Source organism: Actinomycetospora termitidis, assembly GCF_030286555.1.
Taxonomy (GTDB): Bacteria; Actinomycetota; Actinomycetes; order Mycobacteriales; family Pseudonocardiaceae; genus Actinomycetospora; species Actinomycetospora termitidis.
The window spans coordinates 1,129,375-1,186,081 of record NZ_JASVWF010000001.1; the positions used below are offsets into that span (position 1 = coordinate 1,129,375).

The 56,707-nt window shown below is 73.0% G+C and carries 60 protein-coding genes (2 of these 60 running past the window's edge); 54 read left to right on the forward strand and 6 right to left on the reverse strand.

What is annotated here, in order from left to right:
- The 36 genes from QRT03_RS05625 to QRT03_RS05800 all read left to right on the forward strand — a co-directional run.
- Positions 1–1,189, forward strand: the 3' portion of a protein-coding gene (locus QRT03_RS05625) for an MCE family protein (RefSeq protein ID WP_286051520.1). The gene continues 110 nt to the left of window position 1, outside the view; the window shows 1,189 of its 1,299 coding nt (coding positions 111–1,299); its start codon lies off the left edge, out of view; it ends in the stop codon at positions 1,187–1,189.
- 1 nt (position 1,190) lies between these two features.
- On the forward strand, positions 1,191–2,600 hold the full coding sequence (locus QRT03_RS05630; RefSeq protein WP_286051521.1) for an MCE family protein: 1,410 nt from the start codon (positions 1,191–1,193) through the stop codon (positions 2,598–2,600).
- A gap of 140 nt (positions 2,601–2,740) precedes the next feature.
- Positions 2,741–3,205: a hypothetical protein gene (locus tag QRT03_RS05635; RefSeq protein WP_286051522.1), complete on the forward strand. Its 465-nt coding sequence runs from the start codon at positions 2,741–2,743 to the stop codon at positions 3,203–3,205.
- A gap of 16 nt (positions 3,206–3,221) precedes the next feature.
- Complete coding sequence (locus QRT03_RS05640) at positions 3,222–4,310, forward strand: hypothetical protein (RefSeq protein ID WP_286051523.1); 1,089 nt, start codon at positions 3,222–3,224, stop codon at positions 4,308–4,310.
- Between the two features lie 435 nt (positions 4,311–4,745).
- Complete coding sequence (gene rpoB, locus QRT03_RS05645; protein WP_286051524.1) at positions 4,746–8,228, forward strand: DNA-directed RNA polymerase subunit beta; 3,483 nt, start codon at positions 4,746–4,748, stop codon at positions 8,226–8,228.
- A 93-nt stretch (positions 8,229–8,321) separates the two neighbouring features.
- Positions 8,322–12,230: a DNA-directed RNA polymerase subunit beta' gene (locus QRT03_RS05650; RefSeq protein WP_286051525.1), complete on the forward strand. Its 3,909-nt coding sequence runs from the start codon at positions 8,322–8,324 to the stop codon at positions 12,228–12,230.
- Between the two features lie 469 nt (positions 12,231–12,699).
- On the forward strand, positions 12,700–13,074 hold the full coding sequence (gene rpsL, locus QRT03_RS05655) for a 30S ribosomal protein S12 (protein WP_018330902.1): 375 nt from the start codon (positions 12,700–12,702) through the stop codon (positions 13,072–13,074).
- Position 13,075: 1 nt separating this feature from the next.
- On the forward strand, positions 13,076–13,546 hold the full coding sequence (gene rpsG / locus QRT03_RS05660) for a 30S ribosomal protein S7 (protein WP_286051526.1): 471 nt from the start codon (positions 13,076–13,078) through the stop codon (positions 13,544–13,546).
- A 99-nt stretch (positions 13,547–13,645) separates the two neighbouring features.
- Positions 13,646–15,748 (forward strand): elongation factor G, encoded by a 2,103-nt coding sequence (gene fusA / locus QRT03_RS05665; protein WP_286051527.1) that lies wholly within the window; start codon positions 13,646–13,648, stop codon positions 15,746–15,748.
- Positions 15,749–15,940: 192 nt separating this feature from the next.
- The gene (tuf, locus tag QRT03_RS05670) at positions 15,941–17,134 is read left to right on the forward strand and encodes an elongation factor Tu (protein ID WP_286051528.1); all 1,194 of its coding nucleotides are present in this window, start codon (positions 15,941–15,943) and stop codon (positions 17,132–17,134) included.
- Positions 17,135–17,530: 396 nt separating this feature from the next.
- Positions 17,531–17,836, forward strand: a complete 306-nt coding sequence (gene rpsJ / locus QRT03_RS05675; RefSeq protein WP_018177839.1) for a 30S ribosomal protein S10 — start codon at positions 17,531–17,533, stop codon at positions 17,834–17,836.
- A gap of 8 nt (positions 17,837–17,844) precedes the next feature.
- Complete coding sequence (gene rplC / locus QRT03_RS05680; RefSeq protein WP_286051529.1) at positions 17,845–18,525, forward strand: 50S ribosomal protein L3; 681 nt, start codon at positions 17,845–17,847, stop codon at positions 18,523–18,525.
- 212 nt (positions 18,526–18,737) lie between these two features.
- Positions 18,738–19,385: a 50S ribosomal protein L4 gene (gene rplD / locus QRT03_RS05685; protein WP_286052070.1), complete on the forward strand. Its 648-nt coding sequence runs from the start codon at positions 18,738–18,740 to the stop codon at positions 19,383–19,385.
- Positions 19,382–19,681, forward strand: a complete 300-nt coding sequence (gene rplW, locus QRT03_RS05690) for a 50S ribosomal protein L23 (RefSeq protein ID WP_286051530.1) — start codon at positions 19,382–19,384, stop codon at positions 19,679–19,681. The genes rplD and rplW overlap by 4 nt, the downstream gene beginning before the upstream one ends.
- A 16-nt stretch (positions 19,682–19,697) precedes the next feature.
- A complete protein-coding gene (gene rplB, locus QRT03_RS05695; RefSeq protein ID WP_286051531.1) occupies positions 19,698–20,537 on the forward strand; it encodes a 50S ribosomal protein L2 in 840 nt (279 codons plus the stop codon).
- 18 nt (positions 20,538–20,555) lie between these two features.
- Complete coding sequence (gene rpsS / locus QRT03_RS05700; protein ID WP_286051532.1) at positions 20,556–20,837, forward strand: 30S ribosomal protein S19; 282 nt, start codon at positions 20,556–20,558, stop codon at positions 20,835–20,837.
- Between the two features lie 48 nt (positions 20,838–20,885).
- Entirely contained in the window at positions 20,886–21,299 is a 414-nt protein-coding gene (gene rplV, locus QRT03_RS05705; protein WP_286051533.1) for a 50S ribosomal protein L22, read from the forward strand.
- The gene (rpsC, locus tag QRT03_RS05710) at positions 21,299–22,132 is read left to right on the forward strand and encodes a 30S ribosomal protein S3 (RefSeq protein ID WP_286051534.1); all 834 of its coding nucleotides are present in this window, start codon (positions 21,299–21,301) and stop codon (positions 22,130–22,132) included. Before rplV ends, rpsC begins: the two co-directional genes overlap by 1 nt.
- Before the next feature lie 3 nt (positions 22,133–22,135).
- Positions 22,136–22,552, forward strand: a complete 417-nt coding sequence (rplP, locus tag QRT03_RS05715) for a 50S ribosomal protein L16 (RefSeq protein WP_018330913.1) — start codon at positions 22,136–22,138, stop codon at positions 22,550–22,552.
- Positions 22,552–22,788 (forward strand): 50S ribosomal protein L29, encoded by a 237-nt coding sequence (gene rpmC / locus QRT03_RS05720; protein ID WP_018330914.1) that lies wholly within the window; start codon positions 22,552–22,554, stop codon positions 22,786–22,788. Before rplP ends, rpmC begins: the two co-directional genes overlap by 1 nt.
- Entirely contained in the window at positions 22,785–23,123 is a 339-nt protein-coding gene (gene rpsQ, locus QRT03_RS05725; RefSeq protein ID WP_286051536.1) for a 30S ribosomal protein S17, read from the forward strand. Before rpmC ends, rpsQ begins: the two co-directional genes overlap by 4 nt.
- 64 nt (positions 23,124–23,187) lie before the next feature.
- Positions 23,188–23,556, forward strand: a complete 369-nt coding sequence (rplN, locus tag QRT03_RS05730) for a 50S ribosomal protein L14 (RefSeq protein ID WP_018330916.1) — start codon at positions 23,188–23,190, stop codon at positions 23,554–23,556.
- Between the two features lie 4 nt (positions 23,557–23,560).
- The gene (gene rplX, locus QRT03_RS05735; protein WP_018330917.1) at positions 23,561–23,881 is read left to right on the forward strand and encodes a 50S ribosomal protein L24; all 321 of its coding nucleotides are present in this window, start codon (positions 23,561–23,563) and stop codon (positions 23,879–23,881) included.
- Positions 23,881–24,441, forward strand: coding sequence for a 50S ribosomal protein L5 (gene rplE, locus QRT03_RS05740; RefSeq protein ID WP_286051537.1), 561 nt, complete (start codon positions 23,881–23,883; stop codon positions 24,439–24,441). The genes rplX and rplE overlap by 1 nt, the downstream gene beginning before the upstream one ends.
- 2 nt (positions 24,442–24,443) lie before the next feature.
- Positions 24,444–24,629 carry a type Z 30S ribosomal protein S14 gene (locus tag QRT03_RS05745; RefSeq protein WP_018330919.1) on the forward strand — a complete coding sequence of 62 codons (186 nt, stop codon included), beginning with the start codon at positions 24,444–24,446 and terminating at the stop codon, positions 24,627–24,629.
- Positions 24,626–24,868, forward strand: a complete 243-nt coding sequence (locus QRT03_RS05750; RefSeq protein ID WP_286051538.1) for a hypothetical protein — start codon at positions 24,626–24,628, stop codon at positions 24,866–24,868. Before QRT03_RS05745 ends, QRT03_RS05750 begins: the two co-directional genes overlap by 4 nt.
- Positions 24,865–25,263: a 30S ribosomal protein S8 gene (gene rpsH, locus QRT03_RS05755; RefSeq protein WP_286051539.1), complete on the forward strand. Its 399-nt coding sequence runs from the start codon at positions 24,865–24,867 to the stop codon at positions 25,261–25,263. The genes QRT03_RS05750 and rpsH overlap by 4 nt, the downstream gene beginning before the upstream one ends.
- Before the next feature lie 19 nt (positions 25,264–25,282).
- Positions 25,283–25,819: a 50S ribosomal protein L6 gene (gene rplF / locus QRT03_RS05760; RefSeq protein ID WP_286051540.1), complete on the forward strand. Its 537-nt coding sequence runs from the start codon at positions 25,283–25,285 to the stop codon at positions 25,817–25,819.
- Positions 25,819–26,220, forward strand: a complete 402-nt coding sequence (gene rplR / locus QRT03_RS05765) for a 50S ribosomal protein L18 (protein WP_286051541.1) — start codon at positions 25,819–25,821, stop codon at positions 26,218–26,220. The genes rplF and rplR overlap by 1 nt, the downstream gene beginning before the upstream one ends.
- Before the next feature lie 40 nt (positions 26,221–26,260).
- A complete protein-coding gene (gene rpsE, locus QRT03_RS05770; RefSeq protein ID WP_286051542.1) occupies positions 26,261–26,857 on the forward strand; it encodes a 30S ribosomal protein S5 in 597 nt (198 codons plus the stop codon).
- Between the two features lie 3 nt (positions 26,858–26,860).
- Positions 26,861–27,040, forward strand: a complete 180-nt coding sequence (rpmD, locus tag QRT03_RS05775; protein ID WP_286051543.1) for a 50S ribosomal protein L30 — start codon at positions 26,861–26,863, stop codon at positions 27,038–27,040.
- A gap of 1 nt (position 27,041) precedes the next feature.
- Positions 27,042–27,491, forward strand: coding sequence for a 50S ribosomal protein L15 (gene rplO / locus QRT03_RS05780; RefSeq protein WP_286051544.1), 450 nt, complete (start codon positions 27,042–27,044; stop codon positions 27,489–27,491).
- A gap of 242 nt (positions 27,492–27,733) precedes the next feature.
- Positions 27,734–29,053 (forward strand): preprotein translocase subunit SecY, encoded by a 1,320-nt coding sequence (gene secY, locus QRT03_RS05785; RefSeq protein ID WP_286051545.1) that lies wholly within the window; start codon positions 27,734–27,736, stop codon positions 29,051–29,053.
- 139 nt (positions 29,054–29,192) lie between these two features.
- The gene (locus QRT03_RS05790; RefSeq protein ID WP_286051546.1) at positions 29,193–29,750 is read left to right on the forward strand and encodes an adenylate kinase; all 558 of its coding nucleotides are present in this window, start codon (positions 29,193–29,195) and stop codon (positions 29,748–29,750) included.
- A gap of 33 nt (positions 29,751–29,783) precedes the next feature.
- Positions 29,784–30,626 (forward strand): type I methionyl aminopeptidase, encoded by an 843-nt coding sequence (gene map / locus QRT03_RS05795; RefSeq protein WP_286052071.1) that lies wholly within the window; start codon positions 29,784–29,786, stop codon positions 30,624–30,626.
- Between the two features lie 54 nt (positions 30,627–30,680).
- Positions 30,681–31,154 carry a DUF1707 SHOCT-like domain-containing protein gene (locus tag QRT03_RS05800; protein ID WP_286051548.1) on the forward strand — a complete coding sequence of 158 codons (474 nt, stop codon included), beginning with the start codon at positions 30,681–30,683 and terminating at the stop codon, positions 31,152–31,154.
- Between the two features lie 23 nt (positions 31,155–31,177).
- Here QRT03_RS05800 and QRT03_RS05805 read toward each other — a convergent pair whose 3' ends face one another.
- The gene (locus QRT03_RS05805) at positions 31,178–31,957 is read right to left on the reverse strand and encodes a 3-hydroxyacyl-CoA dehydrogenase (RefSeq protein WP_286051549.1); all 780 of its coding nucleotides are present in this window, start codon (positions 31,955–31,957) and stop codon (positions 31,178–31,180) included.
- Between the two features lie 331 nt (positions 31,958–32,288).
- Between QRT03_RS05805 and infA the strand changes: the two genes are divergently transcribed.
- From infA to truA, 8 genes are all read left to right on the forward strand, one after another.
- Positions 32,289–32,510, forward strand: coding sequence for a translation initiation factor IF-1 (gene infA, locus QRT03_RS05810; RefSeq protein WP_018330933.1), 222 nt, complete (start codon positions 32,289–32,291; stop codon positions 32,508–32,510).
- Positions 32,511–32,541: 31 nt separating this feature from the next.
- Positions 32,542–32,655 carry a 50S ribosomal protein L36 gene (gene rpmJ / locus QRT03_RS05815; protein ID WP_018330934.1) on the forward strand — a complete coding sequence of 38 codons (114 nt, stop codon included), beginning with the start codon at positions 32,542–32,544 and terminating at the stop codon, positions 32,653–32,655.
- Positions 32,656–32,817: 162 nt separating this feature from the next.
- Positions 32,818–33,198 (forward strand): 30S ribosomal protein S13, encoded by a 381-nt coding sequence (rpsM, locus tag QRT03_RS05820; protein WP_286051550.1) that lies wholly within the window; start codon positions 32,818–32,820, stop codon positions 33,196–33,198.
- 33 nt (positions 33,199–33,231) lie between these two features.
- On the forward strand, positions 33,232–33,642 hold the full coding sequence (gene rpsK, locus QRT03_RS05825) for a 30S ribosomal protein S11 (protein WP_286051551.1): 411 nt from the start codon (positions 33,232–33,234) through the stop codon (positions 33,640–33,642).
- A gap of 20 nt (positions 33,643–33,662) precedes the next feature.
- Positions 33,663–34,268, forward strand: a complete 606-nt coding sequence (rpsD, locus tag QRT03_RS05830) for a 30S ribosomal protein S4 (RefSeq protein ID WP_286051552.1) — start codon at positions 33,663–33,665, stop codon at positions 34,266–34,268.
- Between the two features lie 94 nt (positions 34,269–34,362).
- Complete coding sequence (locus QRT03_RS05835) at positions 34,363–35,430, forward strand: DNA-directed RNA polymerase subunit alpha (protein WP_286051553.1); 1,068 nt, start codon at positions 34,363–34,365, stop codon at positions 35,428–35,430.
- 101 nt (positions 35,431–35,531) lie between these two features.
- Positions 35,532–36,221, forward strand: a complete 690-nt coding sequence (gene rplQ / locus QRT03_RS05840; protein ID WP_286051554.1) for a 50S ribosomal protein L17 — start codon at positions 35,532–35,534, stop codon at positions 36,219–36,221.
- Between the two features lie 83 nt (positions 36,222–36,304).
- A complete protein-coding gene (gene truA, locus QRT03_RS05845; RefSeq protein WP_286052073.1) occupies positions 36,305–37,126 on the forward strand; it encodes a tRNA pseudouridine(38-40) synthase TruA in 822 nt (273 codons plus the stop codon).
- 6 nt (positions 37,127–37,132) lie between these two features.
- Here truA and QRT03_RS05850 read toward each other — a convergent pair whose 3' ends face one another.
- Genes QRT03_RS05850 through eccD form a run of 4 tightly spaced genes read right to left on the reverse strand, consistent with a single transcriptional unit; the run spans position 37,133 to position 41,935 of the window.
- On the reverse strand, positions 37,133–37,831 hold the full coding sequence (locus QRT03_RS05850) for a hypothetical protein (protein ID WP_286051555.1): 699 nt from the start codon (positions 37,829–37,831) through the stop codon (positions 37,133–37,135).
- Positions 37,828–39,021 carry a type VII secretion protein EccE gene (gene eccE, locus QRT03_RS05855; protein ID WP_286051556.1) on the reverse strand — a complete coding sequence of 398 codons (1,194 nt, stop codon included), beginning with the start codon at positions 39,019–39,021 and terminating at the stop codon, positions 37,828–37,830. Before eccE ends, QRT03_RS05850 begins: the two co-directional genes overlap by 4 nt.
- A complete protein-coding gene (locus QRT03_RS05860; RefSeq protein ID WP_286051557.1) occupies positions 39,018–40,331 on the reverse strand; it encodes a S8 family serine peptidase in 1,314 nt (437 codons plus the stop codon). Before QRT03_RS05860 ends, eccE begins: the two co-directional genes overlap by 4 nt.
- A complete protein-coding gene (gene eccD, locus QRT03_RS05865) occupies positions 40,328–41,935 on the reverse strand; it encodes a type VII secretion integral membrane protein EccD (RefSeq protein WP_286051558.1) in 1,608 nt (535 codons plus the stop codon). The genes QRT03_RS05860 and eccD overlap by 4 nt, the downstream gene beginning before the upstream one ends.
- A gap of 160 nt (positions 41,936–42,095) precedes the next feature.
- On the opposite strand from eccD, the gene eccCa reads away from it, so the two are divergent.
- From eccCa to QRT03_RS05905, 8 genes are all read left to right on the forward strand, one after another.
- Entirely contained in the window at positions 42,096–46,115 is a 4,020-nt protein-coding gene (gene eccCa / locus QRT03_RS05870; RefSeq protein ID WP_425604779.1) for a type VII secretion protein EccCa, read from the forward strand.
- Complete coding sequence (locus QRT03_RS05875; RefSeq protein WP_286051559.1) at positions 46,112–48,094, forward strand: type VII secretion-associated protein; 1,983 nt, start codon at positions 46,112–46,114, stop codon at positions 48,092–48,094. Before eccCa ends, QRT03_RS05875 begins: the two co-directional genes overlap by 4 nt.
- A 107-nt stretch (positions 48,095–48,201) precedes the next feature.
- Positions 48,202–48,513: a WXG100 family type VII secretion target gene (locus QRT03_RS05880; protein WP_286051560.1), complete on the forward strand. Its 312-nt coding sequence runs from the start codon at positions 48,202–48,204 to the stop codon at positions 48,511–48,513.
- Between the two features lie 14 nt (positions 48,514–48,527).
- Complete coding sequence (locus QRT03_RS05885) at positions 48,528–48,812, forward strand: WXG100 family type VII secretion target (protein WP_286051561.1); 285 nt, start codon at positions 48,528–48,530, stop codon at positions 48,810–48,812.
- A gap of 174 nt (positions 48,813–48,986) precedes the next feature.
- A complete protein-coding gene (gene rplM, locus QRT03_RS05890) occupies positions 48,987–49,430 on the forward strand; it encodes a 50S ribosomal protein L13 (RefSeq protein ID WP_230755904.1) in 444 nt (147 codons plus the stop codon).
- Positions 49,427–50,002, forward strand: a complete 576-nt coding sequence (gene rpsI, locus QRT03_RS05895) for a 30S ribosomal protein S9 (protein WP_286051562.1) — start codon at positions 49,427–49,429, stop codon at positions 50,000–50,002. The genes rplM and rpsI overlap by 4 nt, the downstream gene beginning before the upstream one ends.
- On the forward strand, positions 50,002–51,393 hold the full coding sequence (glmM, locus tag QRT03_RS05900) for a phosphoglucosamine mutase (protein WP_286051563.1): 1,392 nt from the start codon (positions 50,002–50,004) through the stop codon (positions 51,391–51,393). Before rpsI ends, glmM begins: the two co-directional genes overlap by 1 nt.
- A gap of 51 nt (positions 51,394–51,444) precedes the next feature.
- Complete coding sequence (locus QRT03_RS05905; RefSeq protein ID WP_286051564.1) at positions 51,445–52,311, forward strand: WXG100 family type VII secretion target; 867 nt, start codon at positions 51,445–51,447, stop codon at positions 52,309–52,311.
- Between the two features lie 75 nt (positions 52,312–52,386).
- On the opposite strand, the gene QRT03_RS05910 is transcribed toward QRT03_RS05905, so the two are convergent.
- A complete protein-coding gene (locus QRT03_RS05910) occupies positions 52,387–53,277 on the reverse strand; it encodes a dienelactone hydrolase family protein (RefSeq protein WP_286051565.1) in 891 nt (296 codons plus the stop codon).
- A gap of 116 nt (positions 53,278–53,393) precedes the next feature.
- Here QRT03_RS05910 and glmS point away from each other — a divergent pair, with 116 nt between their 5' ends.
- Both glmS and QRT03_RS05920 read left to right on the forward strand, forming a co-directional pair.
- A complete protein-coding gene (glmS, locus tag QRT03_RS05915; protein ID WP_286051567.1) occupies positions 53,394–55,259 on the forward strand; it encodes a glutamine--fructose-6-phosphate transaminase (isomerizing) in 1,866 nt (621 codons plus the stop codon).
- Positions 55,260–55,267: 8 nt separating this feature from the next.
- A protein-coding gene (locus QRT03_RS05920) for an NAD(P)H-hydrate dehydratase (protein WP_286051568.1) crosses the window boundary here: on the forward strand, positions 55,268–56,707 show its 5' portion. The gene runs 33 nt beyond the window's last position; only the first 1,440 of its 1,473 coding nucleotides appear in the window; its start codon is at positions 55,268–55,270; its stop codon lies off the right edge, out of view.

The window sequence follows — 56,707 nt, forward strand, 5'->3', positions numbered from 1 at the left end:
CCCGGGCGGCGCGGCCCTGGGCGACGAGCCGTACACCGTGACGGCGCTGCTCTCCAATGTCGTCGACCTGGTCCCGAACGCCAGCGTGCGGACCAACGACGTCCCCGTGGGCGTGGTCCGCGAGGTGCGCCTCGCACCGGACGGGTGGACCGCCGAGGTCACGATGTCGGTCAACGGCGACGTGACGCTCCCGGCCAACGCCATGGCGAAGCTGCGGCAGACCAGCCTCCTCGGCGAGAAGTTCGTGGAGCTCGGCAACCCGGCCATCGGGGCGCCCCAGGGACGGCTGCAGGACGGGGCCGTGATCCCGCTGGACCGGACCGACGTCGGGGCCCAGGTCGAGGAGGTCCTCGGAGCGCTCTCGCTGCTGCTCAACGGCGGTGGGGTGGAGAAGGTCCAGACGATCGCGCGGGAGCTGAACGGTGCGCTGTCGGGCAACGAGGGCCAGATCCGCGCCCTGCTCGACAACCTCAACGTGTTCGTCGGCACCCTGGACCAGCAGCGCGGAGACATCGTGCGCGCGCTGGACTCGGTCGACCGGCTCTCCGCGACGCTGGTCGACCAGCGGGCGAAGATCGCGAACGTCATCGACAACCTGCAGCCCGGACTCGACGTGCTGAACCAGCAGCGCGGCCTGCTCGTCGGGACGTTGCAGGCCCTGCAGCGGCTCTCCGTGGTCGGCACCGACGTCATCAATCGCGCGGGCGCGAACACGATCGCCGACCTCACAGCTCTCCAGCCGATCCTCGGTAACCTCATTGCTTCAGGCGATGCGCTGCCCGGCTCCCTGCAGATCCTGCTGACGATCCCGTTCGCCGACAACGCCCTGAACACCATCAAGGGTGACCAGGCGAACATCGACGTCACAGTCGAGCTGTCCCTGACCGGCCTGTTGCAGAACCTCCTCGGCATCAACCCGACGTCGGCGAACCTCAACCAGATCCTCGGGCTCCTGCAGAACCAGCAGGCCGCGACCGGCGCGCCCGCGCTCGCCCTCCCCGGGGTGACGGGGCTGCTGCCGGGCGCACCGGCCGGCGGCGGTACGACGACGGCGCCCGCCGGAACGGGCACGGGGGCGGGTACGACGCCGGCCCCGGCCGGGACCGGGACGGGCGCCGGCGGCGAGGACACCGGGTCGGACGCGGGCTCCGGCAGCGAGCAGGGCGACCAGGGCGAGAGCGGGAACTGACATGACGAAGCAGATCCGGAACCTGCTGATCCTCTTCGTCGTCATCTCGCTCGTCGGGATCGGCTACATCGCCTTCCGGTACGTGGGCGCGGACTCCCTCATCGGTCTCGGCCCGTACACGGTCAAGGTCGAGATGAAGGAGTCCGGCGGGATCTTCCCGAAGGCCTCCGTCAGCTACCGCGGGGTCGAGATCGGCAAGGTCGGCGACATGCGGATCACGCCGGAGGGCCTCGAGGTCGACCTCGAGATCGAGAACGACAGCCCGGAGGTCCCGGCGTCCGCGGTCGCGGTCATCGCGAACCGCTCCGCGGTCGGTGAGCAGTACGTCGACCTCCAGCCCCCGCGCGACGGCGGGCCGTTCCTCCAGGACGGCTCGGTCATCCCGGTGAACCAGACCCGGACCCCGGTCGAGGTCGACGGGCTGCTGGCAAACCTGAACACGCTCGCGACGTCCGTCCCCATCCCGGAGCTGCGAACCACGGTCGACGAGCTCTACACCGCCTTCGACCGCACCGGGCCGGACCTGCAGCGTCTGCTGGACAGCTCGAACGCGCTCGTCGCGACCGCGATCCAGCAGCTCCCGCAGACCACCCAGCTGCTCCGGGACGGGCGTGTCGTGCTCGGGACGCAGGCGAGCCTCGGGCCGCAGATCCTGTCCTTCAGCCGCGACCTCAACCTGTTCACCGCGCAGCTCAAGGCCGACGACCCGAACCTGCGGCGGCTCGTGCGTGCGGCGCCGCCCGCGGCCACCCAGCTCGAGGGGCTGATCCGCGAGACCGGGCCGGATCTGTCTCGCGTGCTCGCCAACCTGCTCACGACGGTGCGGATCATCCAGCCGCGTCTCGCGGGCGTCGAGCAGCTGCTGGTGACCTACCCCGGCTTGTCCGCCGTCGCGCCCGCTGTCGTTCCCGATCCCGAGCCGGGTCAGGAGCGACGCGTGCACTTCGGCCTCGTCCTGAACATCCAGGACCCGCCGTACTGCCGGGACGGGTACCTGCAGCCGGGCGACGGGTGGCGTCCGGCGACGGACACCGACTTCCTGCCGATGGACACCCGGGTGTTCTGCGCGCAGGGCGGCCAGGTCAACCCGCGCGGTGCCCAGCACACGCCGGAGCTCGACGGCAGCAAGCGGCCCTACGGCGAGATCCTCGACCCGAACGACTTCTACTACGGGGCGACCCCGCCCCCGGGCGTCTTCGGCAACGTCACGCCCGTTCCCGCGACGCCCTACACGCCCGGGCAGCGGCCCGCTCCCGCCCCGAACGGGAACCCCGGGTCATCGGCGTCACAGGCCTCGTCGCAGAATGCAGACCAGAGCACCGCGTTCTCCGCAGCTTCGTCGTCCCCGGCTGACGTCCTGGCGAACTCCGGCCGCGGTGCCCCGCCGATCGTCATCCCGGGTCTGGGCTGACCTCCGTACGGCGGGCCTCCCACCCCGAGGAGCTGAGCACCCTGGCCACCACCGACACGCTCGACAAGCCGTCCCCGACGCGACGGGGCCCGCACGCCCCGTCGCAGCGGACGACGATCCGCGTCCTGGCCGTCCTGACGGTGCTGGCCCTCGCGGCCGCCGTCGCGGCCGGCGTCTACTGGTGGATCGGGTCGCACGGCCCGACCGCGAACCAGGCGTACGACCGGGACGTGGCCGTCGACGCGGCCGAGCAGATCGTCGTCAACATCAACACCGTGCGCCCGCAGACGATCGACGCCGACCTGCAGGCCGCCCAGACCTCGCTGACCGACCCGATGCTCACCGAGTACCAGAAGGTCCGCCAGCAGTTCGCCGACAGCCTCAAGAAGGCCCAGGCGTCCGTCGTCGCGACCCCCGCCGGGGCGTCGCTGACGGCCTTCGACGACGACCGGGGCACCGCCTCCGCCCTCGTCGCGATCAACGTGACGGCGTCGAGCGCCAACCAGCAGCCCACCCAGAAGCAGCAGCTGTTCCAGGTCGACATGCAGCGGACCCCGGACGGCTGGAAGGCCTCCAAGGCCGCGCCGACCGCGGGCCAGAGCTAGAGGAGGGGGAGCGTCGATGCCGCCCCGCACCCGCGTCACCACGAACACCGCCCCGGCCGGTCGTCGCCCGAAGGTCGCCGGCCTGCGCGACCCGCGCCGTCGCGGAGTGACCTCCGAGACGTCGCCGGTCTCCGGCCGGGACCCCGGTGACGACGACGTCGTCGACCACGACGTCGTCGCACCGGACGCGCCCGAGCAGGACACCGCGCCGGAGGCCGTCGAGCCGACGACCGCGTCGGAGACCGTCGAGCCGGCGACCGCGTCGCCGGACGCGGCGCACGACGACGAGCCGGCCGCGCCCGTCGCCGCGCCCGACGTCGCCGACACGGCCGACACCGCCGGGACGGCCGACGCGGAGCCGTCCCCGGGCGACGGGCCCGGCGCCGGAGGGTCCAAGCCGACCCCGAAGGCCCGTCGCACCGGCCGCACGATGACGCCGTCCGCGCCCGCCCCGGGCGGCCGTCGTGGCGGGACTGCCGTGCTGGACCGCCCCGCGCCCGCGAGGACGCAGCGCCCCGCCGCCGAGCCGGCCCGGGAGTCGCGGGTCGGGCGGATCGCCGCCTCGGTGACCCGGCCGGTGGCCGCGCTCGGCGCGAACCCGCGGCGCCTGATCACGGTGCTCGCGGTCGTCCTGGTGCTGAGCCTCGGGCTGGGCACCTGGGCGTTCCTCGCGGCGCGGGCCGACCGGGCGGACGGGATGCCCTACGCCAACCAGGCCGTGGTGGACGTCGGCGGCACCGCCGAGGTCGTCGGCCAGACCCGGACGGCCGTCGAGCAGATCCTGTCCTACGACTTCACCAAGCTCGACGACTCGGTCAACGCCGCGAAGACCCAGGCGACCGGCGAGTTCGGCTCGCAGTACCTGGCGGTGTTCGAGCAGACGATCCGCAAGCCGGCGACCGACCAGAAGCTCCGCCAGACCGCGAGCGTGCTGAACATCGGCGTGCAGCAGCTCTCCGGTGACCGCGCGACGCTGATGGCGATGGTGCAGTTCACCGCCGAGCGCACGACGAACGGTCAGACCACGAACGCCCCCGGCCTCCTGTCCGTGCAGGTGGTCAAGGAGGACGGTCGCTGGAAGATCAGCGAGCTCAAGCCGGTCTGATCCACGGAGCCCGACCCGCCCCGGAGCCCGGGAGGCGAACCCCACGATGGGGTCGTCTCCCGGGCTCCGTCGCGAGTGCGGTGGCTCTGACCTGCGACGGGACCTCCGGTGACACGGCAGGCCCGGGTGCGCGTCGGACTTGACGCGAGCGTGGTCACCGGTCACTCTGTTCCCAGCGCGAGACCCCCGACGTCCGACCCCGCGGTCGGGCCCGGCCCCCAGGGACCGGCCCCCGCAGGCGCGTCACGGAGGGGGGCGTTCGACACGTTCGCCTACCCATGGCTAGACTGTCGGATCGCGCTGCCTTCACGTGTCCTCACGTCACCCGTGGGTACCTCAGCAGGCCGCGCGAGTCGGCCGCCGGGGCACTGCGCTGCGTCTCAGGCGGACGAGCTACTGACAGCGTCAGACAGCGTTGTTCCGGAAGGACGCATCTTGGCAGTTACCCGCGCCACCAGGTCCTCGAACCACCACGCGTCGTTCCCCGGGGCTCCCCTCCGGGTCTCCTTCGCCAAGCTCGACCAGCCGCTGGAGGTCCCCGACCTCCTCGACCTGCAGACCAAGTCCTTCGAGTGGCTGGTCGGCAGTGAGGAGTGGTTCGAGCGCCGCGTGGACGCGGGTGAGGATTCACCGGTCGGCGGCCTGGAGGAGGTCCTCGCGGAGATTTCTCCGATCGAGGACTTCTCCGGTTCGATGTCGCTGTCCTTCTCCGACCCGCGCTTCGACGAGGTGAAGGCCTCCGTCGAGGAGTGCAAGGACAAGGACATGACCTACTCGGCCCCGCTCTTCGTGACGGCCGAGTTCACCAACAACACCACCGGTGAGATCAAGTCCCAGACGGTCTTCATGGGCGACTTCCCCGTGATGACCGACAAGGGCACGTTCATCATCAACGGCACCGAGCGCGTGGTCGTCTCGCAGCTGGTGCGCTCGCCGGGCGTCTACTTCGACTCCACCGTCGACAAGACGACGGACAAGGACGTCTTCAGCGTCAAGATCATCCCGAGCCGCGGCGCGTGGCTCGAGTTCGACGTCGACAAGCGCGACACCGTCGGTGTGCGCATCGACCGCAAGCGTCGCCAACCGGTGACCGTGCTGCTGAAGGCCCTCGGGTGGACCACCGAGCAGATCCAGGAGAAGTTTTCCTTCTCCGAGACGCTGCTCGCCACCCTCGAGAAGGACGCCACGGCCGGCCAGGACGAGGCCCTGCTCGACATCTACCGCAAGCTGCGTCCGGGCGAGCCGCCGACGCGCGAGTCGGCGCAGACGCTCCTGGAGAACCTGTTCTTCAAGGACAAGCGCTACGACCTCGCGAAGGTCGGCCGCTACAAGGTCAACAAGAAGCTCGGTCTCGACGTCGACCCGTCGACCGGCACGTTGACCGAGGACGACATCATCCAGACGATCTCCTACCTCGTGCGGCTGCACGCGGGGGAGACCGAGGTGGCGGCCGAGAACGGCGACACGATCCCGGTCGAGACCGACGACATCGACCACTTCGGCAACCGGCGCCTGCGCACGGTCGGCGAGCTCATCCAGAACCAGATCCGCGTGGGTCTGTCCCGGATGGAGCGCGTCGTCCGCGAGCGCATGACGACCCAGGACGTCGAGGCGATCACCCCGCAGACCCTGATCAACATCCGTCCCGTCGTGGCGGCGATCAAGGAGTTCTTCGGCACCTCGCAGCTCTCGCAGTTCATGGACCAGACCAACCCGCTCGCGGGGCTGACGCACAAGCGCCGGCTCTCCGCGCTGGGCCCGGGCGGTCTGTCCCGTGAGCGCGCCGGCATGGAGGTCCGCGACGTCCACCCGTCGCACTACGGCCGCATGTGCCCGATCGAGACCCCGGAGGGCCCGAACATCGGCCTGATCGGGTCGCTGTCGAGCTTCGCGCGGGTCAACCCGTTCGGCTTCATCGAGACGCCGTACCGCAAGGTCGTCGACGGGGTCGTCATCGACCAGATCGACTACCTGACGGCCGACGAGGAGGACCGCTTCGTCGTCGCGCAGGCCAACGCGCCGCTGGACGACGACGGCCGGTTCCAGGACGACCGCGTCCTGGTCCGCCGCAAGGGCGGCGACGTCGACCTCATCGCGCCCACGCGGGTCGACTACATGGACGTCTCGCCGCGCCAGATGGTGTCGGTCGCGACGGCGATGATCCCGTTCCTCGAGCACGACGACGCGAACCGCGCCCTCATGGGTGCGAACATGCAGCGCCAGTCCGTGCCGCTGCTGCGGTCCGAGTCGCCGCTGGTCGGCACCGGGATGGAGCTACGCGCCGCGGTCGACGCGGGCGACGTCATCGCCGCGGACCGTCCGGGTGTGGTCGAGGAGCTCTGCGCCGACTACATCACGATCATGGACGACGACGGCCAGCGGACGACGCACAGGCTGCACAAGTTCACGCGCTCGAACCAGGGCACGTGCATCAACCAGAAGCCGATCGTCTCCGAGGGCGACCGCGTCGAGGCCCGCCAGGTCCTCGCCGACGGGCCGTGCACCGAGGACGGTGAGATGGCCCTGGGCAAGAACCTGCTCGTGGCGATCATGCCGTGGGAGGGGCACAACTACGAGGACGCGATCATCCTGTCGCAGCGTCTCGTGCAGGACGACGTCCTGACCTCGATCCACATCGAGGAGCACGAGATCGACGCCCGCGACACGAAGCTCGGCGCCGAGGAGATCACCCGGGACATCCCGAACGTCTCCGAGGAGGTCCTCGCCGACCTCGACGAGCGCGGCATTATCCGTATCGGTGCCGAGGTGGCCGACGGCGACATCCTGGTCGGCAAGGTCACGCCCAAGGGCGAGACCGAGCTGACCCCGGAGGAGCGCCTCCTCCGCGCGATCTTCGGTGAGAAGGCGCGCGAGGTCCGCGACACCTCGCTCAAGGTCCCGCACGGCGAGACCGGCAAGGTCATCGGCATCCGCGTGTTCTCGCGCGACGACGACGACGAGCTGCCGCCCGGGGTCAACGAGCTGGTCCGCGTCTACGTGGCCCAGAAGCGCAAGATCTCCGAGGGCGACAAGCTGGCCGGCCGCCACGGCAACAAGGGCGTCATCGGCAAGATCCTGCCGGTCGAGGACATGCCGTTCCTCGCCGACGGGACGCCGGTCGACATCGTCCTGAACACCCACGGTGTGCCGCGACGCATGAACATCGGCCAGGTGCTCGAGACCCACCTCGGGTGGATCGCGAAGACCGGCTGGGAGGTCGACCCGGACAACACCGCCGAGTGGGCCACCAACCTGCCCGACGACATGCGCTACGTCGCCCCGGACACGAACACCGCCACCCCGGTGTTCGACGGTGCCCGGCAGACCGAGATCTCGGGCCTGCTCGGGTCGACCCTGCCGAACCGCGACGGGGTGCGTCTGGTCGGCGAGGACGGCAAGGCGCAGATCTTCGACGGACGTACCGGCGAGCCGTACCCGCACCAGATCGCGGTCGGCTACATGTACATCCTCAAGCTGCTGCACCTGGTGGACGACAAGATCCACGCCCGGTCCACCGGCCCGTACTCGATGATCACCCAGCAGCCGCTGGGTGGTAAGGCGCAGTTCGGTGGCCAGCGCTTCGGCGAGATGGAGTGCTGGGCGATGCAGGCCTACGGCGCGGCGTACACGCTGCAGGAGCTGCTGACGATCAAGTCCGACGACGTGCTCGGTCGCGTCAAGGTCTACGAGGCGATCGTCAAGGGCGAGAACATCCCCGAGCCCGGCATCCCCGAGTCGTTCAAGGTGCTGCTCAAGGAGCTCCAGTCGCTGTGCCTCAACGTGGAGGTGCTGTCCTCGGACGGCGCCGCCATCGAGATGCGCGACGGCGACGACGAGGACCTCGAGCGGGCCGCGGCCAACCTCGGCATCAACCTCTCGCGCAACGAGTCGCCCTCCGTGGACGACGTCGTCAACTGACGCTCGCCCGGACCGCCCGGGCCGGCCACCACCGGCCCGGGCGGCCCACACGGACCCTCTAGAGAATCAGCTCACCCATCCAGGGGAGAACCTTTGCTCGACGTCAACTTCTTCGACGAGCTCCGGATCGGTCTGGCCACCGCCGACGACATCCGGCAGTGGTCCTTCGGCGAGGTCAAGAAGCCCGAGACCATCAACTACCGCACGCTCAAGCCCGAGAAGGACGGACTCTTCTGCGAGAAGATCTTCGGTCCGACGCGGGACTGGGAGTGCTACTGCGGCAAGTACAAGCGCGTCCGCTTCAAGGGCATCATCTGCGAGCGCTGCGGCGTCGAGGTGACCCGCGCCAAGGTGCGTCGTGAGCGGATGGGCCACATCGAGCTCGCCGCGCCCGTCACGCACATCTGGTACTTCAAGGGCGTCCCGTCGCGCCTGGGCTACCTGCTCGACCTCGCGCCGAAGGATCTCGAGAAGATCATCTACTTCGCCGCGTACGTGATCACGGACGTGAACACCGAGCAGCGCCACAACGACTCGTCGACCCTCGAGAACGAGATCGCCGGCGAGCGCAAGCGGCTCGAGACCCAGCGCGACAACGACCTCGAGGCCCGTGCGCAGAAGCTCGAGAGCGACATCGCCGAGCTCGAGGCCGAGGGCGCCAAGTCCGACGTGCGCCGCAAGGTCAAGGAGGGCGGCGAGCGCGAGATGCGCCAGCTGCGCGACCGCGCGCAGCGCGAGCTCGACCGCCTGCAGGAGGTGTGGGACACCTTCGCCAAGCTCGACCGCGGGCAGCTCATCCAGGACGAGTCGCTCTACCGCGAGCTCTACGACCGCTACGCGGACTACTTCACCGGTGCCATGGGTGCCGAGGCGATCCAGAAGCTCCTGGAGACCTTCGACATCGACGCCGAGGCCGAGAACCTGCGCGAGACCATCCGCTCGGGCAAGGGGCAGCGCAAGCTGCGCGCGCTCAAGCGCCTCAAGGTCGTCGCGGCGTTCCAGGCCACCGGGAACCGCCCCGGCGGCATGGTGCTCGACTGCGTCCCGGTCATCCCGCCGGACCTGCGCCCGATGGTGCAGCTCGACGGTGGCCGCTTCGCCACCTCGGACCTCAACGACCTGTACCGCCGGGTCATCAACCGCAACAACCGCCTCAAGCGACTGATCGACCTCGGCGCGCCCGAGATCATCGTCAACAACGAGAAGCGGATGCTGCAGGAGGCCGTCGACGCGCTGTTCGACAACGGCCGCCGTGGCCGGCCGGTGACCGGGCCGGGCAACCGCCCGCTCAAGTCGCTGTCCGACCTGCTCAAGGGCAAGCAGGGCCGGTTCCGCCAGAACCTGCTCGGCAAGCGCGTCGACTACTCCGGCCGTTCGGTCATCGTGGTCGGCCCGCAGCTCAAGCTGCACCAGTGCGGCCTGCCCAAGCAGATGGCGCTCGAGCTGTTCAAGCCGTTCGTCATGAAGCGGCTGGTCGACCTCAACCACGCCCAGAACATCAAGTCCGCGAAGCGGATGGTCGAGCGCCAGCGCGGCCAGGTGTGGGACGTGCTCGAGGAGGTCATCAACGAGCACCCGGTCATGCTGAACCGGGCGCCCACGCTGCACCGCCTCGGCATCCAGGCCTTCGAGCCGCAGCTGGTCGAGGGCAAGGCCATCCAGCTCCACCCGCTGGTGTGCGAGGCCTTCAACGCCGACTTCGACGGCGACCAGATGGCGGTGCACCTGCCGCTGTCGGCCGAGGCGCAGGCCGAGGCCCGCATCCTCATGCTCTCGGCGAACAACATCCTCTCGCCGGCGTCGGGCAAGCCGCTGGCCATGCCGCGTCTGGACATGGTCACGGGCCTGTACTACCTGACGACCAAGCGCGAGGGCGGCGAGGGCGAGGGCAACGCCTACTCCTCGCTCGCCGAGGCGATCATGGCCTACGACCTGGGGTCGCTCGACCTCCAGGCGCCGTGCCGCATCCGCCTGACCGGCGACGTCGTCCCGGGTCCGGGCATGGTCGGCGAGGACCACGAGCCGGGCACGCCGTGGCTCGCGCACACCACGCTGGGCCGGGTGCTCTTCAACGAGCTCCTGCCCGAGGACTACCCCTTCGTCGACGACCTGCTGCCGAAGAAGCGGCAGGCGGCGATCATCAACGACCTGGCCGAGCGGTACTCGATGACCGAGGTCGCGATGACCCTGGACCGGCTCAAGGACGCCGGCTTCCACTGGGCCACGCGCTCGGGCGTCACGGTCGCCATGGACGACGTCGTCGTGCCGGCGAACAAGGCGCAGATCCTCGAGGGCTACGAGGAGCGGGCCGAGCAGGTCAACAAGCGCTACCAGCGCGGTGCGCTCTCCTACCAGGAGCGCAACGACGAGATGGTGCGCATCTGGGGCCAGGCCACCGAGGAGGTGGCCAAGGCGATGGAGGACCAGTTCCCCGAGGACAACTCCATCCGCCGCATCGTGGAGTCCGGCGCGGCCGGCAACATGACCCAGATCCGTCAGCTCGCCGGCATCAAGGGCCTGGTCGCGAACCCGAAGGGTGAGTTCATCCCGCGGCCGATCAAGGCGAACTACCGCGAGGGCCTGACGGTGGTCGAGTACTTCATCTCGACCCACGGCACCCGCAAGGGTCTCGCCGACACCGCCCTGCGCACCGCCGACTCGGGCTACCTGACCCGGCGCCTGGTCGACGTCTCCCAGGACGTCATCGTCCGCGAGGTCGACTGCGGCACCGAGCGGGGCGTCCCGATGCCCATCGCGGAGGAGGGCCCGAACGGCCTCGTGCGCGACGTGCACGTCGACACCAGCGTCTACACCCGCACGGCGGCCTCCGAGGTCACCGACTCCGAGGGCAACGTCGTCCTGGAGAAGGGCGGCGACATCGGCCAGGCGGCGATCGACTCGCTGATCGCCCACGGCATCGGCAAGGTCCGCGTCCGCAGCGTCCTGACCTGCGACTCGGCCCAGGGTGTCTGCGCGATGTGCTACGGCCGCTCGCTCGCGACCGGGCAGCTCGTGGACGTCGGCGAGGCGGTCGGCATCGTCGCCGCCCAGTCGATCGGTGAGCCCGGCACGCAGCTGACCATGCGCACCTTCAAGCAGGGTGGCGTGGCCGGCGAGGACATCACGACCGGTCTGCCCCGTGTGCAGGAGGTCTTCGAGGCCCGCGTGCCGAAGGGCAAGGCGCCGATCGCGGACGTCGACGGCCGCATCCAGCTCGAGGACGGCGACAAGTTCTGGAAGATCACCCTCATCCCGGACGACGGGAGCGAGGAGGTCGTCTACGACAAGCTGTCCAAGCGCCAGCGGCTCGCGACGCTGACCGTCGACGGCACCGAGCGCCCACTGCAGGACGGCGACCACGTCGACGTCGGGCAGCAGCTGCTCGAGGGCACCGCCGACCCGCACGAGATCCTGCGCGTGATGGGCCCCCGCGAGGTGCAGCTGCACCTCGTCGACGAGGTCCAGAAGGTCTACCGCTCGCAGGGCGTGTCGATCCACGACAAGCACATCGAGGTCATCGTCCGGCAGATGCTGCGCCGGGTGACGATCATCGACTCGGGCGCGACGGAGTTCCTGCCCGGCGGTGTCGTGGACCGCGCGGAGTTCGAGGGCCAGAACCGCAAGGTCGTCGCCGAGGGCGGCGACCCGGCGGCGGGGCGTCCGGTGCTCATGGGCATCACGAAGGCCTCGCTGGCCACCGAGTCGTGGCTCTCGGCGGCGTCGTTCCAGGAGACGACCCGCATCCTCACGAACGCCGCGATCGAGGGGAAGTCCGACAGCCTCGTGGGGCTGAAGGAGAACGTCATCATCGGGAAGCTGATCCCGGCCGGCACCGGCATCAACCGGTACCGGAACATCCAGGTGCAGCCGACCGAGGAGGCGCGCGCCGCGGCGTACGCGCTGCCGAGCTACGACGACGGGTACTACTCGCCCGACGTCTTCGGCAGCGGCAGCGGTGTCGCCGTCCCGCTCGACGACTACGACTTCGGTCAGTACCGCTGACGACGTCGTAGTCCCGCACGACCCAGCGCCCCCGTCCGGTCCTCCGGGCGGGGGCGCCGTCGCGAGACGGGAATGCCGCTCCCCGACGACGCGTTGTGATCCGCGGAGACGCCGGTGGTGTAGTCTGCGGCGAGCCCGTTCGACGACGCGGTGGCTGTCGTCGTCGATATGGAGGTCCTGGTCGGCCTTCGAGGGCACGAGTGGTCCGTCGAGGACGTCTCCGAGTCTGTCGGGGGCGCGGATCCGGACCCACCTGCGAACCCGGGCGTCAACGCCGGGTATCGTCGTATCCGGTGCCCGACGTGATCGGGTCGTCGCGCTGCGCCCGCCCGACGGGCGCGCGGAGTCGACCGGACGCGTCGGCGGTGTCGGGTGTGAGGGCTGCCGACGGCTCTCGCCGACACGCCCGGCCCCGCGACGGGGCCACGACACCGACGACGACGAAGCAGGACACGAGCCAGAGGAACGAATGCCCACCATTCAGCAGTTGGTCCGCCGGGGCCGCGAGGACAAGGTCGAGAAGACCAAGACCGCGGCCCTCAAGGGCAGCCCCCAGCGGCGCGGTGTCTGCACCCGCGTCTACACGACCACCCCGAAGAAGCCGAACTCCGCGCTCCGCAAGGTCGCGCGCGTGCGCCTCTCGAACCAGATCGAGGTCACCGCGTACATCCCGGGCGAGGGCCACAACCTGCAGGAGCACTCGATCGTGCTCGTGCGTGGCGGTCGTGTGAAGGACCTGCCGGGCGTTCGTTACAAGATCATCCGCGGCGCGCTGGACACGCAGGCGGTCAAGAACCGCAAGCAGGCCCGCAGCCGCTACGGGACGAAGAAGGACAAGGGCTGACATGCCGCGCAAGGGACCCGCTCCGAAGCGTCCGCTGGTCGCCGACCCCGTCTACGGGGCCCCGCTGGTGACGCAGCTGGTGAACAAGGTGCTCGTCGACGGCAAGCGGTCGTTGGCCGAGCGCATCGTCTACGGCGCCCTCGAGGGCTGCCGCGAGCGCAACGGCGCCGACCCGGTCGTCACGCTGAAGCGTGCGCTGGACAACGTGAAGCCGGCCCTCGAGGTCCGCAGCCGCCGAGTCGGTGGCGCGACCTACCAGGTGCCGATCGAGGTGCGCGCCGGTCGCTCGACCACGCTCGGGCTGCGCTGGCTGATCACCTACGCGCGGGCGCGCCGTGAGAAGACCATGGTCGAGCGGCTCACCAACGAGCTCCTCGACGCCTCGAACGGCCTCGGCGCCGCGGTCAAGCGCCGCGAGGACACCCACAAGATGGCCGAGTCGAACAAGGCCTTCGCGCACTACCGCTGGTGACGCGGTGTGCCCCCGGTGCGAACCGCCGGGGGCACCCGCCGTCGCGAACCATCCCGCCGCGGGACCCGCGGCGACGACCCGACGGGAAGAGGAAATTCCGTGGCACGCGACGTGCTGACCGACCTGGGCAAGGTCCGCAACTTCGGGATCATGGCCCACATCGACGCGGGCAAGACCACCACGACCGAGCGCATCCTGTACTACACCGGCATCAACTACAAGATCGGTGAGGTCCACGACGGCGCGGCCACGATGGACTGGATGGAGGAGGAGCAGAAGCGCGGCATCACGATCACGTCCGCCGCGACGACGACCTTCTGGAAGGACCACCAGCTCAACATCATCGACACCCCCGGGCACGTCGACTTCACCATCGAGGTCGAGCGCAACCTGCGCGTCCTCGACGGTGCGGTGGCCGTGTTCGACGCCAAGGAGGGTGTCGAGCCGCAGTCGGAGACGGTCTGGCGGCAGGCCGACACCTACGACGTCCCGCGCATCTGTTTCGTCAACAAGATGGACAAGCTGGGCGCCGACTTCTACTTCACGGTGCAGACGATCAAGGACCGGCTGCACGCGAAGCCGCTGGTCCTGCAGCTGCCGATGGGTGTCGAGTCCGAGTTCTACGGCGTCATCGACCTGGTCCGCATGCGTGCGCTGACCTGGCGCGGTGAGGTGCAGAAGGGCGAGGACTACGCGATCGAGGAGATCCCGGCGGAGTACGCCGAACAGGCCGCCGAGTACCGCGAGGCGCTCATGGAGGCCATCGCCGAGAACGACGAGGCGCTCATGGAGCGCTACTTCGCCGGCGAGGAGATCTCGGTCGAGGAGATCGAGCACGGCATCCGAGCCGTGACGGTCACCAGCGAGTACAACCCGGTGCTGTGCGGGACCGCGTACAAGAACAAGGGCGTCCAGCCCATGCTCGACGCGGTCATCGCCTACCTGCCCGCCCCGGTCGACGTGAAGCCGGTCGAGGGGACGCTGCTCGACGGCGAGACCCCCGTGGTCCGTCGCGCCAGCACCGAGGAGCCCTTCGCCGCGCTGGCCTTCAAGATCATGAGCCACCCGTTCTACGGGAAGCTCACCTACATCCGCGTCTACTCGGGCAAGATCGCCTCGGGCGCGCAGATGATCAACTCGACCAAGGACCGGAAGGAGCGCATCGGGAAGGTCTTCCAGATGCACTCCAACAAGGAGAACCCGGTCGACGAGGCCATGGCGGGCCACATCTACGCGGTCGTCGGGCTGAAGGACACCACGACGGGTGACACCCTCTGCGACCCGCAGAACCCGGTCATCCTCGAGTCGATGGTGTTCCCGACGCCGGTCATCGAGGTCGCGATCGAGCCGAAGTCGAAGGCCGACCAGGAGAAGCTCTCCACCGCCATCCAGCGGCTCTCCGACGAGGACCCGACCTTCCAGGTCGCTCGCGACGAGGAGACCGGCCAGACCATCATCAAGGGGATGGGCGAGCTCCACCTCGAGGTGCTGGTCAACCGGATGAAGTCGGACTTCAAGGTCGAGGCCAACATCGGCAAGCCGCAGGTCGCCTACAAGGAGACCATCCGCCGGCCGGTGGAGAAGTTCGAGTACACGCACAAGAAGCAGACCGGCGGCTCCGGGCAGTTCGCGCGCGTCATCATCGCGCTCGAGCCGATGGAGAAGACCGAGGACGGCGCGCTCTACGAGTTCGTCAACAAGGTCACCGGTGGTCGCGTGCCGCGCGAGTACATCCCGTCGGTCGACGCCGGCGCCCAGGACGCCATGCAGTACGGCATCCTGGCCGGCTACCCGATGACGGGCCTGCGCCTGACGCTGCTCGACGGTCAGTACCACGAGGTCGACTCGTCGGAGATGGCGTTCAAGGTGGCCGGCTCGATGGCGCTCAAGGAGGCGGCCCGCAAGGCGGACCCCGCCATCCTCGAGCCTCTGATGGCCGTCGAGGTGTCGACGCCCGAGGACTACATGGGCGACGTCATCGGCGACCTGAACTCCCGCCGTGGCCAGATCCAGGCCATGGAGGAGCGCAGCGGCAACCGGATCGTCAAGGCGGTCGTGCCGCTCTCGGAGATGTTCGGCTACGTCGGCGACCTGCGGTCGAAGACCCAGGGTCGGGCGAACTACTCCATGCAGTTCGACTCCTACGGCGAGGTCCCGGCGAGCGTCGCCAAGGAGATCATCGCCAAGGTGACCGGCGAGTGAGCACCGCCGCGGCCCCGACTCCGGACCCCGGAGGACGGGCCGCGGTGAGGCGGGGGATCCGTCCCCGTTAGCCTCGTGAGGTCACCTCGGGTCCTCCACCCGGCGTCAGCCCACCCAGAGGACCGCACGACCGACGTACGACCGCCGATCCACGGCGACGACTGACCCAGAAAGTCCAGGAGGACGAGAGCAGTGGCGAAGGCCAAGTTCGAGCGGACCAAGCCGCACGTCAACATCGGCACCATCGGTCACATCGACCACGGCAAGACGACGCTGACCGCGGCCATCACCAAGGTCCTGCACGACAAGTACCCGGACCTCAACCAGGCGTCCGCGTTCGACATGATCGACAAGGCGCCGGAAGAGCGCCAGCGCGGCATCACGATCTCGATCGCGCACGTCGAGTACCAGACCGAGAACCGGCACTACGCGCACGTCGACTGCCCCGGGCACGCCGACTACGTGAAGAACATGATCACCGGTGCCGCCCAGATGGACGGCGCCATCCTGGTCGTGGCCGCCACCGACGGCCCGATGCCGCAGACGCGCGAGCACGTCCTGCTCGCCCGTCAGGTCGGCGTCCCCTACATCGTCGTCGCGCTGAACAAGGCCGACATGGTCGACGACGAGGAGATCATGGAGCTCGTCGAGATGGAGGTCCGCGAGCTGCTGTCCTCGCAGGACTTCCCCGGCGACGACCTTCCGGTCGTCCGGGTCTCGGCGCTCAAGGCCCTCGAGGGCGACGCCGAGTGGGCCGACGCGATCGTCAGCCTGATGGACGCCGTCGACGAGGCCATCCCCTCGCCGGAGCGCGACACCGAGAAGCCGTTCCTCATGCCCGTCGAGGACGTCTTCACGATCACCGGTCGCGGCACCGTCGTCACCGGCCGCGTCGAGCGCGGCATCGTCAAGGTGAACGAGGAGGTGGAGATCGTCGGCATCCGCGCGAAGTCGACCAAGACCACCGCCACCGGCATCGAGATGTTCCGCAAGCTGCTCGACGAGGGGCGCGCCGGCGACAACGTCGGCCTGCTCGTGCGCGGGATCAAGCGCGAGGACGTCGAGCGCGGCATGGTCATCTGCAAGCCGGGCTCGATCACCCCGCACACCGAGTTCGAGGGCCAGGTCTACATCCTGGGCAAGGACGAGGGCGGGCGGCACACGCCGTTCTTCAACAACTACCGCCCGCAGTTCTACTTCCGGACGACCGACGTCACCGGCGTCGTGACGCTGCCGGAGGGCACCGAGATGGTCATGCCCGGTGACAACACCGAGATGTCCGTCCAGCTGATCCAGCCCATCGCCATGGAGGAGGGCCTCCAGTTCGCCATCCGCGAGGGTGGTCGGACCGTGGGCGCCGGCCAGGTCACGAAGATCCTGAAGTAGTACCCCACCCCCGGTGTCCGCGCGCCCTCGGGCGCGTGCGACACTGGTCAGGTTGCTTGCCCGGGCGGTCGGCTCAGTCGGTATCGAGCCGACCGCCCCGGCGTGAGCGGGGTCCGTCCGCGGACCCGTGCAGGGCCGGTCCTCCCCGCGGGGCGGACCACCGTGCCGCCCACCCTCCCCGAGGGGACGCGGGACGGACACACCATGAACAGCGAGGGTCTGCAGCGCACAGCGAGGGCCTGAAGCCACGGATCGACGAGCGTCCGGGGCGCGCCAGCCGACGGGGTCGACACGCCCGACCGCGTGGACCGGAGAGGTCCACCGGTCGCTGCGCGGGCCAGAAGGATCGGCGCGGGGCGGCATCCGTCGAGGACGAGAAGAGGAACGGCAAGCCACATGGCGGGACAGAAGATCCGCATCAGGCTCAAGGCCTACGACCACGAGGCCATCGATGCGTCGGCTCGCAAGATCGTCGAGACCGTGACGCGCACCGGTGCCTCGGTCGTCGGCCCGGTGCCGCTGCCGACGGAGAAGAACGTCTACTGCGTCATCCGCTCGCCGCACAAGTACAAGGACTCGCGCGAGCACTTCGAGATGCGCACCCACAAGCGACTGATCGACATCGTCGACCCGACGCCCAAGACGGTGGACGCGCTCATGCGCATCGACCTGCCGGCGAGCGTCGACGTCAACATCCAGTGAGGTCCGGCATGTCTGCAGACCCTCTCCGCAGCCACGAGAGGCAGATGCGCGGCGTCCTCGGCACCAAGGTCGGCATGACCCAGGTGTTCGACGAGGCGAACCGCGTCGTCCCCGTCACCGTGGTCAAGGCGGGCCCCTGTGTCGTCACGCAGGTGCGGACCCCCTCGACCGACGGCTACAACGCGGTCCAGATCGCCTTCGGCGCCATCGACCCGCGCAAGGTGAACAAGCCGGAGACCGGCCACTTCGCCAAGGCCGGCGTCACCCCGCGCCGCCACCTCGTCGAGCTCCGCACCTCGGACGCCTCGACCTACGAAGTCGGCCAGGAGGTCACCGCCGAGGCGTTCGCCGCCGGCGCGGTCGTCGACGTCTCGGCGAACAGCAAGGGCAAGGGCACCGCCGGCGTCATGAAGCGCCACGGCTTCGGCGGCCTCGGCGCGAGCCACGGCACGCAGCGCAAGCACCGCTCGCCGGGCTCGATCGGTGGCTGCGCCACCCCCGCCCGCGTCTTCAAGGGCACGCGCATGGCCGGCCGCATGGGCAACGTCCGCACCACGACGCAGAACCTGACCGTGCACGGCGTGGACGCCGATGCCGGTCTGCTGCTGATCCGCGGCGCCGTCCCCGGCCCGCGCGGCGGCCTCGTCCTCGTCACCTCTGCTGCCAAGAAGGGCGGTGACCAGCAGTGAGCACGCCCGATGGCCACACCCCCGGCGTGACCGACACCGAGGGCCCCGACGCGGCGGAGACCGTCGACGCGGGCACGTCCTCGTCGACGGCGGCCGCGACCGCGACCCTGCGGGTCGCCCGTCGCCGCGGGTTCTCCGCCGGCGAGGCCCGCCGCACCGCGCGTCACGACGCGCAGACCACCGCGGCCACCGGACGGACCCGCACGGTCACGGTGCACACGCCCACCGGCGGCACCGACGGCACCGTCGAGCTCCCGGCCGCGCTCTTCGACGCGCCGGCCAACACCGCGCTCATGCACCAGGTGGTCACCGCGCAGCTCGCGGCCGCCCGCCAGGGCACGCACGACACCAAGACGCGCGGCGAGGTCCGCGGCGGCGGCAAGAAGCCGTACCGCCAGAAGGGCACCGGCCGCGCGCGCCAGGGTTCGACCCGCGCCCCGCAGTTCACCGGCGGTGGCACGGTCCACGGCCCGACGCCGCGGGACTACTCGCAGCGGACGCCGAAGAAGATGAAGGCGGCGGCCCTCCGTGGCGCGCTGTCCGACCGGGCCCGCCACGAGCGGATCCACGTCTTCTCCGCGCTCGTGGACGGCTCGACGCCGTCGACCAAGGGCGCCCGCGCGGCGCTCGAGGGCGTCATCACCCCGGACCGCGAGCACCGGAAGGTGCTGGCGGTCGTGTCCCGCGAGGACGAGGCCGCACGCCGCAGCGTCGCGAACCTGCCGGCGGTGCACCTGCTGACGCCGGACCAGCTGAACACCTACGACGTGCTCCGCGCGGACGACGTGGTCTTCACGTCGGCGGCGCTCGACGCGTTCGTCAGCACCCGCACCGCGGGTGCCGAGGAGGTCGACCAGTGATCGCGGACCCGCGCGACGTCATCCTCGCGCCGGTGATCTCGGAGAAGAGCTACGGCCTTCTCGAGGAGCGCCAGTACACGTTCCTGGTGCGCCCGGACGCGAACAAGACCCAGATCAAGATCGCCGTGCAGCAGATCTTCGACGTGACGGTGGCGAGCGTGAACACGCTCAACCGCGAGGGGAAGCGCAAGCGTTCCCGCCGCGGCGTCGGCAAGCGCAAGGACACCAAGCGCGCCGTGGTCACCGTGACGCCGGAGAGCCGGACGATCGACGTCTTCGGCGGGCCCGGGGCCTGAGGGAGCTAGTAGACCAATGGGAATCCGCAGGTACAAGCCGACGACCGCCGGGCGGCGTGGCGCGAGCGTCTCGGACTTCGCCGAGATCACGCGTGACCACCCGGAGAAGTCGCTGATCCGCCCGCTGCACAACAAGGGCGGCCGCAACGCCACGGGCCGGATCACGACCCGGCACCAGGGCGGTGGCCACAAGCGTGCCTACCGGCTGATCGACTTCCGCCGGAACGACAAGGACGGCGTGCCGGCCAAGGTCGCGCACATCGAGTACGACCCGAACCGCAGCGCGCGCATCGCCCTGCTGCACTACGCCGACGGCGAGAAGCGCTACATCGTCGCGCCGGAGCGGCTGCACCAGGGCGACGCGGTGGAGAGCGGCGCCCGCGCCGACATCAAGCCGGGCAACAACCTGCCGCTGCGCAACATCCCCACCGGCACCGTGATCCACGCGATCGAGCTCCGCCCCGGTGGCGGCGCCAAGATCGCGCGGTCGGCCGGCGCCCGGGTGCAGCTGGTGGCGAAGGACGGGCCGCACGCCCAGCTCCGGATGCCGTCCGGCGAGATCCGCAACGTCGACGTCCGCTGCCGCGCGACGATCGGCGAGGTCGGCAACGCCGAGCACTCGAACATCAACTGGGGCAAGGCGGGCCGCAACCGCTGGCGCGGCAAGCGCCCGACGGTCCGCGGTGTCGCGATGAACCCGGTCGACCACCCGCACGGTGGTGGTGAGGGCAAGACGTCCGGTGGCCGCCACCCGGTGAACCCGGCCGGCACCCCGGAGGGCCGCACCCGCGGCCGCAAGGAGAGCGACCGCATGATCGTGCGCCGCCGGCGTACCGGCAAGAACAAGAAGCGATAGAGCAGGAGGGAGACAGCGATGCCACGCAGTGTCAAGAAGGGGCCGTTCGTCGACGACCACCTGCTCAAGAAGGTCGACGCGCTGAACGACTCGAACCGCAAGTCGGTCATCAAGACCTGGTCGCGCCGTTCGACGATCATCCCCGACATGCTCGGCCACACGCTGGCCGTGCACGACGGGCGCAAGCACGTCCCGGTCTTCGTCTCGGAGGCCATGGTCGGGCACAAGCTCGGCGAGTTCGCCCCGACCCGCACGTTCCGCGGGCACGTCAAGGAGGACCGTCGGTCGCGTCGCCGCTAGGCGCGCACCGTCGGTCACGACCCGCGAAACCAGGAAGGTAGACGAACGATGTCTGCACCAGCCGACACCGGCCAGGCGCCCCGTGGCGCCGTGGCTCGGGCGCGCTTCGTGCGCATGTCGCCGATGAAGGTCCGCCGCGTCGTGGACCTGGTCCGGGGCATGCCCGTCGGCGAGGCCGCGTCGGTGCTGCGGTTCGCCGAGCAGGCCGCCGCGACGCCGGTGGCCAAGCTCGTCGCGAGCGCGGTGGCGAACGCCGAGAACAACTTCGACCTGGACCCCTCCACCCTCGTGATCTCGACGATCACGGTGGACGAGGGTCCGACCATGAAGCGGTTCCAGCCCCGTGCGCAGGGGCGTGCGTACCGCATCCGCAAGCGGACCAGCCACATCACCGTCGAGGTCACCTCCGTGACCAACGCGGACCGGGGCGGTCGCCGGCGCTCGAAGGGAAGGACCCGCTGATGGGTCAGAAGATCAACCCGCACGGGTTCCGTCTGGGCATCACCACGGACTGGAAGTCCCGGTGGTACGCCGACAAGCAGTACGCCGACTACGTGGCCGAGGACGTCAAGATCCGCCGCATGCTCTCCAAGGGCATGGAGCGGGCCGGCATCTCCAAGGTCGAGATCGAGCGCACCCGCGACCGGGTGCGCGTCGACATCCACACCGCCCGCCCGGGCATCGTCATCGGCCGCCGCGGCGCGGAGGCCGACCGGCTGCGCGGCAACCTCGAGAAGCTGACCGGCAAGCAGGTCCAGCTGAACATCCTCGAGGTCAAGGGCGCGGAGGCGGACGCACAGCTCGTCGCGCAGGGCGTGGCCGAGCAGCTGTCCAACCGCGTGTCCTTCCGCCGTGCGATGCGCAAGGCCATGCAGTCGGCCATGCGCTCGCCGGGCGTCAAGGGCATCCGGGTGCAGTGCTCCGGCCGTCTCGGCGGGGCCGAGATGTCGCGCTCGGAGTTCTACCGCGAGGGGCGCGTGCCGCTGCACACGCTGCGCGCGGAGATCGACTACGGCCTGTTCGAGGCCCGGACCAACTTCGGCCGCATCGGCGTGAAGGTCTGGATCTACAAGGGCGACGTCGTCGGTGGGAAGCGGGAGTCCGAGCGCCAGGCCGCGCTCGACGCCGCGACCCGGGAGCCGAGGCGCGGCCGGGGCGGCGGCAACGACCGTCCCCGTGGCCGTCGTTCCGGCGCCTCCGGCACGACCGGCTCGGGCACCGAGGCCGGGCGCGCCGCCGCCGAGCAGGCCGCCGGCGCCTCGAGCGCGCCGGCGTCGACCGGATCGGAGGCCTGAGCCATGCTGATGCCTCGCCGCGTCAAGTTCCGCAAGCAGCACCGTCCCGACCGCTCGGGTGCCGCCAAGGGCGGCACGCAGATGTCGTTCGGCGACTACGGGATCCAGGCGCTCGAGCACGGCTACGTCACGAACCGCCAGATCGAGTCGGCCCGTATCGCGATCACCCGCCACATCCGTCGTGGCGGCAAGGTCTGGATCAACATCTTCCCGGACCGCCCGCTCACCAAGAAGCCCGCCGAGACCCGCATGGGCTCCGGCAAGGGCTCGCCGGAGAAGTGGGTCGCGAACGTGAAGCCGGGCCGGGTCATGTTCGAGATGAGCTACCCCAACGAGGCCACCGCCCGTGAGGCACTGCGTCGCGCGCAGCACAAGCTGCCGATGCGCTGCCGCATCGTCACCCGTGAGGAGGCGTTCTGATGGCAGCGGGAACCCCCGCCAGCGAGCTGCGCGAGCTCTCCTCCGAGGACCTCGTCGCGCGTGCCCGTGAGGCGAAGGCCGAGCTGTTCAACCTCCGGTTCCAGATGGCGACCGGGCAGCTCGACAACAACCGCCGGCTGCGGACCGTCCGCCACGACATCGCGCGCATCTACACGGTGATGCGCGAGCGTGAGCTCGGTCTGTCCGCGGCTCCTGACGAGGAAGGGGCGGCATGACCAGCGCCGCTGACAGCGAGCAGGTGCGCAGCGAGGTCAAGGCCGACGCCCCTGCCGAGCAGAAGCCGGGCGAGCGGAACGACGACCGCGGCCTGCGCAAGACCCGCGAGGGCCTGGTCGTCTCGGACAAGATGTCCAAGACGATCGTCGTGAGCCTCGAGGACCGGGTGAAGCACCCGCGCTACTCGAAGGTCATCCGCCGGACCAAGAAGGTCAAGGCGCACGACGAGAACAACACCGCCGGCCCGGGCGACCGCGTGCTCCTCATGGAGACGCGCCCGCTCTCGGCCACCAAGCGGTGGCGGCTCGTCGAGATCCTCGAGAAGGCCAAGTAGCACCCCTTCGGGGCCACATCGAAACCATCCGACGCCCGGCGTCGGGAAGGTCAGGAGAGAAGCAGTGATCCAGCAGGAGTCGCGACTCCGGGTCGCCGACAACACGGGTGCCAGGGAGATCCTGTGCATCCGTGTGCTCGGTGGCTCGTCCCGCCGTTACGCGGGCATCGGCGACGTCATCGTGGCCACCGTCAAGGAGGCCATCCCGGCGTCCGGCGTGAAGCGCGGGGACGTCGTCAAGGCCGTCGTGGTGCGCACCGTCAAGGAGAAGCGCCGCCCGGACGGCTCGTACATCAAGTTCGACGAGAACGCCGCGGTGATCATCAAGAACGACCGCGAGCCGCGCGGGACCCGCATCTTCGGCCCGGTCGGCCGGGAGCTCCGCGACAAGCGGTTCATGCGGATCATCTCGCTCGCACCGGAGGTGCTGTAGCCAGATGAAGGTCAAGAAGGGCGACACGGTCCTCGTCATCGCCGGCAAGGACAAGGGCGCGAAGGGCAAGGTCATCCAGGCCTACCCCGACCGCGACAAGGTCCTCGTCGAGGGCGTCGGCCGCGTCAAGAAGCACACCGCCCAGTCCGCGAACCAGCGGGGCGCGCAGTCCGGCGGGATCGTCACGCAGGAGGCGGCCATCCACGTCTCGAACGTGATGGTCGTCGACTCCGACGGCAAGCCGACCCGCGTCGGCTACCGCGACGGCGGCGAGGGCGAGCAGAAGCGCGTGCGCGTCTCGCGGCGCAACGGGAAGGACATCTGATGACGAGCACCGAGACTCGTCCCCGTCTGCAGCAGCGGTACCGGGACGCGATCCGTCAGGAGCTCACGGACCAGTTCCACTACGCCAACCCGATGCTGGTCCCCGGTGTCGTCAAGGTCGTCGTGAACATGGGCGTCGGCGAGGCCGCGCGCGACTCCAAGCTCATGGAGGGCGCGGTCCGCGACCTCACGCTGATCGCCGGCCAGAAGCCGGAGATCCGCCGGGCGCGCAAGTCGATCGCGCAGTTCAAGCTGCGCGAGGGCATGCCGATCGGGGCGCGCACGACGCTGCGCGGTGCCCGGATGTGGGAGTTCCTGGACCGCCTGGTCTCGATCAGCCTCCCGCGCATCCGCGACTTCCGCGGCCTCTCGCCGAAGCAGTTCGACGGGTCGGGCAACTACACCTTCGGTCTCGCGGACCAGACGATGTTCCACGAGATCGACCAGGACTCGATCGACCGGCCGCGGGGGATGGACATCACCGTGGTCACCTCCGCGACCACCGACGAGGAAGGCCGGGCCCTGCTGCGCGCCCTCGGCTTCCCGTTCAGGGAGAACTGAGCATGGCGAAGAAGGCACTGGTCAACAAGGCCGCCGCGACCCCGAAGTTCAAGGTCCGCGGCTACACCCGCTGCAACCGCTGCGGGCGCGCGCGTGCGGTGCTCCGCAAGTTCGGGCTCTGCCGCGTCTGCCTGCGCGAGATGGCGCACCGGGGCGAGCTCCCGGGCGTCAGCAAGTCCTCGTGGTGAGCACGCCCGACACGGCCGAGACCGTGACCGAGGAGGAGCTGCCGGGCCGCCCGATCGACCCGCAGCTGCTCGAGCTCATCCAGCGCGTGGCGCACCGGGAGCACCTGCTCCCGGAGGGCCACGCGCACCCCCGTTCGAACAACTTGACCCGCCCCGGACGCCGCAGGCCCGCCACGGGGTCGTCCGCACGCCGGACGACCCGGGGTACCACGGCGAGGAAGGTGACCTGGTCGCGATGACGATGACCGACCCCATCGCGGACATGCTCACGCGTATTCGGAACGCCAACTCGGCGTTCCACGAGAACGTGACCATGCCGCACAGCAAGCTGAAGGCCCACGTGGCGCAGGTCCTGCTCGAGCAGGGCTACATCGCCGGGTACCGCAGCGAGGACGCGACCGTGGGCAAGAGCCTGGTCGTGGACCTGAAGTACGGACCGAACCGCGAGCGCAGCATCGCCGGCATCAAGCGCATCTCGAAGCCGGGCCTGCGGGTCTACGCGAAGTCCACCGAGCTCCCCCGGGTGCTCGGCGGTCTCGGCGTCGCGATCATCTCGACGTCCTCGGGTCTGCTGACCGACCGGCAGGCCTACCAGCGACGGATGGGCGGGGAAGTCCTCGCCTTCGTCTGGTAGCGGAGAGGGGAACCGAACCATGTCACGCATCGGCAAGGCCCCGATCACCGTGCCGTCCGGCGTGGACGTCACCGTCGAGGGCCAGAACGTCACCGTGAAGGGGCCCAAGGGCACCCTCACACACACCGTCGACCGTCCGATCGAGGTCGGCCTGGAGGACGGTGTCCTCTCGGTCACCCGGCCGAACGACGAGCGCGAGAACCGGTCGTTGCACGGGCTCTCCCGCTCGCTGCTGAACAACCTCGTCCTCGGGGTCACGCAGGGCTTCGAGCGGAAGCTCGAGATCCACGGCGTCGGCTACCGCGTGCAGCTCAAGGGCTCCACCCTCGAGTTCGCCCTCGGCTACAGCCACCCCGTGCGGATCGAGGCGCCCGAGGGCATCACGTTCGCGGTGGAGAACCCGACCCGCTTCTCGGTGCAGGGCATCGACAAGCAGGCCGTCGGGCAGATCGCCGCCAACATCCGCCGCCTGCGCAAGCCCGACCCCTACAAGGGCAAGGGCGTGCGGTACGCCGGCGAGCAGATCCGCCGCAAGGTCGGGAAGACGGGTAAGTGATGGCTGAGACGACCGAGAAGAAGCGCACCCAGGTCGGGAAGAACGTCTCCGAGACCCGGCGCACGGGCCGGATCCGTCGGCACAGCCGCCTCCGCAAGAAGGTGGAGGGCACGCCGACCCGTCCGCGCCTGGTCGTGACCCGTTCCTCGCGGCACATCACCGCGCAGGTGGTCGACGACCTCGCCGGCCACACCCTCGCGCACGCCTCCAGCATGGAGGCCGACGTGCGGGGCCTGGAGGGCGACAAGAAGGCGCAGGCCGCCAAGGTCGGCGAGCTCGTCGCCTCCCGTTCGAAGAGCGCCGGCATCGAGGCGGTCGTGTTCGACCGCGGCGGTCGCCGGTACCACGGCCGCATCGCGCAGCTCGCCGATGCGGCCCGCGAGGGGGGCCTGACCTTCTGATGGCCCCCTCGATCACGTACACGCAAGGGAAGGACGCCTGATGCCGGGCACTCAGCGCCGCGAGGGCGGCGGCCAGGGCGGGCGCGACCGCCAGGGCGGCGGCCGCGGCGGCGCCCAGGACAGGACGCCGCACCTCGAGCGCGTCGTCGCCATCAACCGCGTGGCCAAGGTCGTCAAGGGCGGCCGCCGCTTCAGCTTCACCGCGCTCGTCATCGTCGGCAACGGCGACGGCGAGGTCGGGGTGGGCTACGGCAAGGCCAAGGAGGTGCCGGCCGCGATCGCCAAGGGCGTGGAGGAGGCGAAGAAGAACTTCTTCCGCGTCCCGCGGATCGGCGGCACCATCACGCACCCCGTGCAGGGTGAGGACGCCGCCGGCGTCGTCCTCCTGCGCCCCGCGAGCCCCGGTACCGGTGTCATCGCCGGTGGCCCGGTGCGCGCGGTCCTGGAGTGCGCGGGGATCCAGGACATCCTGTCCAAGTCCCTGGGCAGCCAGAACGCCATCAACATCGTGCACGCCACGGTGGCCGCCCTGAAGGCGCTGCAGGTCCCCGAGGCCGTCGCGGCCCGCCGGGGTCTGCCGCTCGACGAGGTCGCGCCGGCGCGGATGCTGCGCCAGCGCGCCGGTCAGGGGGTCTGACCCATGGCCGACCTCAAGGTCACGCAGATCAGGTCCCAGATCGGGGGCAAGCGCAACCAGCGCGAGACCCTGCGGACGCTGGGCCTGCGCCGGATCGGCGCCACGGTCACGCGGCCGGACACCCCGCAGAACCGCGGGCTCGTCCACACCGTGCGGCACCTCGTCACCGTCGAGGAGGTCTGAGATGACCGAACCGCTGAAGCTCCACCACCTCCGTCCGGCCCCCGGGTCGAAGACGGAGAAGACCCGCGTCGGTCGCGGTGAGGCGTCCAAGGGCAAGACCGCCGGCCGCGGCACGAAGGGCACGGGCGCCCGCAAGAACGTGCCCGCGCGCTTCGAGGGCGGCCAGATGCCGCTGCAGATGCGCCTGCCGAAGCTCAAGGGCTTCCGCAACCGCAACAAGGTCGTCGCGCAGGTCGTCAACATCGGCGACCTCGCCCGGCTCTTCCCGGACGGCGGCGAGGTCGGCCCGGCCGAGCTCGTGGCCGCCGGTGCCGTCCGCGCGGGGCACCCGGTCAAGGTGCTCGGCGAGGGCGAGCTGGGCTCGGTGACGCTGCAGGTGAGCGCGCACGCGTTCTCCGGCTCGGCCTCCGAGAAGATCAGCGCGGCGGGTGGGACGACCACGGTCGTCTGACCCCCGCACTCCGCGCCACGGGCCCGGAGGAGCCTCACGGCTCCTCCGGGCCCGTCCGCGTCCGGGGGCCCTCCCCGGCGGCACCGGGGGCGCACAGGCCTGCTGTTACTCTCGCCTGCAGGCCGTTCCGCGTCACACACGGACCGCCCCGTGTCCGACGGGGCGTCGGCCGTTCCCGGGTCGGTGCGCCGCACGGCGGGGCAGGAATTCGGCCAGGAATCGACGACCAGCTGGAGGTCCGAGTGCTCGGCCCCGTGCGGTCCGCGCTGGCGACGCCGGACCTGCGCAAGAAGATCCTGTTCACGCTCGGCATCGTCGCGGTGTACCGGCTGGGTGCCACCCTGCCCGCCCCCGGCGTCTCGTACACGAACGTGCAGGCCTGTCTGCGGCAGGTCGAGGGCGGCGACGCGGCGAGCGTCTACTCGCTGATCAACCTGTTCTCCGGCGGCGCGCTGCTCCAGTTGTCGATCTTCGCGCTCGGCATCATGCCGTACATCACGGCGAGCATCATCGTCCAGCTGCTCACCGTGGTCATCCCGCGGTTCGAGCAGCTGAAGAAGGAGGGGCAGTCCGGTCAGGGCACCCTCACGCAGTACACCCGGTACCTGACGATCGCCCTGGCGATCCTGCAGTCCACCGGGATCGTGGCGCTGGCCGACCGGGGGCAGCTGTTCGCCAACTGCGACCCGACGCAGTACCCGATCCTGCCGGACGCCGGCATCTTCGACCTCGCGGTCATCGTGCTCGTCATGACGGCCGGGACCGCGGTCATCATGTGGTTCGGCGAGCTGGTCACCGAGCGCGGCGTCGGCAACGGCATGTCGCTGCTGATCTTCTGCTCGATCGCGGCCCGCATCCCCGCCGAGGGGCAGCAGATCCTGTCGAGCTCCGGCGCGCTGGTGTTCACCGTGGTCTGCGTCTTCGGGCTCGCGATCATCGCGAGCGTCGTCTTCGTCGAGCAGGGCCAGCGGCGCATCCCCGTGCAGTACGCCAAGCGCATGGTCGGGCGGCGGATGTACGGCGGCACGTCGACCTACCTGCCGCTCAAGGTGAACCAGGCCGGCGTCATCCCGGTGATCTTCGGGTCGTCGCTGCTCTATCTGCCCGACCTGCTCTCGCGGCTCGTCGGCAACTCGACCTCGGGCTTCGCGGTGTTCGTGCAGAACTACCTCGCGAACCAGTCGAACCCGGTCCACATCCTGCTGTACTTCGCGCTGATCATCTTCTTCACGTACTTCTACGTCGCGATCACGTTCAACCCCGAGGAACGCGCGGACGAGATGAAGAAGTTCGGCGGGTTCATCCCCGGCATCCGTCCCGGGCGGCCCACCGCGGAGTACCTGCAGTACGTCCTGTCGCGGATCACGTTGCCGGGATCGATCTACCTCGGCATCATCGCTGTCCTCCCGAACTTCTTCCTGGGCATCACCGGTCAGGGGCAGAACCAGAACTTCCCGTTCGGCGGGACGGCGGTCCTGATCATGGTCGGCGTGGGCCTGGACACCGTGAAGCAGATCGAGAGCCAGCTGATGCAGCGCAACTACGAGGGCTTCCTGCGCTGACCGTCGTCGGATCACGACACGGAGCGGACCCCGGAGGACGAGGGGGGCGCTCCCGCCCCGTCGACGGGGGGCGCGGGCGGTGGCGTCCGGGCAGGATGGGCGGGTGGCCGACGAGGGTCGCCGCAGGAGAGGAGTGGACATGAGGATCGTTCTGGTGGGACCGCCGGGGGCCGGCAAGGGCACGCAGGCGGCGCGGCTGTCGGAGCGGCTGGACGCTCCGCACATCTCCACCGGCGACCTCTTCCGCGAGAACATGCGCAACGAGACCGAACTCGGGAAGGAAGCCCAGCGCTACGTCGACGCGGGCGACCTGGTGCCCGACGAGGTCACCGTCGGGATGGTCAAGGACCGGCTGGCGCAGCCGGACGCGGCGCAGGGCTTCCTGCTCGACGGCTTCCCCCGCAACACCTCGCAGGCCGACGAGCTCAACAAGGTCCTCGCCGACCTCGACCAGCGCCTGGACGCGGTCCTGCTCTTCGAGGTCGACGACGAGGAGCTGATCTCCCGGCTCACCGCCCGTGGGCGCTCGGACGACACCGAGGAGGTCATCCGCAACCGCCAGCAGGTGTACCGGCGCGAGACCGCCCCGCTGATCGAGTACTACAGCGACCTCCTGGTGAAGGTCGACGCCATGGGCACCATGGACGAGGTCACCGACCGGGCCATGGACGCGCTGGCCGACGAGCCGGAGGACTGAGCCGCGGTGGGCGCCGGTGGACGCCTCGCCGAGGTGACCGCCGGGCTCGGCCGGGTCGCCGGGCGCCTCTCCGGCGGCCGGCTGGGCTCGGAGATCCAGGTGAAGACGCGCGGCGAGGTCGAGGCGATGCGGGCGGCCGGCCTGGTCGTCGCGGCCGCCCTCGAGCGGGTCACCGCGGCCGCGGCGGTCGGGGTGAGCACGAAGGACCTCGACGAGATCGCGGAGACCACGATCCGCGAGGCCGGGGCGGTGCCCTCCTTCCTGGGCTACCACGGCTTCCCGGGGAGCATCTGCGCCTCGCTCAACGCCGAGGTCGTCCACGGGATCCCGGCGGCGACGACGCTGCTCGCGGACGGTGACCTGCTCTCGGTCGACTGCGGCGCGATCCTGGACGGCTGGCACGGCGACGCCGCCGTGACCCTGCACGTCGGCACCCCACGTCCGGAGGACGCGGCGCTGTCGGCGGCCTGCCGCGCGTCGATGTGGGCCGGGATCGCCGAGGTGCGGCCCGGCAACCGGCTCGGCGACGTCTCGCACGCCGTCGAGAGCGCCGTCGACCGCGCGGACGGCTCCTTCGGGATCGTCGCCGACTACGGCGGGCACGGCATCGGGACCGAGATGCACATGGAGCCGTTCCTGCCGAACGTCGGGCGGGCGGGCACCGGTCTGCGGCTGCGCGAGGGGATGGTCCTCGCGGTGGAGCCGATGCTGACCGCGGGCGATCCGGAGACCGACGAGCTCGACGACGAGTGGACGGTCGTGACCGTCGACGGCGGGCGGGCGGCGCACTGGGAGCACACCGTGGCCGTCACCGACCACGGCCCGTGGGTCCTCACCGCCCCGGCGTCCGACCCGTCCGCAGAATCGGATAGCTGAACTCTCCGCTATCCGCTAACCTGGTCCGGATCGACGCGGACCGGGGAGTGCGTGATGACGGAGCAGGGTGCGGTACGGGTGTCGGACCTCGAGCGGGAGCGGGTCGCCGAGCGGCTGGCCGCGGCCCACGGTGAGGGGCGGTTGACGCTCGCGGAGTACGACGAGCGGGTCCGGACGGCGCACGGCGCCGTGGTGCGCGACGACCTCGCGCCGTTGCTGGCGGACCTGCCGGCGGTGCCGGGTCCGCCCGGTGACGCGGGCTCCCGGCCCGCGCCGCCCCGCCGTCGGGAACCGTTCGGGGTGCCGTTCGGGGTCCCGCCGGGGATGCCGTCCGCCGCCTGCGGCGGTGGCCGCGGCGCCGTCGCGGTCTGGGCGGTGGTCAGCGTGGTCAACGTGGTGATCTGGCTGGCGGTGTCGGTCGGGACGGCCGCGCTCGTGTACCCGTGGTGGATCTGGGTGGCCGGACCCTGGGGCCTCGCCCTCGCCCTCGGCGGCCTGGGGCGGGCGGCGGTCCGCCCCCGCGTCTGACGGGGGCGGGACCGCGCCGGGGCCTACTTCGGGGCCATCCGGATCGCCCCGTCGAGGCGGATCGTCTCGCCGTTGAGCATCGGGTTGGCGACGATGTGCGCGGCGAGCGCCGCGTACTCGCTCGGCTCGCCGAGCCGCGAGGGGTGCGGGACCTGCGCGCCGAGGGAGTCGATGTGCTCCTGGGGCAGCGTCGCGAACAGCGGGGTGTGGAACAGGCCGGGCGCGATCGTGCACACCCGGATGCCGAGCGAGGCCAGGTCGCGGGCGATCGGCAGCGTCATCCCGACGATGCCGCCCTTGGACGCGGAGTAGGCGGCCTGCCCGATCTGGCCGTCGAAGGCGGCGACCGAGGCGGTGTTGACGATGACTCCGCGGTCGCCGGTGTCCACGTCCGGGTCGGACAAGGCGTCGTTCTCGCTCATCGCCTGCGCGGCGAGGCGGATGACGTTGAAGGTGCCGACCAGGTTGACGTTCAGCACCCGCGTGAAGTCCTCGAGCGGGAACGGTCCCTTGCGCCCCGCCGTGCGGTGCGCGCTGCCGATGCCCGCGCAGTTGATCGCCACGCGCAGCGTACCCAGGCCGGTGGCGGCGTCGACCGCGGCCGACACCTGCTCGGGATCGGTCACGTCGGCGGGGGAGAACACCGCCCGCTCGCCCAGCTCCTGCGCCACGTCGGCGCCCGCCGAGGACGGCAGGTCCACGATCACCACCGACGCGCCCTCGGCGTGCAGCTTCTCCACCGTCGCCCGGCCCAGTCCGGACGCTCCTCCGGTCACCAGCGCGACGACACCGTCGACGTCCACGTGCTCCTCCTCGATCGTGGGGTTCCGGGGTCATGCTGTCCGCTCGGGCAGAAACGGTCAATGCTGACGGTTGATCGAGGGGAAGGACCCCGTGACCAGGTGCACGACACGCCCCGCGTACAGTGGAGGGCTGGTGCGCGTGTCGTGCCGTGTCCGCGCGCAGGCCCGTCCGGGGTCGGTGCGGTCCGGCGCGTCGTCGGCACCCGAACCGCCGCGCACCCGCGGGGCGGGGGAGGCGGGACGACCGTGGTCGTCAGGCTGTCGTCGTGGTGAGTGTGTCCTCTCCCGGAGGGCGCGGGATCCGCGGCGGCGCGAGAGAAGTGCGGAGGACATGGCGAAGAAGGACGGCGCCATCGAGGTCGAGGGCCGGGTCGTCGAGCCCCTGCCCAACGCGATGTTCCGGGTCGAGCTCGAGAACGGGCACAAGGTCCTGGCACACATCAGCGGCAAGATGCGGCAGCACTACATCCGAATCCTCCCCGAGGACAAGGTCGTGGTCGAGCTCTCGCCGTACGACCTGTCGCGCGGCCGCATCGTCTACCGCTACAAGTGAACCGAGCAGAGCAGGCAGCGAGGACGAGATCGTGAAGGTCCAGCCGAGCGTCAAGCGTATCTGCGCCAAGTGCCAGGTGGTCCGCCGTCACGGGCGGGTCATGGTCATCTGCGACAACCTGCGGCACAAGCAGCGCCAGGGCTGACGCCCACCGTCCGGGCCCGCCCGGACGACGAGAACACCCCCGTACCTACGTCGGCACAGTCCCGGCGGAACCACCCCCGGCGGGAGGCCGGGGCCCGATGACGACGTCACCGGGACGGGCGGGGTCCGACACCTCCCATCGACACGAGGAGTACGTCGCCACATGGCACGCATTTCCGGCGTCGACCTCCCCCGCGAGAAGCGGATGGAGATCGCGCTGACCTACATCTTCGGGATCGGCCGCAGCCAGTCCCGGACGATCCTCGCGGAGACCGGGATCGACCCCGACCTCCGCAGCAAGGACCTGTCGGATCAGGACGCCGCGGCGATCCGCGCGTTCATCGAGCAGAACCTCCGGGTCGAGGGTGACCTGCGTCGCGAGGTCCAGGCGGACATCCGGCGCAAGGTCGAGATCGGCAGCTACCAGGGCCTGCGTCACCGGCGCAACCTCCCGGTCCACGGCCAGCGGACGAAGACCAACGCCCGCTCGCGCAAGGGCCCGAAGAAGACCGTCGCCGGCAAGAAGAAGGCCACCCGCAAGTAAGCGGGGCCCGATCACCTCACCAGGAGTTTCCGTATGCCACCCAGGACTCGTACCGGCGCCGCAGGCGCCAAGAAGGTGCGCCGCCGGGAGAAGAAGAACATCTCCCAGGGCCAGGCGCACATCAAGAGCACCTTCAACAACACGATCGTCTCGATCACCGACCCGTCGGGCGCGGTGATCAGCTGGGCCTCCGCCGGCCACGTCGGCTTCAAGGGCTCGCGCAAGTCCACGCCGTTCGCCGCCCAGATGGCCGCCGAGAACGCGGCCCGCAAGGCGGCCGAGCACGGCATGAAGAAGGTCGACGTCTTCGTGAAGGGCCCGGGTTCGGGCCGCGAGACGGCGATCCGCTCGCTGCAGGCCGCGGGCCTCGAGGTCGGGACCATCTCCGACGTCACCCCGCAGCCCCACAACGGTTGCCGCCCGCCCAAGCGGCGCCGGGTCTGAGGTAGGGGAGGAGAACAGTCATGGCCCGTTACACCGGTCCTGTCACGCGCAAGTCCCGCCGCCTCAAGGTCGACCTGGTCGGCGGCGACAAGTCCTTCGAGCGTCGTCCGTACCCCCCGGGGCAGCACGGTCGGATCCGCATCAAGGAATCCGAGTACCTCATGCAGATCCAGGAGAAGCAGAAGGTCCGCTTCACCTACGGGGTGCTCGAGAAGCAGATGCGCAAGTACTACGAGGAGGCGAACCGTCGCGAGGGCAAGACCGGCGACGAGTTCCTGCGCCTGCTCGAGTCGCGTCTCGACTCGGTCGTCTACCGCGCCGGGCTCGCCCGGACGCGACGCGCCGCCCGCCAGCTGGTCGGGCACGGCCACTTCCTGGTCAACGGCCAGAAGGTGGACGTCCCCAGCTACCGGGTGACGCAGTACGACATCATCGACGTCCGCGACAAGTCGCGGAACATGCTGCCCTTCGTGGACGCGAAGGAGTCCTTCGGTGACCGTCCGGTCCCCGGCTGGCTCCAGGTCGTCCCGGAGTCGCTGCGCATCTTCGTGCACCAGCTGCCCGAGCGGGCCCAGATCGACACGCCCGTGCAGGAGCAGCTGATCGTCGAGTTCTACTCGAAGTAGGGCTCGACCCCACCGGGGTCGGCAGCCTGCCGGCCCCGGTTCCACCGTTCGGCGTCAAATAGCGGATGCCCGAGCACCGGAAGGAACACCAGAAGTGCTGATCTCCCAGCGCCCGGCCCTCTCGGAGGAGCCGGTCGACGAGACCCGGTCGCGGTTCGTCATCGAGCCGCTCGAGCCGGGCTTCGGATACACCCTCGGCAACTCGCTGCGGCGGACCCTGCTGTCGTCCATCCCGGGCGCGGCCGTGACCTCGATCCGGGTCGACGGGGTCCTCCACGAGTTCACCACCGTCCCGGGGGTGAAGGAGGACGTCACCGACATCATCCTGAACCTCAAGGAGCTCGTCGTGAGCTCCGAGGAGGACGAGCCGGCGACGATGTACCTGCGCAAGCAGGGCCCGGGCACCGTGACCGCGGGGGACATCGTCCCCCCGGCCGGCGTGACCGTGCACAACCCGGACCTGCACATCGCGACCCTGAACGACCAGGGCCGCCTCGAGGTCGAGCTGGTCGTCGAGCGTGGCCGCGGCTACGTCCCCGCTGCCCAGAACAAGGCCTCCGGTGCCGAGATCGGCCGCATCCCGGTCGACTCGATCTACTCGCCGGTGCTCAAGGTCAGCTACAAGGTCGAGGCGACCCGCGTCGAGCAGCGCACCGACTTCGACAAGCTGATCCTCGACGTCGAGACCAAGCCGTCGATCACCCCGCGCGACGCCATCGCGTCCGCCGGCCGCACGCTCGTCGAGCTGTTCGGCCTGGCCCGCGAGCTCAACGTCGACGCGGAGGGCATCGAGATCGGGCCCTCGCCCGCCGAGGCCGACTCGATCGCCGCGTTCGCGATGCCCATCGAGGACCTCGACCTGACGGTCCGGTCCTACAACTGCCTCAAGCGGGAGGGCATCCACACGGTCGGCGAGCTCGTCGGCCGGTCGGAGGCCGACCTGCTGGACATCCGCAACTTCGGTGCGAAGTCCATCGACGAGGTCAAGATGAAGCTGGCCGGCCTCGGGCTGGCCCTCAAGGACAGCCCGCCCGGGTTCGACCCGAGCGCGGCCGCGTCCGACTACCCGTCGGAGGGATACGACTCCTACGGCGAAGGCGGCGGGTACGGGTCGTTCGGCACGGACGACGGCCAGGACTACGCCGAGACGGAACAGCTCTAGCCAGCACAGCGCTCTAGTCACCCCAGAGCTCTGACGTACTGCCCCCTCCCCGGCCCGCTGGCGGGCCGGGGAGGAAAGGCGCCCGAGACAGGAGCACGAGAATGCCCCAGCCCACCAAGGGCCCCCGCCTCGGCGGGTCCCCCGCGCACCAGAAGCTGCTGCTGGCCAACCTGGCCACGTCGCTGTTCACGCACGGGAAGATCCACACCACGCGTGCGAAGGCCGAGCGCCTGCGCCCGTACGCCGAGCGCCTGATCACCAAGGCGAAAAAGGGCGACCTGCACAACCGTCGCGAGATCTCCCGGCAGATCCGTGACAAGGACGTCGTGCACCGCCTGATCGCCGAGATCGGCCCGTTCTTCGCCGACCGGCCCGGCGGCTACACCCGCATCGTCAAGACGCTGCCCCGCAAGGGCGACAACGCGCCGATGGCGATCATCGAGCTGGTCAACGAGAAGCTGGCCTCCACCGAGGCGTCGGCGGCCACCCGCTCGGCGGCCTCGCGTCAGACCGAGGTCGGCGGCGCCGCCACCGGTGCCGCGGCCACCGCGGCGACCATCGCCGCGGCGGAGTCCGACGACACCACGGCCGACGGTGCCGCGGCCGAGGAGGCCGTCGGGACCGACGCGGACGTCGAGGTCCCCGAGGCGCAGGCGGCGGCCGACACCGCCGACGACACCGCCGCCGACGAGGCCGAGGGCGCGACGGACGAGGTGCCGGAGCCGATGGCGGACAACGCCGCCGAGGCCGCCGGTCTCTCGACCGACGACGACAAGAAGGACGAGTCCTGACCGGACCCGCTCCCGTGCACGACCACCCCGGGCCCGCCGTCGACCACGACGGCGGGCCCGGGGTGTCTCCGGCCGTGGTCCGGCTGCGGCTGGACCTGGCCTACGACGGCACCGACTTCGCGGGCTGGGCGCGTCAGCCGGGCCTGCGCACGGTGCAGGGCGTGCTCGAGGAGACCCTCGCGACCCTCGCGCGGGCCCCCGTGGCGCTGACCGTGGCCGGTCGCACGGACGCCGGGGTGCACGCCGACGCGCAGGTGGCGCACACGGACCTGGTCCCGGGCCACGCGGTGCTCACCGCCGGGGGCGTGGTGCCCGACGGGCTGGTGGGGCGGCTCGCGCGGATGCTCCCGCCCGACGTGCGGGTCCACGCCGTCCGTGTCGCGCCCCCCGGCTTCGACGCCCGGTTCTCCGCCGTGCGCCGGCACTACGCCTACCGCGTGTGCACCGCGCCGTCCGGCCCGGAGCCGCTGCGGGCCCGCGACACGCTGCGATGGCCCCGCCCGCTCGACGTGACCGCCCTCCGAGACGCGAGTGACCGCCTGCTCGGCGAGCACGACTTCGCGGCGTTCTGCCGACCCCGGGCCGGGGCGACGACGATCCGCGAGCTCCAGCACCTGTCCTGGCACCCGAGCGCGGACGAGCACGACGTGTTCGAGGCGCGGCTCTCCGCGGACGCCTTCTGCCACTCGATGGTCCGGTCGCTGGTCGGGGCGCTGCTCGCGGTCGGGGAGGGGCGTCGTCCGGTGGACTGGCCCGCGTCCCTGCTGACGGCGACCCGGCGCTCCTCGGCGGTGCACGTCGTCGCCGCCCACGGGCTGCGCCTGGTCGGCGTGGACTACCCCGCCGACGCCGACCTCGCCGATCGCGCCACGGTGACCCGGGCGGTGCGGACGCTCGACCGCTGAGCGGGATCAGGCGCGGCGGACCGGGCCGAGGATCGCGGTCTCGCGGTCCGCGGTGACCAGGTCGAGCCGGCGCCACAGGTTGCGTCCGAGGGCGACCACGCCGTGGTCGGGCAGGGTGCGCAGGGTCTCCGCCATCGGCTCGGTCAGCCGCCACAGCCGCGTCGCGAGGTCGGCCTCCTGCGGGGGCATCCGGCCCAGCAGCACCACGTCGGCGTCGTCGGCGGCGTCCGCGACGGCCGGGGAGAGCGAGGGCAGCACCACCATCGTCGAGCGCCACGGGCGGTGCGGGGCGCCCGGGCCCTGGGCCACGGCTCCCCGGTCGTGGACGACGAGCAGCCCTCCGGTGTCCCCGGGTTCCCGCGCGGCCGGCCCGGGGTCGGCGTCGGGCTCGGTCCCGACGCGGACCCGGGCGGGGTCGGCGGCGGCCCGGCCGACCACCTCCCAGGCGGCGACCCGCCCGGTGGCCACGTCGAGGTGGGCCCCCTGGGCGACGCAGCGCAGCGCGATCTGCCGGGCGAGGTGCAGCGCCCCGAGCACGACCACGCGCGTCGGGACCGGACGCAGGACGGCCAGCGTGACCGGAGCCCCTCCGGGATCGGACCCGAGCACGATCCCGGCCGGCGCCACCGGGGCGACGACCCCGTCCAGGGCGGCGACCGGCAGCCGGACCGCGGGCGCGGGACGCGCGGGGGAGCGGCGACTCATCGGGCTCCCAACGGGAGGGTCGTGCGCAGACCGGCGCCCTGCCGTCCGTGCAGCGGCTCGAGCCGGACCCCTCGCGCGCGGGCGACGCCGACGAGCTCCCGACCGGCGGCGACCACCTCGGCCGGGGTGTGGGCGGTGACGCGGACCCGCAGGTCCACCCCGACCTCGTCCGGCGTGTCCGCGGCGACGAGCGCCAGTGCCGTCGTGCACACGGCGTCCGGGGCGACCAGGGCGTCCAGGTCGAGCCCGCGGGGGTCGAGCGCGGTGGCGGTCCACGTGGCGTGGCCGACCTCGCCGATCACGACGGCGTCCCAGCGCTCCTGCACCCCGCCGGGCGTGCGGTCCAGGTCGGAGCCCGCCGCCACCGCGACGGCCTCCCGCAGCCCGTCGCGGTCCACCGGGCGCACCGGCACGTCGTGGTCGGCGAGCACCCGGCCGATGCGGGCGAGCGATCCGACGAGGGCCCGGCGCACCCCGAGCACCCCGCCGCCGCGCGCGGTGACGGCGTCCGGGCACCGGCCGGGGTCGAGTCGGACCACCAGCCACACGCTGCGGTGCGCGGCGTCGGAGAGCGGGCCGAGGACCTCGCGGTGTGCCGTCCGCGCCGGGCTCTCGGCCCCACCCGGCCGGACGTGGCGCACCACGGTCACGGCGTCGAGGACCACCCCCCGGTCGGCGAGCGTGCCCGCCAGGACCGACAGCGGCACCCCGCCGAGTCCTCCGCCGACGCGGTCGACCGGGTCGAGCGTCGCGGGGGGAGCGTCGGTGGTCGTCGGGTCCAGCAGGAGCGGGAGATCCTCGGCCTCGGGGACGAGGACCGCGCTCCAGGCGCCGTCCGGCCCGCCGAGCAGCGCCACCGGCCGGCCGTCGTGGTCCCGCGTGTCGACGACGTCGATCCGTCCGACGGCGGCGTCCACCCCCGGGAGCCCCAGCCCCTCCCCGGGCTCGGCGGCCGGGACCTCGCGGGGACGGAGGCGGTGGCGCAGCGCCAGGGCCGCCCAGGTGCCGACGAGCTCGCCGCGCACCCGGACCAGACCGGCGACGAGGGCGAGCGAGACCACGACGCCGGCGAGGGGGAGCAGCCCCGCCTCCAGCGCGAGCAGGCCGAGGGCGACCGCGAGGCCGATCTCGGCCACCAGGACCCCGGTGATCGGGAGGCGTCCGAGTCCCGGGCCGTCCGGCCGGCTCACCGGGCCCTCCGGCGCCGGACTCCGACCCCCACGAGGACGGCCGCGACGGCGGCCGCCCCGACGCCGAGGGCCCAGCCGGTCCTGCCGCCCGTGACCGGCGCGGGCTCGGGCGGCGGAGGCGGGTCCGGCCGGCGGCCGGCGAGGGCCGCGGCCACGTCCAGCGCCCCGGCTCCGACCGTCGGTGGGGTGCCACCCGGGACGGGCGCAGCCGTGGTGCGCAGCCGGGCGACCACCTCGCGCGCGGGCATCGTCGGGAAGCGGGCCCGGAGCAGCGACGCCGCACCCGCGACCCGGGCGGCCGCGAAGCTCGTCCCGACGACGGGTCCGGGAGCCGAGCCGGGCAGTGTCAGGTCCGCGGTGAGGCCACCCGAGCGGGCGTCCAGGGCCGCCGGGACCGCCCCGGGCGCCGCGAGCCCGACCCACGGGCCCGCGAGCGAGGAGCGGTCCGGGGCGCCGTCGGCGTCCAGGGCGCCGACGGCGAGGACGTCGGCGTCGGAGCCGAACCACGCCGGGACCGGGACCGTGACGACGCGCTGCCCGGCGCCCGCCGGGTCGTTGGCCGGGCACGCGCCGCCGACGTTGCCGGCCGCGGCGACCACCACCACGTCCCGCTCGGTCGCGTCGCGGAGCGCGGCCCGCAGGGCCCCGAGCGCGGGCACGGTGCCGCCGATCAGCTCCGCCGCCGGGCGGCAGGCCGCGAGGGCGAGGGTGAGGACGTCCACCCCCGGCGTGTCCACGGCCGCGCGCACGGCCCGCGCGAGGAGGGCCTCGTCGCCCGTCGGGCCGGCGTCCGAGGAGAACCAGGCGCTCTCGGCGCGCACCGCGACGACCGCCGCACCCGGCGCGACCCCGACGACGCCGTCGTCCGGACCGGGGGCGGCGGCGACCACTCCGGCCACCGCGGTGCCGTGACCGTCGCAGTCGTCGCGGGCGGAGTCGGCGGCGAGGAAGTCTCCGGCGTCGCTCACGCCACCGGACAGGCGGGGGTGGGCCGCGACGCCGGAGTCCACGACCGCCACGACCGCCCCGCGCCCGTCGGCGCCCGGGACGGCGTCCGGTTCCGGGGTCACGGACTCCAGCGCGCCCGGGGTGACCCCGCCGGGGCACGGACCGAGCCGGACCAGGCCGGGCAGGGCGTCCGGGCGCCGCGGCAGGGCCGCGAGAGCGGCCGCGTCCGGCGGTGGCGGGTCCGGCGGTGCGACGGCGATCGGTCCCTGGGTCCCGGCGGCCGGCCGGGGTGCGGCGGCGACCGGGGCGATCAGCACCGCGGCCGCCGTCGCCGCCCCGACGATCAGGGTCCGCGCACTCACAGCACCCGCACCACCGCGAACAGGTCGGCGACCGCGCACGCGAGGGGGAGGACCGCGGCGATCGCGACGCCCTCGGCCAGGTCCACCGCCCGCCGCGCCCCGGGGGACCAGCGCCGACGGGGCCCGACCGACCCGAGCAGCACCGCCAGCGCACCGAGGACGGCGGCGGCGAGGCCCACGCCGAGCCGGGGCAGGCCCGGCGGTGCCGCCGCGACCACGCCGACGGCGAGCCCGGCCGCACCGGTGAGGGCCCCGAGCAGCAGGACCGAGGCGGGGACGGCGTTGGCGTAGCTGCGCGAGCGCAGGGCCGCGAGGACGACGAGCAGGACGGCGAGGATTCCGCCGACGGTGCCGCGCCACCCGGGGGCGGGAGCGAGCCCGAGGACCGCGACCGCCGCGACCAGGACCGCCACCGTCCCGCCCGCGAGGCCGGACAGCAGCGCGTGCGCGCGGTCCGTGCGTCGGTCGAGGACGGCCGGGTCGCCGGGCTCGGGGTCGGTCCCGTCGTCCGTCGGCGAGACCGGGACCCGGGGCAGCGGGAGGCGCGCGAGCAGCACGGCCAGTCGCGGGAGCGCGGAGAGCACGACGAGCGCCGCGGCGCCCGCCCCGGCGGCGACGGCCGCGGGTTCCACCGGCCCGGCACCGCGGGCCCCGGCCACCGCGCCCGCGACGGTGGTGACGGCTCCGACCAGGGTGCCGAGGGTGGCGGCGGTCGCCAGCGCGACGTCGACCGCGAGCGCGATGCGGTCCGTGCGCGGCGCGGCGAGCAGCGCGGTGCCGGACGCGGCGAGGGCCAGCGCCGAGGCCACCAGCAGGTGGGGGCCGCCGAGCCCGACGGTCAGGGGCGCGCCGTCCGGCCCCGCGACGGCCGCCAGCCCGCACACCGCGGCGGCGGCCGCACCGAGGCCGGCGAGCACCGCGGGCGGACCCGGCCGCCGGGCGACACGCGGCGCGAGCGCGGCCAGCACGGTCGCGGTCAGGGCGACGAGCGCGGCGACGACGGCGGTGACCAGGCCGCCCGCGGTGCCCGGCCCGCGGCCGGCCGCGAGCAGCGCGCCGAGGAGCGCCGCCGCGCCGACGACCCCGGCGACCAGCCCGGTGCGGTGCGCCCAGGTCGCGTCCCAGGCCCGGAACCCGGGTGGGGTCGACTCCGCCACGGCGTCCACGACGTCGTCGTAGAGCGGGGCGGGGGCCGCGTCGTCGCGGCGGCGCAGGACGAGTTGGTCGCCGTCGAGGACCTCGAGGTCGTCCAGCGTGGACCGCGGGTCGGCGGGCTCGCGGCCGAGGGGCGCGAGCGTCCAGGCCCCGGCGCCCGGTCGGTCCGCGCTGCGCACGGGCGCGTGCCGCCCCCACGCGGTCACGGGAGGGCGGGCCCGGTCCGCCCCGGTGAGTTCGACGAGGACGCCCAGGAGCTCCCCGACCGGGACGTCGCCGGGCAGGGCCAGGTCGGCGCGGGTGGTCGGCGCGAGGACCGACACCCGGGTGACGGGGGCGGCGGCCTCGACCGGGACGGGCAGCGGTGCGACGTCCGGGCCGGTGGTCGACGGCGGCCGCGCGGCGGCGGCGCCCTGCAGCGCCGTCGTCCGGCCGTTGCCGGTGCTCACCCGCCTCACCTCCGTGCCCCTGCGGCTCCCGGCCGGAAGAGTCCGAAACGTGCCCGACCGGGTGATCGGCTCCCTAGTATGGCCAGCACGCCGCGCCCGGGTGGGGTGAACGGGGAGATCCGTAGGCTCTCCCCGGAGGAGGTCGTGCGGGAGGAGTGGCGTGGGGACGCAGGTCGTCCGGCGCGGGCCACGCGGGTCCGCCCCGGTCATGCCCGGCGGTGAGCTCGCGATCGAGGCGCCGCCCGAGGAACCGCGGATCGCGCCCGCCGGACTGCTCGCGCGCCTGCTGCCGCTGGCCATGGTGCTCGCCTCGGTGGGCTTCGTGGTGGTGCTCGGGATCGACAACCCGACGTCGTGGCTGTTCGGCGGCATGATCGCGCTGTCCACGCTCGGCATGGTGGCGGGCGGCTTGTCCCGGGGCGGTGCCCAGCGGCGGGCCGAGGCGGACGCCGAGCGGGCGGACTACCTGCGCTACCTCGCCCAGGTCCGGCGCCGGGCGCGGGCGGTCGCCGTCGAGCAACGGGCCAGCCTGCAGTGGACCCATCCCGACCCCGACGCGCTGGCCGGGCTCGCCCGCGGACCACGCACCTGGGAGCGGCGCCCGGGTGACCCGGACTTCGCGCACGTGCGGGTCGGGCGTGGGGCGCAGCGCCTCGCCACCGCCCTGGTCCCGCCGCGCACCGGGCCGGTGTCCGACCTCGAACCGGTCACGACGTCGGCCCTGCGCCGGTTCGTCCGGGCCCACTCCGTCGTCGAGGACCTGCCGACCGCGGTGTCGCTGCGCGCCTTCGCGGCGGTCGCGGTCACCGGCCCCGACGCGAGCCCCGTGGGGCGGGAGCGGCGCCGCGCGCTCGCCCGCGCCGTCGTCGCGCAGCTCGTCACGTTCCACTCCCCGGACGACCTGCTGCTCGCCGTCGTGACCGACGAGGCCACGCGGTCGGCCTGGGAATGGGTGAAGTGGCTCCCGCACGTCGCCCACCCGCGCCTGCACGACGGCGCCGGGCCGGTCCGCATGATCGCGTCGTCGCTCGGCGCCGTGACCTCGTGGCTCGGCCCGGAGCTCGCCGACCGGCCCCGGTTCAGCCGCGGCGCCGCCCCACCCGCGGGCGCGCCGCACGTGGTCGTCGTCTGCGACGGCGGGGTCGTGGAGACCGGCGAGGGGGCGACGGCGGACGACCTGGCCGAGGAGGGCCTGGCCGGGGTGACCCTGATCGACCTCGACGCGCGCCTCGACCCCCTCGTCGCCCGCCGCGGGCTGCGGCTCGTGGTCGCACCCGACCCGGCGCGGGGCGGCCCGGACCGCATCGGTGCGGCCACCGACGCGGGCGTCGAGTGGTTCGGCCGGCCGGACGTGCTGCGCGACCCGGAGGCCGAGGCGCTGGCCCGCCGGATCGCGCCGTGCCGCACGCCCGCCTCGGCGCCCGAGGGCGCGGGACCGGCCGCCCCCGGGCTGCTCGACCTGCTCGGCGTCCCCGGCAGCCCGGAGACCTTCGACGTCGCCGCCGCCCGGCGGCCACGCGCCCCTCGCGACCGGCTCCGCGTGCCGTTCGGGCTGGGGGAGGACGGCGAACCGGTCGAGCTGGACCTCAAGGAGTCCGCGCAGGAGGGGATGGGCCCGCACGGGCTCTGCGTCGGGGCGACCGGGTCGGGCAAGTCCGAACTGCTCCGCACGCTCGTGCTCGGCCTGATCACCACCCACTCGTCGGCGACGCTGAACCTGGTCCTGGTCGACTTCAAGGGCGGCGCCACCTTCGCCGGGCTCGCCGACGCCCCGCACGTCGCGGCCGTGATCACGAACCTGGCCGACGACCTCGCCCTCGTCGACCGCATGCAGGACGCGCTGGCCGGCGAGCTGACCCGCCGTCAGGAACTGCTGCGGGCGGCGGGCAACCTCGCGAGCGTCGCGGACTACGAGCGGGCCCGCGAGCGCGGCGCCGACCTGGCCCCGCTGCCCGCCCTGTTCGTCGTGGTCGACGAGTTCTCCGAGCTGCTGGCCCAGAAGCCCGACCTCGCCGAGGTGTTCACGGCGATCGGTCGCCTCGGGCGCTCGCTGCAGGTCCACCTGCTGCTCGCCTCGCAGCGCGTCGACGAGGGCCGGCTGCGCGGTCTGGAGTCCCACCTCTCCTACCGGATCGGGTTGCGCACGTTCTCGGCCGCGGACTCCCGCGCCGTGCTCGGGGTGCCGGACGCGGCCTCGCTGCCCGCGGTCCCGGGCACCGGCTACCTGCGCTCGGACACCTCGACGATGGTCCGTTTCACCGCCGGCTACGTGTCCGGCCCCGCACGGCGGCCGGGAGCCTCCGGGACCGGCGCCACGCCCCGACGCCGCGGCCGGCCGTTCGCGCCGCGCCCGTTCCACGGCGGGTGGGTGGAGCCCGGGCCCGACGACGGCTCTGACCCGCCGCCCGCGGCCCCCGCCCCGACACCCGACGAGGACACCGGGACGAGCGTGCTCGACGTCATCGTGGACCGCCTGCGCGACGCCGGCCCGCCCGCGCACGAGGTGTGGCTGCCACCCCTCGAGGGCCCCGTCGACCTGGAGTCGCTGCTGCCGCCGCTGCAGGACACGCCCGACCGCGGACGCCACGCGCCGGGGTTCCCCGCGAACGGCACCCTGCGGCTCCCCCTCGGGCTCGTCGACCGGCCGTACGAGCAGCGCCGGGAGGTGCTGTGGGCGGATCTGTCGGGCGCGGCCGGGCACGTCGTGGTGGCGGGCGGCCCCCGGGCGGGCACCTCGACCCTGCTGCGCACCCTGATCTGTTCCGCGGCCCTCACGCACACCCCGGACGAGCTCGGCTTCCACGTGATCGACCTGGGTGGCGGCGCCCTCAGCGGCCTGGCGGGGCTGCCGCACGTCGGCACCGTCGCGGGGCGCGGCGACACCGACCTGGTGCGCCGGGTGGTGGCCGAGGTGGGCGCGGTGGCCACGGCGCGCGAGCGCTGGTTCCGCGAGCGGGGGATCGACTCGATCGCCGACCTGCGCGAGCGGCGGCGCCGGGGGGAGGACCTGCCCGACCCGTTCGGCGACCTCGTGCTCGTCGTCGACGGCTGGCACGCCTTCCGCGCCGACCACGAGGCGCTCGAGGCCGCCGTGACCACGCTGGCGACGACGGGCCTCGCGTACGGCGTGCACGTCGCGATCGGCATCAGCCGGTGGGCGGAGCTGCGCCCGGCCCTCAAGGACCTGCTGGGCACGCGGATCGAGCTGCGGCTCGGCGACCCGGGGGAGTCCGAGGTCGACCGGCGGGTGGCGGCCGCCGTCCCGGCCGGCCGGCCGGGACGCGGGATCGCGCCCGACCGCAGCCACGTGCTGGTCGCGCACCCCGACGCGGGCATCGTCGCGGCCGTGACCGCCGCCTGGCCCGGACCCGGCGTGCCGCCGGTGGCCCTGCTGCCCGACCGGGTCGACGTCGCCGACCTGCCGGGCCCGCGCGACGGGGAGCGCCACCTGCTGCCGATCGGCATCGACGAGGAGCGGCTCGCCCCGGTCCTCCTCGACACCGCCGCCGACCCGCACCTGCTCGTCTACGCCGACGGCGAGTCGGGCAAGACCGCCTTCCTGCGCCTGCTCGCCCACCAGGTCGTCACCCGGTACACCCCGGCACAGGCCCGGCTGATGATCGTCGACTACCGCCGCGGCCTGCTCGGGGCCGTCGACTCCGAGCACCTGATCAGCTACACCTCCACCGCGGACGCCCTGACCGCGGCGATGACCGACCTCGTCGCGTCGCTGCGCCGCCGGCTGCCCGGACCCGACGTCACCCCCGAGCAGCTGCGGAGCCGGTCCTGGTGGACCGGACCCGAGGTCTTCCTGCTCGTCGACGACTACGACCTCGTGGCGGGCGCGGCCGGCAACCCGCTGACCGCCCTGCTCGACCTGCTCCCGCAGGCCAAGGACGTCGGCCTGCACGTCGTGGTGGCCCGTCGGGTCGGTGGCACCTCCCGGGCGATGTTCGAGCCGGTGCTCGCGCGCCTGCGGGAGCTGGCGACTCCGGGGCTCGTCGGGAACGGCAGCCGCGACGAGGGGCCGCTCGTGGGCGCGGTGCGGCCGGGACCCCGCCCGCCCGGCCGCGTCGTGCTGGTGACGCGCCGGGACCCCGAGCGGCTCGTGCAGCTCGCGTGGCGGGACCCGGACGAGCCGATCCGACCGGTCCCCGACGACGGCGGGGGTGACCCGTGAGCCGCCGGGTCGCGGTGGATCTCGGAGACACCGGGGTGGCCCTCGCCGTGGACCCGGGCGGCGGGGCCGACGTCGGCGAGCCGGACCTCGACCTCGCCGCGGTCTTCGCGCCCGAGGACGCCGCCCTGGTCACCGGGAGTGCCGCCCGGGCCCGGGCCGCCGCCGATCCCGCCCGGTTCGAGCCGCGGCCGCGCCGGCACGTTGACGAGGGCACGCTCCTGCTCGGCACGCGGGTGGTCGGGGTCGTCGAGGCGCTCGGGGCGGTGCTCGCGGCCGCCGTCGACCGGGCCGGGCCCGCGCTGCGGGGACAGCGGGCCGACACGCTCGTGCTCACCCACCCCGCGGACTGGGGCACCGGACGCCGCGAGACCCTGCGGCGGGCCGGGGCGGGTCTCGCCGCCGGGCTGGAGCTGGTCGCGGAGCCGGTCGCCGCGGCCGCGCACGCCCGCTGGATGCGCCCGGCGGGCGCCCCGGGCGCGGAGGGTCCCCTGGCCGTCCTCGACGTCGGGGCGCGTCGGGCGTGGGCGGCCGTCGTGGACGGCGGGTCGACCGTGCTCGCGTACCGGGGGTCGGGCGCGTTCGGCGGGGACGACGCCGACGAGCTCGTCCTCGCCCACGTCCTGCGGGCGCTGCCCGCCGACGCCTCGGACGCCGACCGCGTGCACGCCGTCGCCGCGGGCGGCACGCTGGCCGGACGCCGCCACCGCCAGGTCCTCCTCGAGGACGTGCGCGAGGCCCGCGAGCGCCTCTCCGACGCCGAACAGGCCGAGATCCCGCTCCCGGGCGCGGCCGGTACCGCCTGGTGCTCGCGGGGCGAGCTGGAGGACCTGCTGCGCGAGCCGTGCGAACGGCTCGTCGACCTGCTCGCCCGCGCCCTCGACGACGCCGGGGTGGCGGCCTCCGGGCTGGCCGGTGTGCGACTGGTCGGCGGGCTGGCCCGCACCCCGCTGCTGGGCACCCTCGTCCACCGGGAGCTCGGGGTGCCCCCGCTCGTGCCCCCCGAGCCGCGGACGGTGGTGGCCCGTGGTGCGCTGCTCGCGGCCGCCGAGGCGGGGGCGCCGGCCCCCGCCCGTCCCACTCCGCCCGCACCCGTCCTGCTGCCCGGGTGGCCCACGGCGCGCGAGGGGCGCCCCGCTGACCGGACGCCGTCCGCGGTGCCCGCCGGTGCCGGCCCGGTCGCGGCGGCGGACGCCCGGCGCAGCGCGGGAGTCCGCACGCCGTCCGGGGCCCGCGGTGGGCCGCCCGTCGACCCGTACGCCGATCCCTACGGAGGCGCGCCCCCGCGCGCGAACGACCGGCCCGGTCCTGCCGGCCCGACGCCGCGGATCGACCCGGACGGTCCCACCGTGCGGATCGCCCACGAGCTCGTCCCGGCCGGCCGCCCGCCGGCCCGGGTGGAGACGCCCGGTGGGGGGAGCGGCCGCTGGACCCCGCGGCGCCGGGCCGCGGCGGTGGCGGCGGCGACCGTCGCGGTCGTGGTGCTGATCCTGGCGGTGGCCGGGCTGCGGACCGGCGGGGACGGCCCGACGGCCGGCGCCGCGCCGCCCACCGTCGTCTCGGTGTTCGCGCACGCCTACGAGCTGCCGGCGGGGTGGACGACCGACGGCAGCGACAGCGCGACCCGGCGCAGCCGCATCCGGCCCGCGGGGCAGCCGACCGGGCCGAACCTGATCGCGGTGCAGGAGAGCGCCCTGGCCTCCGCGGACCCCGCGAGCGCCCGCGCGCAGCTCCTGGCCGGTTTCGAGGCGGCCCGCGCCGCCGGGGGCGGCGTGTCCGACCTGCAGCCGGAGACGACGTTCGCCGGGCGTGACGTGGCGACCTACCGGCAGGTCCCCGCGCCGGGGACGACGGTCGACTGGGTGGTCGTGTTCGTCGGGCCCACCCAGCTCTCGGTGGGCTGCCGGCACGACGACCCCTCCCGCGACGCGGTCCTCGACGCCTGCGCGCGGGTGGTCTCGACGCTGCGCAGCCCGCCGTGACCCCCGCGGTGGTCTCCGCCGTCGACGAGTTCGCCGGAACGGCACCCACGGGCGTCGTCGGGATGTCACCGTCGAGTGGGAGCAGGAGCCGGCGGGAGGAGCAGGACGTGACGGGACAGTTCGGGACCGAGACGCAGCTGATGCAGGGGGCGGGTCAGCACGTGATCGACGTGCGCGACCAGATCGCCGCCCAGCTCGCGCAGCTGCGCGGTCAGCTGGTGCCGTTGGAGGCGACCTGGCGGGGGGACGCGTCCACGGCGTTCACGCAGCTGATGGCGCGCTGGAACGACGACGCGAACCGCATCAACGCCGCCCTCGGCGCGATCGCGGAGTCCGTCACCGCCTCCGGGGTCACCTACCGCGCGGCCGAGGACGAGGTCGCGGCGTCCACCTCGCAGATCACCCAGGCCCTGGCCTGAGGACGGGGACGACGATGAACGAGATCCGCGTGACCTTCGGTGAGCTCTCCGCCGCCCAGCAGAGCGTCACCGCCACCGCGACCCGCATCCGGGGCCAGCTCGACGACCTGCAGCGCCGGCTCGCGCCGCTGACGGCGGGATGGACGGGCGCGGCCGCGGAGCAGTACCAGGCCCGGCAGCGGGAGATCGACGCCGCGTGGGCGGACCTCGCGCAGGTCCTCGGCCAGATCGGCGGGCGGCTCGGGCAGGCCGAGCAGACCTACCGCGCCGTGGAGCACCGCAACGCCGCCCGCTACTGACGGGGGTGGGTGGAGGACCGGGGGCGGTGCCCGCGTACTCTGGAGAGCCGTTGCGCGGTGAACGTCTGCCGCGCGGAGATCGCAGCGTGGACACGGCCGTGCGTTCACGGCCACCGCGCCTGCGTTCCCACCGACGTACCGCAGACCCAGTATGACCGTGACGAGGTAGCTTCCGTGCGCACGTTCAGTCCGAAGCCCGGCGACATCGACCGCGCCTGGCACGTCATCGACGCCTCCGACGTCGTGCTCGGCCGGCTGGCCAGCCAGACCGCCCAGCTCCTGCGGGGCAAGCACAAGCCGACCTACGCCCCGCACGTCGACACCGGTGACTTCGTGGTGATCGTGAACGCGGAGAAGGTCGCCCTGACCGGCGGCAAGCGGGACGACCGCTTCGTCTACCACCACAGCGGCTATCCCGGTGGGCTCAAGAAGCGCACCGTGGGCGAGGAGCTCGAGCGCTTCCCCGACCGTCTGGTCGAGAAGGCGATCAAGGGCATGCTGCCCAAGAACCGGCTGGGCCGCGCCATGGCGTCGAAGCTCAAGGTCTACGCGGGCCCCGAGCACCCGCACGCCGCCCAGCAGCCCGTGCCGTACGAGATCCGACAGGTGAGCCAGTGACCACCCCCGACGACCCGACCGTCGAGACCGAGACCGACTACGAGGTCACGTCCGAGGCCCCGGAGAGCGGACAGTCGCTCGCCGAGGCCGCGGACCTGAACTCCGACGACTTCGCCGCCGACACCGACGACGAGCTGGGCGCCGAGGTCTTCGGCGACGCCCCCGCCCCGGTGTTCGCGACGATCGACCGCCCGATCCAGACCGTCGGCCGCCGCAAGGAGGCCGTGGTCCGCGTCCGTCTCGTGCCGGGCTCCGGCAAGCTGACGATGAACGGCAAGGCGTTCGAGGAGTACTTCCCGAACAAGGTCCACCAGCAGCTCATCCGCGAGCCCCTGGTGTCGACCGAGCGCACCGAGCAGTTCGACATCTTCGCCAACCTCCACGGTGGCGGGACGTCGGGCCAGGCCGGCGCGCTGCGCCTGGCCATCGCCCGCGCGTTGACCCTGGTCGACCCGGAGGACCGCCCCGGCCTCAAGAAGGCCGGCTTCCTCACCCGCGACGCCCGGGCCAAGGAGCGCAAGAAGTACGGCCTCAAGAAGGCCCGGAAGGCCCCGCAGTACTCGAAGCGCTGATGGGTCGCCTGTTCGGGACCGATGGTGTCCGCGGCCTCGCGAACGCGGACCTCACCCCCGAGCTGGCGCTCTCCGTCGCGTCCGCCGCCGCCCGTGTGCTCGTCGAGCACGCGGGCGGTGTCGTGCGCGGGGCGGGCGCAGCGACGGGGTCGGGCGACGGCGTGGCGCGGCCGGTGGCGGTGGTGGGCCGCGACCCGCGGGCCAGCGGCGAGATGCTCGAGGCGGCGGTCTGCGCCGGCCTCTCGGCGGCGGGTGCGGACGTCCGGCGGGTCGGCGTGCTGCCGACCCCGGCGGTCGCCCACCTCACCGCGACGCTCGGGGCCGACCTGGGCGTCATGATCTCCGCCTCGCACAACCCGATGCCCGACAACGGCATCAAGTTGTTCGCGGCCGGCGGTCACAAGCTCCCCGACGCCCTCGAGGACGAGATCGAGGCGCACCTGGGGCACGTCGCCGACTCCGACCGGCGGCCGACCGGTCGCGGGATCGGGCGCGTCACCGACGTGCCGGACGCCCTCGATCGCTACCTCGACCACCTGCTCGTCGCGACCCCGCACCCGCTCGAGGGGCTGCACGTGGTCGTGGACTGCGCGCACGGGGCCGCGTCCCTGGCCGCCCCGCGCGCCTACGAGCGTGCCGGGGCCCGCGTGACGACGCTCGCCGCCGACCCGGACGGCTGGAACATCAACGAGGGCGTCGGGTCGACGCACCTCGAGGGGCTGTCGAAGGCCGTCGTCGAGCACGGTGCCGACCTCGGCATCGCCCACGACGGGGACGCCGACCGCTGTCTCGCGGTCGCGGCCGACGGGTCGGTGGTCGACGGGGACCAGATCCTCGCCGTACTGGCCCTGGCCCTGCACGCCGACGGCGAGCTGGTCGAGGACACCCTCGTGACCACCGTGATGAGCAACCTCGGCCTGCACCTCGCGATGCGGGAGGCCGGGATCGCGGTGCGGACCACGGCGGTCGGCGACCGGTACGTGCTCGAGGAGCTGCGGGCCGGCTCGTTCTCCCTCGGCGGGGAGCAGTCGGGGCACGTCGTCCTGCCCTCCCACGCGACCACCGGCGACGGGCTGCTCACGGCCCTGCGCCTGATGGCCCGGATGGCCGCGACCGGCCGGGCGCTCGGCGAGCTGGCGGCGGTCGTCGAACGGCTGCCGCAGGTCCTGGTGAACGTGCCGGTGGCCGACAAGGCGGCCGTGCAGCGTTCGAGCGCGGTGGCCGACGCCGTCGCCGCCGAGGAGACCGCGCTCGCCGGGCGCGGGCGGGTGCTGCTCCGGCCGTCGGGCACCGAGCAGGTGGTGCGGGTGATGGTCGAGGCCCCCACCGAGGACACCGCCCGGGACGTCGCCGGGCGGCTCGCCGACCTCGTGGCCGGGGTCCGCGCGTAGCCCGAGGGGCCGGTGTGGAACCGCCGGGCGCGGTGGGGGACGCTGAGACGCGTGACACGGCGTGACGGCGGGCGGCGGGGGTCGCTGTCCGCGGTGCCACCGCCGCGTCGGCTCGCCGAGCTCGGCGCGGACACCTCGGACGCTCTGCTCGCCGCCGGCGACGCGGGGATCGCCCAGGTCGCGGCCGCCCTCCCGGCGCGGGTCGCGCTCGTCGGGACGGCCGGGTTGCCGGCCCCGCCGGTCGACGTCGAGGGACTGCGGGCCCGGCACACGGCGCAGCGCGGCATCCGGTTCGCCGCGATCGCCGCGGGCGCCGACGACCTCCGGCGGGCCGCCGACCGGGTGCGCGCCCGGCACCGTGCGCTCGCCGACGAGGCCGGTGTGCTGTGGGAGCAGTGGTCCGGGCCCTCGGCGGACGAGGTCGCCGACCGCGTCGTCGCCCTCGGCCGGGCCGCGCAGGAGATCGTGACGATGCTGGCGGAGACCGCGGAGACGGTGGAGGCCGCCGGCCTCGCGGTCGCCGACGACGTCACCGATCGCGCCGCGGCCGCGCGGGCGCTCGCCGCGTTCGATCCCGGCCCGGCCCCCGGGCCCGGGGCGATGCCCGTCGCGGCCCGGGCGTGGGCGGGCGCGCTGGACACGCGCCTGCAGCGCTACCTGGACGTCGCCGACCGCACCGACGTCTCGATCGCCGACACCTGGCGGGACCTCGCCGAGCGGCTCGCGGTGCTCCGGCGACTCTCGGGCACCGACGCCGAGCCCGCCGCGGACGACCCGTCAGGGCTCCCGCCGGACCTGCTCGCGCTGCCGGAGATCCTCGCGGCCCTCGGCGGCCTGGGGCTCGGGGACCCGGACGAGGACGACGAGGACGACGACGCCCCGGAGGACCGTGCGCACCCGGGTGAGCTCGACCGCTGAGTGCTCGCCCGCCGAGTGCGACGTGACGCAGGTCCGGCGGGGTCCGATCCCGCGTGGTGTCGCACTCGCGCGGCGTCAGACGGTCGAGGACTCCCGGTAGACCCGGACGTCGGTGCCCTTGACGGCGCCGTCGACGACGTCGGCGTACTTCTTCTCGCCGTTCAGGTGGTGCAGCAGGAACCCGGTGAGCAGGGCCTTCACCGTCGTGAGGACCCCGAGGTCGGCCTTGCCGTCGAGCACCAGGTCGCTCCAGTGCCTCCCCTCGACGATCCCGAGGTGGCTGGCCTTCTTCACCGTCCGCATCACCGACGGCCCCGCCCACGCGGCGGCGACCGGTTCGGCGCCGGCCGCGGGGGGTGCCACCAGGTCCTTGCCGAACGCGACGTGCATCCCCGGCAGGTGCACCGCCCGGGCGGCGTCCTGGGCCGAGGGCCGGGACTCCGACAGCGCGATCGTCGCGACCGCCTGCACGTGCCCCCGGTTCTCGGCGATCTCCGAGCCGGACTCCCAGTAGGGCTCCCCGGCGGCCTGGACACGGGTCGTGTGCGCCGGGGCGGCGGCCGCGAGGACCGCGGCGCCCGCTCCCATGCCGTGACCGGCGAGCGCCAGCTTGCGGGGGTCGACGCTCACCGCGGCACCGCGGGCGGTGCCGCCGAGCCGGACCGAGGAGACGACGTCGAGCGCCGTGCGCAGGTCGTTCGCCAACCGGCGGTGGGAGGCGAAGGGGCCCCGCTCGGTGTCCGGGGCGGCGGCGACGATGCCCCACGACGCGAGGTGACGCAGGAGGCCGTGGTAGCGCGACGCCGGGTTGAGCCAGTCGTGGCCGAACGCCACGGCGGGCAGCAGCTCACCCGCCGCCGGGGTGAAGACCACGCCGGGCAGACCGATCAGCGCGAGCTCCCCGCGCAGGACCTGGTATGGGCCCGGGCGCCCGAGCTCGGCGACGATCTGCTTCGCGCTGGCCATGGCGACGGACCGTAGTGCATGCGCACCCCTCGCGGCCTGCTGGAACACGCTCCTGACGGCTGGGTCACGGTGGGCACCGGTCAAGGTCCACTTCGCCCCACCTACGCTGGGCGTCCGTGTGCGGCATCGTGGGATACGTGGGCTGGCGCCCGGCGCGCGACGTCCTGCTGGGCGGTCTGCGGCGGCTGGAGTACCGCGGGTACGACTCGGCGGGCATCGCGACGGTGACGCCGGGGTCCGGCTCGGTCGAGGTGCACCGGGCGGCCGGGCCCCTGGACAACCTGGTGCGGGTGACGGACGCGCACCCCGAGTCCGACGTCGTCGCCCGCACGGGCACGGGACACACCCGGTGGGCGACCCACGGGGCGCCGACCGACCGCAACGCCCACCCGCACACCGACGCCACCGGGCGGGTCGCGGTCATCCACAACGGCATCATCGAGAATTTCGCCGCCCTGCGTGCCGAGCTCGAGGACGCCGGGGTGGAGCTCGCCAGCGACACCGACACCGAGGTGGCGGCCCACCTCGTCGCGCGGGCGCTCGACGACGAGCCGGACGCCGGGTTCACCGCGGCGGTCCGGCGGGTGGTGAACCGTCTGGAGGGCGCCTTCACGTTGGTGTTCACCGACGCGGCCCGCCCCGACGAGATCGTGGCCGCGCGGCGGTCGTCGCCGCTGGTCGTCGGGATCGGTGACGGCGAGACGTTCGTGGCCTCGGACGTGGCGGCGTTCATCGACCACACCCGCGACGCCGTCGAGCTCGGCCAGGACCAGATCGTCACGCTGACCCGCGAGGGTGCCGTCGTCACCGACTTCCACGGCGACCTCGCCCCGACCCGGCCCTTCCACGTGGACTGGGACATCGCGGCCGCCGAGAAGGGCGGCCACGACTTCTTCATGTCGAAGGAGATCGAGGAGCAGCCCGCGGCGCTCGCGGACACGCTGCGCGGCCACCTCGTCGACGGCCGGATCGTGCTCGACGAGCAGCGCCTCTCCGACCAGGAGCTGCGCGACATCGACAAGGTGTTCGTCGTCGCCTGCGGCACGGCCTACCACGCGGGCCTGCTGGCGAAGTACGCGATCGAGCACTGGTGCCGCATCCCGGTGGAGGTCGAGGTCGCGAGCGAGTTCCGGTACCGCGACCCGGTGCTCGACCGGTCCACGCTCGTCGTCGCGATCTCCCAGTCGGGCGAGACGGCGGACACGCTCGAGGCCGTGCGGCACGCCCGGGAGCAGAAGGCCCGTGTGCTCGCGATCTGCAACACCAACGGCGCGCAGATCCCCCGTGAGTCCGACGCGGTGCTCTACACCCACGCCGGGCCGGAGGTCGGGGTCGCGGCGACGAAGACGTTCACCTCGCAGGTCGTGGCGTGCTACCTCGTCGGGCTCGCGCTCGCCCAGAACCGCGGCACGAAGTACGCCGACGAGGTGGAGCGCGAGTACCACCAGCTGGTCGCCTCGGCCGACGCCGTCAAGAAGGTGCTGGCCTCCGCGGTGGAGCCGACGCGGGCACTGGCCCGCGAGCTGGCGGACTCGAAGGCGGTGCTCTTCCTCGGCCGCCACGTCGGCTACCCGGTGGCGCTCGAGGGGGCGCTGAAGCTCAAGGAGCTCGCCTACATGCACGCCGAGGGCTTCGCGGCGGGCGAGCTGAAGCACGGGCCGATCGCGCTGATCGAGCAGGACCTGCCGGTCGTCGTCGTGATGCCCTCGCCGCGGGGCCGCGCGACGCTGCACGCGAAGCTGCTGTCGAACATCCGCGAGATCCAGGCGCGGGGCGCCCGCACGATCGTCGTCGCCGAGCGCGGCGACGAGACGGTGCGCCCGTTCGCGAGCACGTTGATCGAGGTCCCGGTCGTCCCGACCCTCGTCCAGCCGCTGGTGGCCACGATCCCGCTGCAGGTGTTCTCCGCCGAGGTGGCCCGGGCGCGCGGGTACGACGTCGACAAGCCGCGCAACCTGGCGAAGTCGGTCACCGTCGAATAGGAGGCACCGTGTACGGCGTCTGGACCCCGGAGCAGGTGCAGGCCGCGGAGGAACCGGTGCTCGCGCGTACGCCCGAGGGCGCGCTCATGCGGCGCGCCGCGTACGGCGCCGCCGGGGTCGCGCTGCGGATGCTGGGTGAGCGCACCGGCGGGGTCGTGGGCCGGCGGGTCGTCGTGCTGGTCGGCGCGGGGAACAACGGCGGTGACGGCCTGTGGGCCGGGGTGGAGCTGCGGCGGCGCGGGGCCGCGGTGACCGCGGTCCTGCTGAGCCCGGACCGCGCCCACCCGGCCGGGCTCGCCGCGCTGCGGGCGGCGCGGGCCCGGGTCCTCACCGAGGTCGAGCCCGCCGTCACCGCGGTCGGTCGCGCCGACCTGGTCCTCGACGCCATCGTCGGCACCTCGGCCCGCGGTGGTCTGCGCGACCCCGCGCCGCTGCTCGTCGGGGCGGCCGACACCGCCCGCGTCCCGGTCCTCGCGATCGACACCCCGTCCGGGGTCGACCCGCTCGTCGGGACGGTTCCCGGCGACGGGTCCGCGGTGACCGCTGCGGAGACGGTCACCTTCGGCGCCCGCAAGCCCGTGCACGTGCTGAACCGCGCCCGCTGCGGGCCGGTGACCCTGATCGACATCGGTCTGGGTCCCGAGTTGCCCGAGCCGACGGTGCGGGTCCTCGACGCGGCCGACGTCGGCGCCCGCTGGCCCGTCCCCGGCCCGACCGACGACAAGTACACCCAGGGCGTCGTCGGGATCGCCGCCGGCAGCGCCACGTACCCGGGCGCGGCCGTGCTCGCGAGCGGTGCCGCGGCCCTGGCCACGAGCGGGATGGTGCGTTACGCCGGGTCCGCCGCCGACGAGGTGCGGGCCGCGTGGCCGGAGGTCGTCGCCACGGACCACGTCTCCGACGCCGGGCGGGTCCAGGCGTGGGCGGTCGGCCCGGGGCTCGGCACGGACGACGCCGGCGCCGCGACCCTGCGCCACGTGCTCGACGCGGGCGTCCCGGTGCTCGCCGACGCGGACGCGATCACCCTGCTCGGGGCCGACGCCGACCTGCGCGCGCGGGCCGCCGCCACCACGACGCTGGTGACCCCGCACGCCGGCGAGTTCGCCCGCCTCGTCGCCTCGCTCGACGACCCGCCGGACCCCGCCGTCGACCGGGTGACCGCGGCCCGGCGGGCGGCCGCCGAGCTCGGCGTGACCGTGCTGCTCAAGGGCAACGCCACGGTCGTCGCCGCACCCGACGGGCGGGTCCTGGTCCACCCGGCGGGCTCGTCGTGGCTCGCGACGGCGGGTTCCGGCGACGTCCTGTCCGGCGTCGCCGGCGCGCTGCTGGCCGCGGGACTGGACCCCGTCGACGCGGCGGGCTGCGCCGCGTTCGTCCACGCACGGGCCGCCGAACTCGGATCGGCCGGCTCGCCGGTCCCCGCCTCCCACGTCCAGGCCGCCCTGTCC

What these genes read in the sequence shown, in the direction of transcription:
- rplX (WP_018330917.1), top strand. Translation starts at nt 23,561, where the DNA reads ATGAAGGTCAAGAAGGGCGACACGGTCCTCGTCATCGCCGGCAAGGAC.
- rpsK (WP_286051551.1), top strand. Translation starts at nt 33,232, where the DNA reads ATGCCACCCAGGACTCGTACCGGCGCCGCAGGCGCCAAGAAGGTGCGC.
- rplB (WP_286051531.1), top strand. Translation starts at nt 19,698, where the DNA reads ATGGGAATCCGCAGGTACAAGCCGACGACCGCCGGGCGGCGTGGCGCG.
- QRT03_RS05885 (WP_286051561.1), top strand. Translation starts at nt 48,528, where the DNA reads ATGAACGAGATCCGCGTGACCTTCGGTGAGCTCTCCGCCGCCCAGCAG.
- rplV (WP_286051533.1), top strand. Translation starts at nt 20,886, where the DNA reads ATGTCTGCACCAGCCGACACCGGCCAGGCGCCCCGTGGCGCCGTGGCT.
- rpsS (WP_286051532.1), top strand. Translation starts at nt 20,556, where the DNA reads ATGCCACGCAGTGTCAAGAAGGGGCCGTTCGTCGACGACCACCTGCTC.
- QRT03_RS05745 (WP_018330919.1), top strand. Translation starts at nt 24,444, where the DNA reads ATGGCGAAGAAGGCACTGGTCAACAAGGCCGCCGCGACCCCGAAGTTC.
- QRT03_RS05790 (WP_286051546.1), top strand. Translation starts at nt 29,193, where the DNA reads ATGAGGATCGTTCTGGTGGGACCGCCGGGGGCCGGCAAGGGCACGCAG.
- rpsH (WP_286051539.1), top strand. Translation starts at nt 24,865, where the DNA reads ATGACGATGACCGACCCCATCGCGGACATGCTCACGCGTATTCGGAAC.
- rpsE (WP_286051542.1), top strand. Translation starts at nt 26,261, where the DNA reads ATGCCGGGCACTCAGCGCCGCGAGGGCGGCGGCCAGGGCGGGCGCGAC.
- rplR (WP_286051541.1), top strand. Translation starts at nt 25,819, where the DNA reads ATGGCTGAGACGACCGAGAAGAAGCGCACCCAGGTCGGGAAGAACGTC.
- rpmC (WP_018330914.1), top strand. Translation starts at nt 22,552, where the DNA reads ATGGCAGCGGGAACCCCCGCCAGCGAGCTGCGCGAGCTCTCCTCCGAG.
- rplP (WP_018330913.1), top strand. Translation starts at nt 22,136, where the DNA reads ATGCTGATGCCTCGCCGCGTCAAGTTCCGCAAGCAGCACCGTCCCGAC.
- rplC (WP_286051529.1), top strand. Translation starts at nt 17,845, where the DNA reads ATGTCTGCAGACCCTCTCCGCAGCCACGAGAGGCAGATGCGCGGCGTC.
- glmM (WP_286051563.1), top strand. Translation starts at nt 50,002, where the DNA reads ATGGGTCGCCTGTTCGGGACCGATGGTGTCCGCGGCCTCGCGAACGCG.
- rplF (WP_286051540.1), top strand. Translation starts at nt 25,283, where the DNA reads ATGTCACGCATCGGCAAGGCCCCGATCACCGTGCCGTCCGGCGTGGAC.
- rpmD (WP_286051543.1), top strand. Translation starts at nt 26,861, where the DNA reads ATGGCCGACCTCAAGGTCACGCAGATCAGGTCCCAGATCGGGGGCAAG.
- QRT03_RS05800 (WP_286051548.1), top strand. Translation starts at nt 30,681, where the DNA reads ATGACGGAGCAGGGTGCGGTACGGGTGTCGGACCTCGAGCGGGAGCGG.
- QRT03_RS05640 (WP_286051523.1), top strand. Translation starts at nt 3,222, where the DNA reads ATGCCGCCCCGCACCCGCGTCACCACGAACACCGCCCCGGCCGGTCGT.
- rpsL (WP_018330902.1), top strand. Translation starts at nt 12,700, where the DNA reads ATGCCCACCATTCAGCAGTTGGTCCGCCGGGGCCGCGAGGACAAGGTC.
- infA (WP_018330933.1), top strand. Translation starts at nt 32,289, where the DNA reads ATGGCGAAGAAGGACGGCGCCATCGAGGTCGAGGGCCGGGTCGTCGAG.
- rpsM (WP_286051550.1), top strand. Translation starts at nt 32,818, where the DNA reads ATGGCACGCATTTCCGGCGTCGACCTCCCCCGCGAGAAGCGGATGGAG.
- QRT03_RS05910 (WP_286051565.1), bottom strand. Translation starts at nt 53,277, where the DNA reads ATGGCCAGCGCGAAGCAGATCGTCGCCGAGCTCGGGCGCCCGGGCCCA.
- rpsJ (WP_018177839.1), top strand. Translation starts at nt 17,531, where the DNA reads ATGGCGGGACAGAAGATCCGCATCAGGCTCAAGGCCTACGACCACGAG.
- rplO (WP_286051544.1), top strand. Translation starts at nt 27,042, where the DNA reads ATGACCGAACCGCTGAAGCTCCACCACCTCCGTCCGGCCCCCGGGTCG.
- rpsQ (WP_286051536.1), top strand. Translation starts at nt 22,785, where the DNA reads ATGACCAGCGCCGCTGACAGCGAGCAGGTGCGCAGCGAGGTCAAGGCC.
- rplQ (WP_286051554.1), top strand. Translation starts at nt 35,532, where the DNA reads ATGCCCCAGCCCACCAAGGGCCCCCGCCTCGGCGGGTCCCCCGCGCAC.
- QRT03_RS05630 (WP_286051521.1), top strand. Translation starts at nt 1,191, where the DNA reads ATGACGAAGCAGATCCGGAACCTGCTGATCCTCTTCGTCGTCATCTCG.
- rpsG (WP_286051526.1), top strand. Translation starts at nt 13,076, where the DNA reads ATGCCGCGCAAGGGACCCGCTCCGAAGCGTCCGCTGGTCGCCGACCCC.
- rpsC (WP_286051534.1), top strand. Translation starts at nt 21,299, where the DNA reads ATGGGTCAGAAGATCAACCCGCACGGGTTCCGTCTGGGCATCACCACG.
- QRT03_RS05850 (WP_286051555.1), bottom strand. Translation starts at nt 37,831, where the DNA reads ATGAGTCGCCGCTCCCCCGCGCGTCCCGCGCCCGCGGTCCGGCTGCCG.
- rplE (WP_286051537.1), top strand. Translation starts at nt 23,881, where the DNA reads ATGACGAGCACCGAGACTCGTCCCCGTCTGCAGCAGCGGTACCGGGAC.
- rpsD (WP_286051552.1), top strand. Translation starts at nt 33,663, where the DNA reads ATGGCCCGTTACACCGGTCCTGTCACGCGCAAGTCCCGCCGCCTCAAG.